52 protein-coding genes (1 of these 52 running past the window's edge) are annotated in these 57,671 nt (G+C 69.0%); 18 read left to right on the plus strand and 34 right to left on the minus strand.

Annotated elements, in window-relative coordinates; translation table 11 throughout:
• Positions 1-44: 44 nt before the first annotated feature.
• Complete coding sequence (locus AC1RIF_RS03885; RefSeq protein WP_492600032.1) at positions 45-1,265, minus strand: ABC transporter substrate-binding protein; 1,221 nt, start codon at positions 1,263-1,265, stop codon at positions 45-47.
• Positions 1,266-1,544: 279 nt separating this feature from the next.
• Here AC1RIF_RS03885 and AC1RIF_RS03890 point away from each other — a divergent pair, with 279 nt between their 5' ends.
• On the plus strand, positions 1,545-2,555 hold the full coding sequence (locus AC1RIF_RS03890) for an endonuclease/exonuclease/phosphatase family protein (RefSeq protein ID WP_492600138.1): 1,011 nt from the start codon (positions 1,545-1,547) through the stop codon (positions 2,553-2,555).
• Here AC1RIF_RS03890 and pstB read toward each other — a convergent pair.
• The 6 genes from pstB to AC1RIF_RS03920 form a co-directional block, all read right to left on the minus strand.
• Positions 2,552-3,328, minus strand: a complete 777-nt coding sequence (pstB, locus tag AC1RIF_RS03895) for a phosphate ABC transporter ATP-binding protein PstB (protein ID WP_492600033.1) — start codon at positions 3,326-3,328, stop codon at positions 2,552-2,554. The two genes, AC1RIF_RS03890 and pstB, sit on opposite strands and share 4 nt — an antisense overlap.
• Positions 3,329-3,423: 95 nt before the next feature.
• The gene (gene pstA, locus AC1RIF_RS03900) at positions 3,424-4,329 is read right to left on the minus strand and encodes a phosphate ABC transporter permease PstA (protein ID WP_492600034.1); all 906 of its coding nucleotides are present in this window, start codon (positions 4,327-4,329) and stop codon (positions 3,424-3,426) included.
• Between the two features lie 3 nt (positions 4,330-4,332).
• The gene (gene pstC / locus AC1RIF_RS03905) at positions 4,333-5,382 is read right to left on the minus strand and encodes a phosphate ABC transporter permease subunit PstC (RefSeq protein WP_492600035.1); all 1,050 of its coding nucleotides are present in this window, start codon (positions 5,380-5,382) and stop codon (positions 4,333-4,335) included.
• Positions 5,383-5,440: 58 nt separating this feature from the next.
• Positions 5,441-6,568, minus strand: coding sequence for a phosphate ABC transporter substrate-binding protein PstS (pstS, locus tag AC1RIF_RS03910; protein WP_492600036.1), 1,128 nt, complete (start codon positions 6,566-6,568; stop codon positions 5,441-5,443).
• Between the two features lie 218 nt (positions 6,569-6,786).
• Positions 6,787-7,707 carry a mycothiol synthase gene (gene mshD / locus AC1RIF_RS03915; RefSeq protein WP_492600037.1) on the minus strand — a complete coding sequence of 307 codons (921 nt, stop codon included), beginning with the start codon at positions 7,705-7,707 and terminating at the stop codon, positions 6,787-6,789.
• Positions 7,707-8,474 (minus strand): winged helix-turn-helix transcriptional regulator, encoded by a 768-nt coding sequence (locus AC1RIF_RS03920; RefSeq protein WP_492600038.1) that lies wholly within the window; start codon positions 8,472-8,474, stop codon positions 7,707-7,709. Before AC1RIF_RS03920 ends, mshD begins: the two co-directional genes overlap by 1 nt.
• A 142-nt stretch (positions 8,475-8,616) precedes the next feature.
• Between AC1RIF_RS03920 and AC1RIF_RS03925 the strand changes: the two genes are divergently transcribed.
• The 6 genes from AC1RIF_RS03925 (at position 8,617) to AC1RIF_RS03950 (ending at position 11,826) form a co-directional block, all read left to right on the plus strand.
• Positions 8,617-9,399 carry an LmeA family phospholipid-binding protein gene (locus AC1RIF_RS03925; protein ID WP_492600039.1) on the plus strand — a complete coding sequence of 261 codons (783 nt, stop codon included), beginning with the start codon at positions 8,617-8,619 and terminating at the stop codon, positions 9,397-9,399.
• The gene (locus AC1RIF_RS03930) at positions 9,396-9,872 is read left to right on the plus strand and encodes a thioredoxin family protein (RefSeq protein WP_492600040.1); all 477 of its coding nucleotides are present in this window, start codon (positions 9,396-9,398) and stop codon (positions 9,870-9,872) included. The genes AC1RIF_RS03925 and AC1RIF_RS03930 overlap by 4 nt, the downstream gene beginning before the upstream one ends.
• A gap of 22 nt (positions 9,873-9,894) precedes the next feature.
• A complete protein-coding gene (locus tag AC1RIF_RS03935) occupies positions 9,895-9,981 on the plus strand; it encodes a putative leader peptide (protein WP_350317252.1) in 87 nt (28 codons plus the stop codon).
• Positions 9,982-10,119: 138 nt separating this feature from the next.
• Entirely contained in the window at positions 10,120-10,590 is a 471-nt protein-coding gene (locus AC1RIF_RS03940) for a DUF4395 domain-containing protein (RefSeq protein ID WP_492600041.1), read from the plus strand.
• Positions 10,591-10,681: 91 nt separating this feature from the next.
• On the plus strand, positions 10,682-11,515 hold the full coding sequence (locus AC1RIF_RS03945) for a sulfurtransferase (protein ID WP_492600042.1): 834 nt from the start codon (positions 10,682-10,684) through the stop codon (positions 11,513-11,515).
• A gap of 5 nt (positions 11,516-11,520) precedes the next feature.
• A complete protein-coding gene (locus tag AC1RIF_RS03950) occupies positions 11,521-11,826 on the plus strand; it encodes a DUF1416 domain-containing protein (RefSeq protein WP_114720781.1) in 306 nt (101 codons plus the stop codon).
• A gap of 332 nt (positions 11,827-12,158) precedes the next feature.
• Here the strand turns inward: AC1RIF_RS03950 and AC1RIF_RS03955 are convergent, their stop codons facing one another.
• Positions 12,159-13,457 (minus strand): cutinase family protein, encoded by a 1,299-nt coding sequence (locus tag AC1RIF_RS03955; RefSeq protein WP_492600043.1) that lies wholly within the window; start codon positions 13,455-13,457, stop codon positions 12,159-12,161.
• A 272-nt stretch (positions 13,458-13,729) separates the two neighbouring features.
• Between AC1RIF_RS03955 and AC1RIF_RS03960 the strand changes: the two genes are divergently transcribed.
• Positions 13,730-14,428, plus strand: coding sequence for a heme-binding beta-barrel domain-containing protein (locus tag AC1RIF_RS03960; RefSeq protein WP_492600044.1), 699 nt, complete (start codon positions 13,730-13,732; stop codon positions 14,426-14,428).
• Positions 14,429-14,864: 436 nt separating this feature from the next.
• Here AC1RIF_RS03960 and AC1RIF_RS03965 read toward each other — a convergent pair whose 3' ends face one another.
• From AC1RIF_RS03965 to AC1RIF_RS03990, 6 genes are all read right to left on the minus strand, one after another.
• Positions 14,865-15,575: a hypothetical protein gene (locus AC1RIF_RS03965; protein WP_492600045.1), complete on the minus strand. Its 711-nt coding sequence runs from the start codon at positions 15,573-15,575 to the stop codon at positions 14,865-14,867.
• Positions 15,576-15,853: 278 nt separating this feature from the next.
• Positions 15,854-17,581: a thiol reductant ABC exporter subunit CydC gene (gene cydC / locus AC1RIF_RS03970; protein WP_492600046.1), complete on the minus strand. Its 1,728-nt coding sequence runs from the start codon at positions 17,579-17,581 to the stop codon at positions 15,854-15,856.
• Positions 17,578-19,317, minus strand: a complete 1,740-nt coding sequence (gene cydD, locus AC1RIF_RS03975) for a thiol reductant ABC exporter subunit CydD (RefSeq protein ID WP_492600047.1) — start codon at positions 19,315-19,317, stop codon at positions 17,578-17,580. The genes cydC and cydD overlap by 4 nt, the downstream gene beginning before the upstream one ends.
• Positions 19,317-20,351, minus strand: coding sequence for a cytochrome d ubiquinol oxidase subunit II (gene cydB, locus AC1RIF_RS03980; RefSeq protein WP_492600048.1), 1,035 nt, complete (start codon positions 20,349-20,351; stop codon positions 19,317-19,319). The genes cydD and cydB overlap by 1 nt, the downstream gene beginning before the upstream one ends.
• Before the next feature lie 10 nt (positions 20,352-20,361).
• Positions 20,362-21,879, minus strand: a complete 1,518-nt coding sequence (locus AC1RIF_RS03985) for a cytochrome ubiquinol oxidase subunit I (RefSeq protein WP_492600049.1) — start codon at positions 21,877-21,879, stop codon at positions 20,362-20,364.
• A 157-nt stretch (positions 21,880-22,036) separates the two neighbouring features.
• Entirely contained in the window at positions 22,037-22,906 is an 870-nt protein-coding gene (locus AC1RIF_RS03990; RefSeq protein ID WP_492600050.1) for an aminodeoxychorismate lyase, read from the minus strand.
• Between the two features lie 84 nt (positions 22,907-22,990).
• Between AC1RIF_RS03990 and ygfZ the strand changes: the two genes are divergently transcribed.
• The 4 genes from ygfZ (at position 22,991) to AC1RIF_RS04010 (ending at position 26,130) form a co-directional block, all read left to right on the plus strand.
• Entirely contained in the window at positions 22,991-24,121 is a 1,131-nt protein-coding gene (gene ygfZ, locus AC1RIF_RS03995) for a CAF17-like 4Fe-4S cluster assembly/insertion protein YgfZ (RefSeq protein ID WP_492600051.1), read from the plus strand.
• Complete coding sequence (locus tag AC1RIF_RS04000) at positions 24,118-24,780, plus strand: MOSC domain-containing protein (RefSeq protein ID WP_492600052.1); 663 nt, start codon at positions 24,118-24,120, stop codon at positions 24,778-24,780. Before ygfZ ends, AC1RIF_RS04000 begins: the two co-directional genes overlap by 4 nt.
• Positions 24,777-25,730 carry an asparaginase gene (locus tag AC1RIF_RS04005; RefSeq protein WP_492600053.1) on the plus strand — a complete coding sequence of 318 codons (954 nt, stop codon included), beginning with the start codon at positions 24,777-24,779 and terminating at the stop codon, positions 25,728-25,730. The genes AC1RIF_RS04000 and AC1RIF_RS04005 overlap by 4 nt, the downstream gene beginning before the upstream one ends.
• A gap of 184 nt (positions 25,731-25,914) precedes the next feature.
• Positions 25,915-26,130, plus strand: a complete 216-nt coding sequence (locus AC1RIF_RS04010; RefSeq protein WP_492600054.1) for a DUF3073 domain-containing protein — start codon at positions 25,915-25,917, stop codon at positions 26,128-26,130.
• 243 nt (positions 26,131-26,373) lie between these two features.
• On the opposite strand, the gene purM is transcribed toward AC1RIF_RS04010, so the two are convergent.
• The 3 genes from purM to AC1RIF_RS04025 form a co-directional block, all read right to left on the minus strand.
• Positions 26,374-27,453 (minus strand): phosphoribosylformylglycinamidine cyclo-ligase, encoded by a 1,080-nt coding sequence (gene purM / locus AC1RIF_RS04015; protein WP_114720750.1) that lies wholly within the window; start codon positions 27,451-27,453, stop codon positions 26,374-26,376.
• A 147-nt stretch (positions 27,454-27,600) separates the two neighbouring features.
• Complete coding sequence (gene purF, locus AC1RIF_RS04020; RefSeq protein WP_492600055.1) at positions 27,601-29,184, minus strand: amidophosphoribosyltransferase; 1,584 nt, start codon at positions 29,182-29,184, stop codon at positions 27,601-27,603.
• Positions 29,185-29,302: 118 nt separating this feature from the next.
• Positions 29,303-29,689: a sterol carrier family protein gene (locus tag AC1RIF_RS04025; protein WP_492600056.1), complete on the minus strand. Its 387-nt coding sequence runs from the start codon at positions 29,687-29,689 to the stop codon at positions 29,303-29,305.
• A 69-nt stretch (positions 29,690-29,758) separates the two neighbouring features.
• Between AC1RIF_RS04025 and AC1RIF_RS04030 the strand changes: the two genes are divergently transcribed.
• Positions 29,759-30,199, plus strand: coding sequence for a PPOX class F420-dependent oxidoreductase (locus AC1RIF_RS04030; RefSeq protein ID WP_492600057.1), 441 nt, complete (start codon positions 29,759-29,761; stop codon positions 30,197-30,199).
• A 13-nt stretch (positions 30,200-30,212) separates the two neighbouring features.
• Here AC1RIF_RS04030 and AC1RIF_RS04035 read toward each other — a convergent pair whose 3' ends face one another.
• The 6 genes from AC1RIF_RS04035 to AC1RIF_RS04060 form a co-directional block, all read right to left on the minus strand.
• Positions 30,213-30,878, minus strand: coding sequence for a CPBP family intramembrane glutamic endopeptidase (locus AC1RIF_RS04035; protein WP_492600058.1), 666 nt, complete (start codon positions 30,876-30,878; stop codon positions 30,213-30,215).
• Positions 30,875-32,659 (minus strand): alpha/beta hydrolase, encoded by a 1,785-nt coding sequence (locus AC1RIF_RS04040; protein ID WP_492600059.1) that lies wholly within the window; start codon positions 32,657-32,659, stop codon positions 30,875-30,877. Before AC1RIF_RS04040 ends, AC1RIF_RS04035 begins: the two co-directional genes overlap by 4 nt.
• 3 nt (positions 32,660-32,662) lie before the next feature.
• Complete coding sequence (gene purL, locus AC1RIF_RS04045; RefSeq protein WP_492600060.1) at positions 32,663-34,942, minus strand: phosphoribosylformylglycinamidine synthase subunit PurL; 2,280 nt, start codon at positions 34,940-34,942, stop codon at positions 32,663-32,665.
• 213 nt (positions 34,943-35,155) lie between these two features.
• Positions 35,156-35,869: a hypothetical protein gene (locus AC1RIF_RS04050; protein ID WP_492600061.1), complete on the minus strand. Its 714-nt coding sequence runs from the start codon at positions 35,867-35,869 to the stop codon at positions 35,156-35,158.
• 160 nt (positions 35,870-36,029) lie between these two features.
• Positions 36,030-37,325 (minus strand): M18 family aminopeptidase, encoded by a 1,296-nt coding sequence (locus tag AC1RIF_RS04055; protein WP_492600062.1) that lies wholly within the window; start codon positions 37,323-37,325, stop codon positions 36,030-36,032.
• A 24-nt stretch (positions 37,326-37,349) separates the two neighbouring features.
• Positions 37,350-37,700 (minus strand): VOC family protein, encoded by a 351-nt coding sequence (locus AC1RIF_RS04060; protein WP_492600063.1) that lies wholly within the window; start codon positions 37,698-37,700, stop codon positions 37,350-37,352.
• 93 nt (positions 37,701-37,793) lie between these two features.
• Here AC1RIF_RS04060 and AC1RIF_RS04065 point away from each other — a divergent pair, with 93 nt between their 5' ends.
• The gene (locus AC1RIF_RS04065; RefSeq protein ID WP_492600064.1) at positions 37,794-38,741 is read left to right on the plus strand and encodes a Dyp-type peroxidase; all 948 of its coding nucleotides are present in this window, start codon (positions 37,794-37,796) and stop codon (positions 38,739-38,741) included.
• 6 nt (positions 38,742-38,747) lie between these two features.
• Here the strand turns inward: AC1RIF_RS04065 and AC1RIF_RS04070 are convergent, their stop codons facing one another.
• The 4 genes from AC1RIF_RS04070 to purS form a co-directional block, all read right to left on the minus strand.
• The gene (locus AC1RIF_RS04070; protein ID WP_492600065.1) at positions 38,748-39,227 is read right to left on the minus strand and encodes a carboxymuconolactone decarboxylase family protein; all 480 of its coding nucleotides are present in this window, start codon (positions 39,225-39,227) and stop codon (positions 38,748-38,750) included.
• Positions 39,228-39,303: 76 nt separating this feature from the next.
• Complete coding sequence (locus AC1RIF_RS04075; protein ID WP_492600066.1) at positions 39,304-40,380, minus strand: NAD(P)H-dependent amine dehydrogenase family protein; 1,077 nt, start codon at positions 40,378-40,380, stop codon at positions 39,304-39,306.
• A gap of 349 nt (positions 40,381-40,729) precedes the next feature.
• Positions 40,730-41,407, minus strand: coding sequence for a phosphoribosylformylglycinamidine synthase subunit PurQ (gene purQ / locus AC1RIF_RS04080; RefSeq protein ID WP_492600067.1), 678 nt, complete (start codon positions 41,405-41,407; stop codon positions 40,730-40,732).
• A complete protein-coding gene (gene purS / locus AC1RIF_RS04085; protein WP_114720701.1) occupies positions 41,404-41,640 on the minus strand; it encodes a phosphoribosylformylglycinamidine synthase subunit PurS in 237 nt (78 codons plus the stop codon). Before purS ends, purQ begins: the two co-directional genes overlap by 4 nt.
• Before the next feature lie 141 nt (positions 41,641-41,781).
• Here purS and AC1RIF_RS04090 point away from each other — a divergent pair, with 141 nt between their 5' ends.
• Together AC1RIF_RS04090 and AC1RIF_RS04095 are read left to right on the plus strand one after the other, a co-directional pair.
• Positions 41,782-42,429, plus strand: coding sequence for an MBL fold metallo-hydrolase (locus AC1RIF_RS04090; RefSeq protein ID WP_492600068.1), 648 nt, complete (start codon positions 41,782-41,784; stop codon positions 42,427-42,429).
• A gap of 198 nt (positions 42,430-42,627) precedes the next feature.
• A complete protein-coding gene (locus AC1RIF_RS04095) occupies positions 42,628-43,674 on the plus strand; it encodes an alpha/beta hydrolase (protein WP_492600069.1) in 1,047 nt (348 codons plus the stop codon).
• A gap of 4 nt (positions 43,675-43,678) precedes the next feature.
• On the opposite strand, the gene AC1RIF_RS04100 is transcribed toward AC1RIF_RS04095, so the two are convergent.
• The 3 genes from AC1RIF_RS04100 to AC1RIF_RS04110 all read right to left on the minus strand — a co-directional run bounded on the left by AC1RIF_RS04100 (position 43,679) and on the right by AC1RIF_RS04110 (position 46,506).
• A complete protein-coding gene (locus AC1RIF_RS04100; RefSeq protein ID WP_492600070.1) occupies positions 43,679-44,383 on the minus strand; it encodes a DUF2334 domain-containing protein in 705 nt (234 codons plus the stop codon).
• A 99-nt stretch (positions 44,384-44,482) separates the two neighbouring features.
• Complete coding sequence (locus tag AC1RIF_RS04105) at positions 44,483-44,977, minus strand: glutathione peroxidase (RefSeq protein ID WP_492600071.1); 495 nt, start codon at positions 44,975-44,977, stop codon at positions 44,483-44,485.
• 86 nt (positions 44,978-45,063) lie between these two features.
• Positions 45,064-46,506, minus strand: coding sequence for a cation:dicarboxylate symporter family transporter (locus tag AC1RIF_RS04110; protein WP_492600072.1), 1,443 nt, complete (start codon positions 46,504-46,506; stop codon positions 45,064-45,066).
• Positions 46,507-46,681: 175 nt separating this feature from the next.
• Between AC1RIF_RS04110 and AC1RIF_RS04115 the strand changes: the two genes are divergently transcribed.
• A complete protein-coding gene (locus tag AC1RIF_RS04115; protein WP_492600139.1) occupies positions 46,682-48,283 on the plus strand; it encodes a sensor histidine kinase in 1,602 nt (533 codons plus the stop codon).
• Positions 48,280-48,981, plus strand: a complete 702-nt coding sequence (locus AC1RIF_RS04120; RefSeq protein WP_492600073.1) for a response regulator — start codon at positions 48,280-48,282, stop codon at positions 48,979-48,981. The genes AC1RIF_RS04115 and AC1RIF_RS04120 overlap by 4 nt, the downstream gene beginning before the upstream one ends.
• Positions 48,982-48,991: 10 nt before the next feature.
• Here the strand turns inward: AC1RIF_RS04120 and AC1RIF_RS04125 are convergent, their stop codons facing one another.
• The 4 genes from AC1RIF_RS04125 to AC1RIF_RS04140 all read right to left on the minus strand — a co-directional run.
• Entirely contained in the window at positions 48,992-50,821 is a 1,830-nt protein-coding gene (locus AC1RIF_RS04125) for an SIP domain-containing protein (RefSeq protein WP_492600074.1), read from the minus strand.
• Between the two features lie 74 nt (positions 50,822-50,895).
• The gene (gene entS, locus AC1RIF_RS04130; RefSeq protein WP_492600075.1) at positions 50,896-52,152 is read right to left on the minus strand and encodes an enterobactin transporter EntS; all 1,257 of its coding nucleotides are present in this window, start codon (positions 52,150-52,152) and stop codon (positions 50,896-50,898) included.
• 7 nt (positions 52,153-52,159) lie between these two features.
• Positions 52,160-52,402, minus strand: coding sequence for a phosphopantetheine-binding protein (locus AC1RIF_RS04135; RefSeq protein ID WP_492600076.1), 243 nt, complete (start codon positions 52,400-52,402; stop codon positions 52,160-52,162).
• Positions 52,403-52,418: 16 nt separating this feature from the next.
• Positions 52,419-57,671, minus strand: partial view of an amino acid adenylation domain-containing protein gene (locus AC1RIF_RS04140; protein WP_492600077.1) — the 3' portion only. Its footprint extends 3,966 nt past the window's final position; 5,253 of the gene's 9,219 nt are visible here — the last part of the coding sequence; the start codon falls outside the window, past its right edge; the stop codon is at positions 52,419-52,421.

Here is a 57,671-nt window from a genome sequence, read left to right on the forward strand (position 1 = left end):
GTTGCGAGCCCTGTTCCCCCCCCCCGCCCCCCCCACCGTCCGCGCTACTGGGTGCGCAGGTCGAACATGTTCGGATCGGTGACCACCACGTCACCGTCGAACGTCATCTTGTACATCATCGAGTTCGACACGCGCTGGAAGATACCGAACGGCTCCACCGCGTTCGGGGTCCATGCCGGAACCAGGCCCAGCATGTCGATGTCCGTCGCGCCCTGGAATCCCTGCATCACCGTGGCCGCATCGACGGTGTCGAGGTTCTGTGCGACCTCGGCGAACGCGCGCACCGACAACCACGAGAAGATCTCGGTGCCGTTGAGGTCGGAGCGTTCCAGGTCCTTCTCGCCGGACGCGGACATGTCGTCGAGGAACGGAACCAGCCCCGGGAAATCGTCGGTGCTCGACGACGGCGCCGGCACCGGGCTGGTGTAGATCGACGACGTCGCGAACGTGCCGAGATCCTGAAGGTCAGCCTGGGTGAATCCGGTTGCCGCCAAAGCGAATCCGAGGCTCGACCCGAGCTGTTCGAACGCGTCGGCCATCTGGTTGGACTCGGTGGCGGGCAGCGCCATGATGACGCCCTGCGCGCCGTTGCGCTCGGCCGCGGCGATGAACTGCGTGTAGTCGGTCGCACCGGTACCCACCGCGACCTCGTTGACGATCTCGGCACCCTTCGCCTGCACCGCTGGGGTGAGCATCTGGCTGAGCATGGCCGCGACCGGGACGTCCGGACGCATCAGCGACAGCTTGGTCTTGCCCTGCGCAACGAGCGCGTCGACATTGGCGTAGAGCGTGAGCAGCGACCCCGCGAACGGCGTGAACACGTTGGGTGCGGTGAAGTCCGCGATGTTCATCGGGTTCATGCCGATGCGTGGGATACCGGCCGTCGCGAGGATCTGCGACACCGCCTCCGGGGACGCCGGGGTGAAGTCGGCCAGCGTCGCGGTGACGCCCGCGGTGACCATCTCGTTGGCGCAGTCGACCTCCTTGTTGGGGTCGCCCATCGAGTCGCATTGGATCAGCTCGAGCGGCCGACCCGACACGCCGCCGCGGGAGTTGAGGGCCTCGATCGATGCCGTCATGCCGGCCGCCTGGCTGGCCACCGACACGCCACCGGCCTCGATCGTGACGATCTGGCCGACCTTGATCGGATCGCCCGTCGCGGCGTCCTCGGTGGCGTCGGCGGAGCTGTCACTGCTGCAACCCGAGGCCACGAGGCCGACGGTGGCGAGGGCTGCGATCGCCGGAGCAAGGGTCTTCAGTTTCACGTGATGTCCTTCTCGATAGGCGCTGCGTTTCCGGACGAGATGTGAAGCCGAACCGTCCCCCTCCGGCGCTGACCGCACCTCCCATCCGGCTTGCCGCAGGAGCGTAGTGAAACTTCGAGCAATGTTTGGGCGATTCGGACAATTGCAGCGAACACCCAGATGGGTGCCGCCTCCAGAATCCGAGTAAGATACAGGGCTTATCTTTGGTTACCACCTCGAACGATCCGCCCGCGGAACGCTGCGGCCGAACTCGCCTGCAGCGGGCATGATCGAACCGTGATCGATTACCGGACCGCGCGCCTGACCGCGGGAGTCTTCGCCGCGGTCTGCGGACTGTCGGGTGCGCTCGGCCTACTGGCGTCGGCGGTGAGCGTGGAGAACCGGGTCGTGGTCCTGCTCGCCGGGCAGACGCCGACGCTGCTCGTTCTCGCGCTGATCGGAGCGGCGGTCGCCGCGGTCGCCCGGCAGTGGGCCGTCCAGGCGGCCTGCCTCGTGGTCTGCGCCGTCGGCATCGCGGTGCTGGCCCCGCTCTACATCCCCGGCGCGGGAGGCGCCGTGACCCCCGGCCCCTCCGGTCCGACGATACGAGTCATGCAGGCCAACACAAAGATCGGCCGCGCCGACCCCGACTCCTTGGTCCGCACGGTGCGCGACCGCGGCGTCGACGTCCTCACCGTCCAGGAACTCACCGACGAGTCGATCGACGGACTGCAGGACGCCGGTCTCGACGATCTGCTGCCGTACCGGTTCGTGGTGTCGTACGGACCGGGCGGCGAGGGCGGCGGGATCTACAGCCGCTTCCCGCTCTCGAACACCCGCAACCTGGACGGCTATCTGTCCGCGAACCTCACCGCGGATCTGGATGTGGGGCTACGAGAACCCGTGTCCCTGTTGGCGGTTCACCCCGCGCCCGCCTACCTGTTCCCGGCACAGTGGTGGGCGGCGGAGCTGCGCGGTCTGCACGCCGAGATGCTCGCGGACGCGCAACGCGACAACGTCATCGTCAGCGGAGACTTCAACGCGAGCTATACCCAACGCCAGTACCGCGCGCTACTCACCGGCGGCTACGTGGACGCGGCCGACCAGGTGGGCGCCGGCCTGGTGCCCACGATGCCGGCCAACCGTCGACTCCCCGCGTTCACCGGCATCGACCGCATCATCACCAAGGGCGCCGCGGTGACCGCCCTCGACCGCATCGAGATCGTCGGGTCGGACCACCACGGACTCGTCGCCGACGTGCGGTTGGCCGACGTCCCTGCGCCGCAGCACGGAACGCGGGCCGGGACCTAGCCGAAGCGGCCGGAGATGTAGTCCTCGGTGGCCTTCTGCGTGGGGTTGGAGAAGATCTTCTCGGTGTCGTCGATCTCGATCAGCTTGCCGGGCTTGCCGGTGGCCTCGAGGTTGAAGAACGCCGTCTGATCGCTCACACGCGCGGCCTGCTGCATGTTGTGCGTGACGATGACGATCGTGAAGTCCTGCTTCAGCTCGGTGATGAGGTCCTCGATCGCGAGCGTCGAGATCGGGTCCAGGGCCGAGCACGGCTCGTCCATCAGCAGCACGTCGGGCGAGACCGCGATGGCGCGCGCGATGCACAGACGCTGCTGCTGACCACCGGACAGGCCACCGCCCGGCTTGTCGAGCCGGTCCTTGACCTCGTTCCACAGGTTCGCGCCGCGCAGCGACTGCTCCGCGACCTCGTCGAGCTTCTTCTTGTTGCGCTCGCCCTGCAGCTTGAGGCCGGCCACGACGTTGTCCCGGATGGACATGGTCGGGAACGGGTTGGGCCGCTGGAAGACCATACCGATCGTCTTGCGGACGCCGACCGGGTCGACCGACGAACCGTAGATGTCCTCGCCGTCGAGCAGCACCGAGCCCTCCACGCGCGCACCCGGGGTCACCTCGTGCATGCGGTTGAGGGAACGCAGCACCGTCGACTTGCCGCAACCGGACGGGCCGATGAACGCGGTGACGCTGCGCGGGGGCACCGACAGCCCGACATCGGCGACGGCGTGGAACTTGCCGTAGTAGATGTTGACGTCCTTGAGATCCAGACGCTTGGCCATTTACCGGCTCCCTACTGATGTGAGCGCTAGCTCGAGTATGTGCTGACGAGATTCGGGGGATGCGGCGATCGCGGCGATCGCCGTCGATTCGGTGCTCACTTGTTGCGCACCGAGGCGAAGTGTCCGATCGTCTTGGCGACGATGTTGAGGACCGCGATCAACAGGATCAGGGTCAGCGCCGCGCCCCAGATCCGGTTGGATCCGGCATCGGTCGGGTTGTTCATCTCCGCGACCATGACGCCGGGCAGCGTGCCCATCTCGCCACCGAACAGGTTGAAGTTGATGAACGGCGCGTAGCCCACCAGGATCAGCAGCGGCGCGGTCTCGCCGAGCACGCGGGCCAGGGCCAGCATGACGCCGGTGATGATGCCCGGCAGCGCGGTGGGAACGACGATGCGCGCGATGGTCTTCCACTTGGGCACGCCCAGCGCGTACGACGCCTCGCGCAGATCGTTCGGCACGATCCGCAGCATCTCCTCGGTGCTGCGCACCACGACCGGAACCATCAGCAGCACCAGCGCGAGCGACACCGCGAACGCCGACTTGGGGAAGCCGAACGTCGCGATCCACAGTGCGTAGATGAACAGGGCCGCGACGATCGACGGGACACCGGAGAGGATGTCGACCATGAACGTGGTGAGCTTGCCGAGCTTCGAGTTGCCCGCGTACTCCACCAGATAGACGGCGACGAACAGGCCGAGCGGAACCGACAGTGCGGCACACACCAGTCCCTGCATCAGGGTGCCGATCAGCGCGTGGTAGACGCCGCCGCCATCGGCGGAGGCGGACAGACCGCTGAGCGAGTGGGTGAACCACGTCTGCGACGTGATGGCGCCGATGCCCTTGACGATCACCGTCCACAGCACCCAGACCAGCGGCACGAGCGCGATGAGCACGGACAGCGTCACCAGCACGGTGGCGGTGACATCGGTGAAGCGGCGGCGGAATCCGACGCCCTGGAAGGCGGGCGCCTTGATGGGCTTGTCGAGAACGCTGGTCATCGGTCAGTCCCGCTTTCCGGCGATCGCGGCGCGGGCCGCCGCGTTGACCACGAAGGTGAGCACGAACAGGACCAGGCCGGCGGCGATGTAGGCACCCGCCTGGATGTTGTTGTTGAACTCGGCGTAGCCGAGCGCGATCTTGGAGGCGATCGTCGAACCGCTGTCGAACACCGACCAACTGAACGCCTGCGACGTCGTCCGCAAGATCATGTACAGCGCCATGGTCTCGCCGAGCGCGCGGCCCAGGCCGAGCATCGAGCCGCTGATGTAGCCGGACTTGCCGAACGGGATGACGGTGGTACGCACCACTTCCCAGCGTGTGGCACCGAGCGCGAGAGCGGCCTCGATGTGCGCCTTGGGTGTCTGCCCGAACACCTCGCGGGTCACCGCGGTGATCACCGGCAGGATCATCACCGCGAGCACGATGCCGGCGGTGAAGATGGTGCCGCCGCCGCGGATGGAGCCGGTGCCGTCCTGGAAGATCGGGATCCAGCTGAGGTTCTCGTTGAGCCACACTGCAACCGGGGCGATCGCCGGCGCGAAGATCAGCAGGCCCCACAGGCCGTACACGATCGACGGCACCGCCGCGAGCAGGTCGATGACGTAGGCCAGCGGCCGCGCCACCTTCTTCGGTGCGTACTCGGTGAGGAAGATCGCGATACCGAGCGCCACCGGCATCGCCAGCACGAGGGCGACCAGCGAGACCATCACCGTGACCTGCAGCAGGTCCAGGACGCCGAACGCCATCGAGTTGATGTTGTCGGTGTCCCACTCACGGCTGGTGAGGAAGTTGACCTCGTTGCGCTGCAGCGCCGGAACCGCACGCCAGATCAGGAAGATGCCGACAGCGGCGACCAGCAACGTGATGAAGACCGCCGATCCCGACGCCAGCGATCCGAAGATCCGGTCGCCGGGACGGGTGACCGTCTTGCGCTTCGTTGTGTCAGGGGAAGTGATCGGGGCCTCCGGGGTACCGTTCGGACCGCCCACCCCGGCCCCGCCGTCCGCGGGGCCGGAGGCGCGTGGTGTTGACCGTGTGCTCGCGTCAGTCATCTGCGCTCACATTCTCTGTCTGAATATAGATGGGCGGTCCGAATGGTGACGGATTCGATCAGGCGATTGCGGAGATCGACTCGTTGAGCTTGGCGCGGAACGACTCCGGCAGCGGCACGTAGCCCTGCTCCGCGAGGGTCTGCTGGCCCTCGTTGGCGGCGCTGGTCAGGAAGGACTTCACGGCCGCAGAAGTGTCGGCGTCGTAGCCCTTGGAGCACACGATCTCGTAGGTCGCGAGCACCAGCGGGTAGGCGTCGGCTTCGGTCGTGCCGTAGATCGACTTCAGGTCCAGCGTGAGGTCACCGGTTCCCGAGCCCTTGAACGACGCGTTGGCGATGGCCTTCGCCGCCGTCTCCTGCGACAGCTTCACCGGGCCGGAGCCGGTGTCGATCTGGGCGGACTGCAGCTTCTGCTGATCCGCGAAGGACTTCTCGACGTAGGTGATCGAACCGGGCGCGGTCGCCACGGCCTGCGCGACACCGGCCGAGCCCTTGGCACCCTCGCCGACGCCACCCTTGAAGTCCGAGCCGGCGCCCTGAGTCCAGGCACCGTTCGAGGAGGCCTCGAGGTACTGCTGGAAGTTGTCGCTGGTGCCCGACGAGTCCGAACGCACGATCGGGCTGATCTTCTCGTCGGGCAGGTCGACGCCGGAGTTGAGCGCGGCGATGGCCGGGTCGTTCCAGCTGGTGATGCCGCCGTTGAAGATCTTGGCGATGGTCTCGCCGTTGAGCACCAGGTTCTCGACACCGTCGAGGTTGTAGGCGATCGCGACCGGGCCGAACACGAGCGGCAGGTTCCACGCGTCGTTGCCCTGGCAGCGCGCCTTGGCCTGATCGGCCTGCTCGCCCTTGATCGCCGAGTCGGAGCCGGCGAAGTCGATCTGGTTCGCGATGAACTGCGTGCGGCCGTCACCGGATCCGCTGGGGTTGTAGGCGACGTTGACGTTCTTGCCCTTCTGCTGGCAAGCCGCGATGTAGGTCGAGGTGAACTCGTCCATCGCGTTCTTCTGCGCGGACGATCCCGCGCCGGAGAGCTTGTCCTTGCCGTCGCACAGGGCGGTCGACGCCGACGTGTCGACGGTGGACGACGCGGCATTGTTGTCGCTGCCGCAGGCCGTCAGCGACATCGCCGTCACGGCACCTACTGCCACCATCCCGAGCAGTGCGCCGTTTCGCTTGAGGTTCACCCTTGTCCTCCGCTGGTCTAGCGTCTCGCCCGACTCCGGGCGGCATGGGAAGCGCGAATCACGCGTGACTCGCACCGGGCGACCGTCTGCCACCCAGGCCAGAAAGGTAGGGGGCGACGGTAGCCAACTGGACCCGGTTCGGTGAACGGAAGGTGAACACCCGAGAGAAATCTCCGGAGGGGTTCGTCACACCCACTCCGCACCTGCACGAACAGTCGTTATCGAGGCGGGGTGGCGTACGCGACATCGACGTGGAACCGGTCGAACGCGAGCCTCTCGTACGTGCGCAGCGCGGCGGTGTTGTCGCCCTCGACGTACAGCAGCACCGTCTCCAGGCCGCGGTCGCGCAGGTAGTGCAGGCCGGCCAGCGTCAGCACCCGGCCGAGACCGCGTCCCTGCGCGTCGGGGTCGATCCCGACGACGTAGACCTCGCCGAGAGCCGGGCCGCCGTTCTCCGGTGCGTGCACCTTGGTCCAGTGGAAGCCGAGGAGTCGGTTCGGGTCCCCCGCAGCGTCCTCCGACGGGTATGCGAGGAACAGGCCCGCCGGATCGAACCACGGTTCGGCGCGGCGCTCGTCGACATCGTGCTGCGTCCAACTCCCCTGTTCGGGGTGCCACGCGAACGCGGCGGCATTGACGCGCAACAGCTCGGCGTCGTCCTCGGGGCCGCGATACGTGCGCAGCGTGACCCCGTCCGGCACGACGACGTCGGGCAGTTCGGGGGTGGCCAGGGGCCTGCGCAGTTGCAGCAGCTCCCGGGCACCGACGAGTCCGAGCCGGCGCGCGACCGCGACGGCGGCCGGGAGGTTGCCGTGCGCCCACACCCGGGCGCCGGGACCGCCGGCCTCCAGTGCCTCGGTCACGAGCCGTCCACCGATCCCGGCGCCGCGCGCGGCGGGGTCGACCACGACCTCCGCCATCGCGGGATGCTCGCCGTGGCCGGGCTCGAGTTGCGCGTACCCGACGACCCGACCGTCCGACGTGGACACCAGATGACGGACCTGACCGGTTCCGGTGAGCGCGCGGACGGCCTGCTCGGAGATCGGCGCGGTGCCGTCCACCGCGGTGGCCCGTTCGATCATCGCCCGCACGGCCCCTGCCGGGGGTGAATCGATCCAGTCGAGCTGCTGCGTGGCCATCAATACGCCGATCCGTTGGTGGGGGTGAGGTCAGGGTCGTCGGAGTCCGCGTCGCCGACGTCGTCCGCCGGGACGGACTGCCCCGGCCGGTTCGACGGCCGTGCCGGACGCACAGCCTTGTAGCCGACGTTGCGGACCGTGCCGATCAGCGACTCGTACTCCGAGCCCAGCTTCGCGCGCAACCGGCGTACGTGGACGTCGACGGTGCGGGTGCCGCCGAAGAAGTCGTAGCCCCACACCTCCTGCAGCAGCTGCGCCCGGGTGAACACCCGGCCGGCGTGCTGCGCGAGGTACTTGAGGAGCTCGAACTCCTTGTAAGTCAGATCGAGGGGACGACCCCGCAGTCTTGCGGTGTACGTCCCCTCGTCGATCACGAGCTCGCCGAGTGTGATCTTGCCGGCGGATTCCGGACTCGCCACACCCCCGTTGCGGCCGACCAGCAAGCGCAGTCGCGCGTCGAGTTCGGCCGGGCCGGTTGTCGGCAACAGGATGTCGTCGAGGCCCCAGTCCGAGTTGACGGCTACCAGCCCGCCCTCGGTGAGGACCGCCACGACCGGCACTGCCGATCCGGTGCTGCCGAGCAGCCGGCACAGGCCGCGAGCTGCCGCGAGGTCGGTGCGGGCGTCGACGAGCGCCACGTCCGCGGATCCCGCCTCCAGCAGGGACGACACCTCCGTCGGAGCGGGACGAACGGAATGCGACAGCAGCGCCAACGAGGGCAGCACCGTCTCGGGGTTCTGGTCGGAGGTCAGAAGCAGTAGCTCCACTCCACCTCCCTCTCTCGCGCCGCGAATGCCGGCGGGAGGGCCGACACCGAGTGGACCGACGTTCTTGTTTCGGGGACAGATTAGCGCGAGTTTGCGCAGGACCGCCGCACCGGTCCTCCGAGACGCCGGTAAGAATGATGGGGTGCGGAAACTCATCATCGGACTGGTGTGCCTCGTCGGACTCGTCGTCGTCGTCGACTTCGGCGCCGCCGCCTACTCCGAATACCGCGTCTCTCGGGCACTGCGCGAGGGCGGCTCCCTCACCGCCGATCCAGAGGTCACGATCCACGGCTTCCCGTTCCTCACTCAGGCGTGGAACGGGAAGTACGACAACGTCGCGGTCCGGGCCCGCCAGGTCCCCAACGACATGATCGGCGAGGTCACCATCGAGGCGACGCTGAACGGGGTGTCGGTGCCGGCGTCGGCCATGCTCGACGGCTCGGTCCGCACCGTTCCGGTCGATCACCTCGAGGGCCGGATGATGATCGACGCCACCGACCTGGGACAGTTCCTCGGCATCCCCGACCTGCAGGTTTCGGCACCTCCGGCGAGCAAGTCGGACGGCACCGGCGGCTCGGGCGGCTCCGGCTCGCCCACCACCGGCGGGATCGTGCTGACCGGCACCGTGCCGGTGGGTCCGCTGCAGACGTCGGTCAGCGTGCAGGCCGACCTCGTGCTGCGCGGCGAGCAGTTGGTGATCGTGGCGACGGACTTCTACTTCGGCCCGGAGGGCGAGGCCGACTTCACGGTGCCGGCCCCGCTCCGACAGGGCGTGCTGGACCTGTTCACCAAGACGATCGATCCGCAGTCCCTGCCGTTCGGCGTGATGCCCACCGACGTCTACGCGGAGGGCTCGCAGATCGTCATCGAGGGGTCCGGCGACAACGTCGTCGTCAACCTCGACGAATTGAAGACGAAGCCGTGACCGCAATCACCATCCTGGCCGTCGCCGTCGTCGCGACGCTGGCCGTCGGGTTGATCCTGCGCGGCCGCGCCGGCAAGGTCCGCGCCTCCACGCCCACGTCCACCGCCGACACGGAAGACGACGCACGGGCCGCGCAGCTCGCCGCCGCCGGCGTGACGGCCACCGAGCGACCGATCGTCCTGCACTTCTCGGCCGACTGGTGCGGACCGTGCGCGGCGGTGCGACGCGTGATCGGCCAGGTACTCGAGCGCCTCGAACCCGCCGCCGACGGCGCCCCCGCCGCCACCGAGGTGGAGCTCGACATCGACGAGCACCCTTCTCTCGCAAAGACACTCGGCGTCCTTTCGCTGCCGACTACGTTCATCCTTGACGGCGCGCTGGTGGAGCGCTTCCGAATCTCCGGCGTGCCGCAGGCCGCGGACCTCCAGTCGTCGATCGAGACGCTCCTCACACCCGGGGATCCAATTTCCTGAGAAACCGGGTACGCTGCACCACGTGTACGCCAACCATGAGCTGATGCTCACCCGTCGCCGCGCAGTCGATCTGTGCCGCCTCGGTGGTTGTTGCTGTCCCTGCTGTTGATCACGCAGACGGTCGATCTCCCTTCCCAGCGTTCTCGCTGACGGCCCCGTCCGTGATCGGTGAAACCCCGAAATCCGGTCCCTGCCGCGTTCCCACGTCGGCATGTCAGCACTCGGTAGCCCGCAGGAGCACTCTCCGATGTCCACTCCCACCCTCCAGAACCAGCAGGTCGACGTCCGCGGTCCACGCTTCGCCGCCTGGATCACCACCGCGGTCCTCGTCGCGGTGCTGGTGCTGTCCACGGTCTCGACCCTCGCCGCCGGCCTGCTGCTGGCAGCGCAGGCGGTCGTGTTCGCGATCGGCGCCGTCGTCGGTCCGCGCCGCAGCCCGTACGGGCAGCTCTTCGCGACGCTGGTCGCCCCGCGCCTGAGCCCCACCGTCGAACGCGAACCCGTGGTGCCGCTGCGGTTCGCACAACTCGTCGGCCTGGTCTTCGCGGTCGTCGGCACCGTCGCGTTCCTGTTCGGCGCGGGCATCGTCGGCGGAATCGCCACCGGCTTCGCACTGTTCGCGGCTCTGCTCAACGCCGCGTTCGGGATCTGCCTCGGCTGCCAGATCTACCCGCTCGCCGCCCGCCTGCGCGGCGGCGCGACCCCCAGCGCGGCCTGACCGCAGTACTTCGCTCCACCCGTGCGGGCCCTCAACCGCACAGCATTCCCACGCTCCACCCACGCCGTTTCCCACACCGAAAGGACAACCCATGGCTCGCTCCGACGTCCTGGTCTCCGCAGACTGGGCAGAGCAGAACCTCAACGCCCCGAAGACCGTTTTCATCGAGGTCGACGAGGACACCGCCGCGTACGACGGTGGCCACATCGAGGGTGCGATCAAGCTCGACTGGCGCAAGGATCTGCAGGACGGCGTCCGCCGCGACTTCCTGAACCAGGAGCAGTTCTCCGCTCTGCTGTCCGCGAAGGGCGTCGCCAACGACGACACCGTGGTCCTCTACGGCGGCAACAACAACTGGTTCGCGGCGTACGCCTACTGGTACTTCAAGCTGTACGGCCACCAGGACATCAAGCTGATCGACGGCGGTCGCAAGAAGTGGGAACTCGACGGCCGTCCGCTGTCGAAGGAGACAGTCACCCGTCCGGCCACCGAGTACAAGGCCGCCGCAGCCGACACCTCGATCCGCGCGTTCCGTGACGACGTGATCGCCGCGATCGGTTCGGCGAACCTGGTCGACGTCCGCTCCCCCGACGAGTACTCGGGCAAGATCCTGGCTCCGGCGCACCTGCCGCAGGAGCAGGCGCAGCAGCGCGGCCACGTCCCCGGCGCCATCAACATCCCGTGGAGCACCACCGCCAACGAGGACGGCACCTTCAAGTCCGACGAGGACCTCGCGAAGCTGTACGCGGACAAGGGCTTCGACGAGACCAAGGACACCATCGCCTACTGCCGCATCGGCGAGCGCTCGAGCCACACCTGGTTCGTGCTGCAGGAGATCCTCGGCAAGCAGAACGTGAAGAACTACGACGGCAGCTGGGTCGAGTACGGCTCGCTGGTCGGCGCACCGATCGAGTTGGGAGCATAAGAGATATGTGCGGAGCACCTGTTCAGACCCAGACCCTGCCCGCGGGCGTCGACGTCGAGAAGGAAACCGTCATCACCGGCCGCGTCCTGGCCGCTGACGGCCAGCCGGTGGGTGGCGCGTTCGTGCGCCTGCTCGACGGCACCGACGAGTTCACCGCCGAGGTCGTCGCGTCGGCGACCGGTGACTTCCGGTTCTTCGCCGCACCCGGTACCTGGAAGGTCCGGGCACTCTCCAGCTCGGGCAACGGCGACGTGACCATCAGCCCGGACAGCGCCGGCGTGTACGCCGTCGACGTGACGGTCGCCAAGTAGTTCCAGACCCTCGAAAGGGGCGCCACTCCAGTTCATCGGGAGCGGCGCCCCTTTCGTCGTTCGACGATCCCCCGAACCGGTCGAAGAACCCGAAATGCCCTCGAAGACCGGGCGAGGGTGGTCACAAGAGCGCGCGTCCGCCGCCGGCCGCCGCACCGCTCGACCCGACCGCCGGCGTCCCGAAGGATCAGCTGCCGGACGGCCGGTTCGGGACGTACATCCTCGTGGATTTCGTTCCGGTCGACCCGAACACCTCGGTGTAGCAGCGGCCACCACGCGAGGCCTTCGACGCCGTGTGCCGGTCCAGCGGCTGGGAACGGAGCTACCAGTAGTCAGGAGCCGGACGACGGCGGGGAGCCGGCCGATCCGCCGGACGTCGGGGTCACCGGCGCGTCCTCGCGGGCGAGACCGCCGATCCAGTCGACCACCTTCTCGCTGTCCCAGTACCAGGGGTCGTTCGGGTTGGAGTTCCAGTACAGGATGTGCTGGATGAATCCCAGGAAGATGTAGGGCTCCAGGATCAGGTTCACGATGCCGCGGTTGTCCTCGAGGAAACCGGCGCCCTCGGCACGCAGCTTCTCGCGCACCACGTCGGCGCCCGGTCCGCGCGCCCAGTCCGACATCGCGGTGATGCGCTCGGGCGTCGCCTCCGCGGCCGCGGCGTCGTCGCGGTAGGTCTGGTCGGCCACCGTGCGCAGCACGTCGAGCAGTGACTCGTCCGAGGTGAACCAGTCGTCCCGCGTGACGATGTGCGCGATGGCGCGCGCCGACATCTCCGACACCACACGACCGAAATCGGCGAACGTCTGCACAGGGTTGAGCACCGTGAACCGCATCTGCCCGAGCACCCCGAGCGCGAGTTCGAGAACCGCGATGTCCGGGGGCGCGTCGCACGCGATGTCGTAGGGCCGGCACGCGTAGAGGATCTTGCCGTCGAGCGCGCCGTAGTCGAACGGTTCGGACGACATGAATCCGCCGCCGCGCGGGCCCGGCTCACCCAGCGACGGGGTGCCGGCGGGACGGTACGGGTCCCCGACGAGCGCAACCCCCGCGATGTCGTCGGCCGTGACGGTCGCAGCGCCGTCCCGGTGGCCGAGCTCGCGGGCGACCCGCTCGGTGACCTCGGCACCGACGCTGTAGCCGAGCAGCACGAACTCGGTGGCGTCACCGCACTGCGTCTTCTTCTCGTCCAGGATCCGGTTCATCGACGCGACACCCGCGGCTACCGAGTCCTGATAGGTGAGCACGTTCTCGAGCAGACCGAGGCCGTACGTGGACGGGTAGGGGACATACATCCAGCCCACCGTGCCCGGCTGATCCCGATTGGCCTCGCCGAGCGGGACGGTGACCTGATTGAGCCAGTTGGACCACGCGGCCCGTTCCCCGTCGTCGAACGGGTCACGATCCACCGTCGAGTCGCCGGCACCGGACACCGCGACCACCAGGATGTCGGGGCAGCCGTCGCCGAAGTTGTTCGGATCCTTCACCGGCGGCTGCAACGAACCCGAGCCGGAACCCTCGGCGCTCCCGGCCGCCCCGGATCCCTCTGCCATCGCCGGTCCCGCGCAGACCGACAGCATCACTGCCGCGATCACCGCACCGAACGCGGATACGATTCCCCGACGAGCCATCGACACCTCCGACCGTGCGCACCCCCGCAGGCGTGACAGTTCGTGATTCGTTCGCGATTCCGCGAGCACCGTATACCGCAAATCCGGTACTGATCGGGAATCGACGAGATCGATGCCCGGAACCGCCGCATTGCTGCCGATTTCGAACGCCCCGGGGGTGCGGTCTAAGATGGGCGCGTGGTCATCTTCTTCGAGGTTCTCCTTGCCCTTGCCGCCATCCTGATCACCTGGTTCTCGCTGTACGTCATGTACCGACTGGTCACCGACAAGCCGTGAGTCAGGATCCGGACGCGGGCTCGGAAACGCAGCCCGACGACACCGAGTCGCACGTTGTCCGTGGCAGCGGCGACCGAGCGGTCGCGGCTGCCGAAGAGCGTGCGAAGGAAACGGCGGGACGCAACATCCCGACCCTGCCCGATCTCCCCCTGCCCGAGGACACCGCGAATCTGCGGCTCGGGCCGGACCTGCACCCCGGTCTGCTCGCGCTTCTGCCGCTCGTCGGCGTGTGGCGCGGCGAGGGCGAGGGTCACGATCCGGAGACCGGCGACTACCCGTTCGGCCAGCAGATCGTCGTGTCACACGACGGCGAGAACTACCTGGCCTGGGAGTCCCGCACGTGGCGTCTGGACGCCGACGGTGGATACATCGGTCCCGATCAGCGCGAGAGCGGCTACTGGCGCGTCGCCGGCGACGGCATCCCCGGCAGCACCAACGAGGAGGTCGTCGAACTCCTCCTCACGCACGCGTCCGGTGTCGTCGAACTGTTCTACGGCCAGGCACTGACGCAGTCGTCGTGGGAACTCGCGACGGACGTCGTGATCCGCAGCGAATCCGGTGAGCTCATCGGCGGGGCCAAGCGCCTGTACGGCATCGTCGAGGGCGGCGATCTGGCGTACGTCGAGGAGCGCGTCGTCGCCGACGGCCCCCTCGCGCCGCGGTTCTCGGCTCGCCTCCAGCGCTACATCGGCTGACAACCCTCATACAGCAGCGACCCCCGGGCCCGTCCACGAGACGAAACCCGGGGGTTTCGCTGTTCGTGGGTTCCGGTCTGGACGCGACCGGAGGGCTCGGGGGTCGGGTAGCTGCCTGGGATTCGCCAGCCGCGAGGCGGTCAGTGAATTCCGAGAGCATCGTGGCTAGCTGACAGCCACCTCACGTGTCCGTTTGTCATTCAACTTCAGACCACCTCCTTCCTCGTGTACGCCCGAAGCTACGCCCGGCCGCGGCGCTCGGCAACGGGTTTTCCGGTCGAAGGTGTCCCGTCGAACGACGCGAGCCCCGCACCGGAGTCGTCCGGTGCGGGGCTCGCTGCAGTTCAGCCTGCTCGACGGCCTGAACGGGAACTCACGGCACGGATTCGATCGCGGACCGTGCGCTCATGTCCCGGTGGTGGGCCGGCGGGCGATACTAGCTTCCGTTCTTCAGCACGTTGCTGATGATGTCAGCGATGAAGCCGGCGGGATCGTTGATGATCGCCGATCCTGACGAGCCGCCGGCGACAGGACCGGAGGAACCGAAGCCCGAGGAGTCGAGGCTGCCCGAGACGGCCTCGCCCGGGTTCTTGGCGCGCACCTTCACACAGACGTCGATCGGGTTCCACTTCTGCTCGCCCCAACCGTCGGGGGTCATGGACGCTCCACTGTTGAGTACCGTGCCGACAGCCACGTTCTCCGGGACCTGGTAAGTCGTGATGTACTCGGCGGTGTTGCCGATGTCGATGCGCCAACCCAGACCGGACGTAACCGTCGCGCTGTTCGCATTCGTGTCGACCGAGGGCGTGACACCGCTACCGTTGACCGTCGCCGACTGGAGCACGAATCCGGCCGGGAAGTAGTCCGCCATCTTGCGCAGCAACGGAGGCGTGCCCTTCGCCTTCGACACCGTCGTCTTGTAGGTCACCGTGCCTCCAGGCGCAACCGTTCCATCACCAACGATCTCCTTCGTCAGGGTGATGCCGACGATGCCTGCGGCTCCGTACTGGGTCTGCGTGGCGGAAGTACCACACTCCGCGGCGGACGCGACGCCGGCACTCGCGCCGACGCTGAAGGCAGCACCACCGACGACGACGGCAGCGGCAGCAACGGAGGCCGCGACGCGGCGGGTCAACGTTCGAGACATGTACATGCTCCTTCGATCGTTCCTGAGGGGGAGGCAGTTCTCGGTAGAACGCGTTTCAATTCAATCCGCGGAGTCGCGGCAAATCGCCCATACAGTGGTGAAGACGATCACATACTAACCAGTTTTTCGGACGTTCGTCCAGCGGGTAGTTGCGAGGTGGCGCAACACTTTTTGGGTCCGAACACCCTGTAACGGGCCACCCCGGAACGACGATTACCCGCCTCGCCTAGAACATGTTCCACATTTGGGTCCGGACATGCCGGCGGCGTCGCCCGTGCTCAGGCGTGCTGCGCCGGATCCAGTCCGACATTCTCACTGACACGATCCCCATCACGACCGGTTCCGTTACCGACGGTCACAACGCGATCGGCGCCAACGTCCGGCGGCAACTGATGCGTGACGAGGACCACGGTCCGGTCCCGATCGACCAACCCACCGTCCCGTTCGAGCAGCGCCCGCTGGATCTTCGCGCCGTCTGCCGCGTCCAGGTGCTCGGTCGGCTCGTCCAGCAAGAGCACCCGTGCGGGCGAGACGAGGGCGCGGGCCAGCAGCAGGCGTCGGCGCTGGCCACCGGAGACCGCCCGCGCGCCGCCACCCAGCGGCGTGTGCACGCCACGCGGCAACTGAGCCACCCACTCCCCCAGCCCCACGGATCGCAACACGTCGACAGCGCTCTCCTCGTCCAGGTCGCCGCGGGCCACACGCAGATTCTCGAGGACCGACGTGTCGAACAGATGCGCGTCCTCGGCGAAGAAACCGACGTCGTGACGCAACGCGTCGGACCGGAGCCGCGCGACAGGGATTCCGTCGAGCGACACGGTGCCGTCGATCGGTGGCAGCAAACCTGCCAGCGTCATGAGCAGCGTGGTCTTGCCCGCTCCGCTCCCACCGACGACGGCCACTCGCGCCCCCGGCGCCAGATCCAGGTCCACGGGCGCGGTCACCTTCTCGCCGCCCGGCCAGCCACACCGCAACCGCTCGGCACGAACCCGACCCGGACCCGACGGCACCTCGACTCCCTCGGATACCGAATCACCGGCCCGGTCGAGCAGCGCCAGGATCCGACCCGACGCGATCCGCGCCCGGGTCAGGGCGAGTGCGGCCGCCGGCAGCGCCCCGGTCGCCTCGAACGCGGCGAGCGGCACGAGCACCAGGATCGCCAACGACATCGGCGTCATCGCGCCCGACGTGCCACCGTCCGGCCCGTACAGCGTGATACCGATGAGCAGCGACCCCAGCACGCTGGCCCCGATCGCGAGCGGCGTCGCAGCCGCTGCGAATGCCGAGGGCAGAGCGGCGCGGTCGGTGGCCCGCACCGCATCACGATTCGTGGCCTCCGCACTGACGAGCACGTCGTCGAGGCGTCCGGCCACCCGTAACTCGGCCGCATGGTCGAGTGCGGTCACCGCCGTCTCGCTGAACAGCGCCGTCGCTGCAGCGCTGTTCGATTCCGCGATTCGCGACGCGCGCGCCGACAGCCACGGCGCCAGCACCCCCGATACGGCGAGGGCGACGGCGAGGACGAGCGCGGCGGCCGGCGAGATGAGTCCGAGCAGGACGACGGCGGACACCGCCATGATCGCGGCGACGGCGATCGGGATCAACGCCCGCACGACGACGTCACCGAGTGCGTCGACGTCGGCGCCGGTGCGGGCCAACAGGTCACCGCGCCGGAGTCCCGAGGCCGCGGCCGGGTCACCGTCCGCGAGTCGGCGGTAGATCACCGTCCGCGCCGACGTGGTGCCGCGCAACGCGGCATCGTGCGTCGCGAGGCGTTCGAGGTACCGGAAGACACCCCGGGAGATGCCGAGTGCGCGCACGGCGACGACCGCGACCGTCAGGTCGAGCACGGGCGGCATCTGCCACGCCTTGGTGATCAACCACGCGGACAACGCGGCCAGCGCCAGCGCACTACCGAGCGTTGCGACACCCGCGGCGATCGCGGCAACCACGCGTCGCGGCTCGAGATCCAGCAGCCGTATCGCCCGCACCAGGTCACTGTTCATGGTGCAGCGCTCCCCGCATCCTCGTCGGCCACGACGTCCTGTCGCGCCGCGACCTCGATCACCCGATCCCCCACCGCCAGCACCGTCGGCCGATGCCCCACGATCACGACTGTGCGGCCGTGGCGGGCGAGCTCACGTAGCGAATTCAACACTGTCCGTTCGGTTTCTTCGTCGAGGTGCGCGGTCGGCTCGTCGAGCAGCAGCACCGGCCGCGAGGACACCAGCAGCCGGGTGAGGGCCAACCGCTGCCGTTGTCCGAGCGAGAGCCCCAGTCCCCCGGCGCCGACGACGGTGTCCCATCCGCGCGGCAACTCCGCCAGCACCTCGTCGAATCCGGTTGCCCGGCATGCCTGCTGCAGTTGCTCGGCGTGCGTGTCGATGTCGCCGACGAGGGCCAGGTTCTCGGCGAGGGTGCCCGGGACGATCACCGGATGCTGGGGCAGCCACGCGATCTGCGACCACCAGCCGGCCGGGTCCAGGTCGCGGACGTCGGTACCGTCGATCCGGACCGATCCCGCGTCAGGGTCGGTCAACCCCAGAATTGCCTGCAGGGCAGTGGACTTTCCGGACCCGTTGGCACCGGTCAGTACGGTCACCGCTCCGGGCTGGCAGCTCGCATCCAATCGGTCCGGCGCCGTCCCGGAGCGGGACTGCACGCTCACGCCCGTCAATTCGACGACGGCACCGTCGGCCACCACCGTGCGGGTTCCGTTCGGCCGCTGCTCGGCAGCCTCGTCGAGCACGCCGAACGCCTTGGTCGCGGCGGCGACACCGTCCTCCGCGGCATGGAACTGAGTGCCGACCATGCGCAGCGGCAGGTACACCTCGGGCGCGAGGATCAGTGCGACGATGCCGGGTTCGAGTTCCATGTTGCCGTACACCAGGCGCAGGCCGATGCTGACGGCGATGAGCGCCACCGACAGCGTCGCCAGTAGTTCGAGCACCATCGACGACAGGAACGCGACCCGCAGCGACGACATCGTGGTCTTGCGGTGCGCCTCCCCGAGTTCGCGTACCCGCTTCGCGGGACCGCGCTCGCGGCCGAGTGCCCGCAGCGTCGGCAGGCCGGCCAGCAGGTCGAGCAGTTGCGCCGACAGACGCGTCAGCGCCGCCAGCGTCTGTTCGGACTTCCCCTTCGTGAGGACCCCGATCAGGATCATGAAGACGGGGATGAGCGGCAGCGTGACCACGACGATCATCGCCGATGTCAGGTCCTGCAGGAGGATCACGACCAGCGTCGCCGGCGTGAGTGTTGCCGCCAGGATGAGCGCGGGAAGGTAGCCCGTCAGGTACGGCTCCAAGGCGCGAACGCCACGGGTGAGCACGGTCGCGATCTCGTCGCGGCGCGGGTCGAGGGTGCGTGGTGGCATGCGGACGGCCGCCTGCAGCACCTCCACCTCGAGTTCCGCGACCACCCGATTGGCAGATCGGTGTGCGTACCGCGCCTGCAACCAGGCCACCAGGACGCGCACGGCCACTGCCGCCGCGAGCCACATCAGGTCGGTGCGCCAGTCCGCGATACTGCGCCGATCCGAGGTGATCACCCCGGCCAGGATGGTGCCGATCAGCACGGCCGAGACGATCACCATCGCGACGTTGATCGCCGACAGGACCACCGTGAGGATCAGGTAGCCACGCGCCGACGCCGAGTACTTCCACAGTCGGGGATCGACCGGTCCCCCGCGGCGCCCCGCCCGTCGACTCGACCGGGCGGGGCTGTCGATCTCGATACTCATCAGACCTTCGTGGATCCGGCCTTGCGGGTCAACCCGATCGACGGCGGGATGTGCTTGGTGGAGATCCGCTTACGGAACACCCAGTACGTCCAGCCCTGGTAGACCAGGACGATCGGCGTGAGAATCACTGCCGCCCAAGTCATCACCTTCAGGGTGTACGGGCTCGACGACGCATTCTCGATCGTCAGGTTGTACGCCTCGCTGGTGGTCGACGGCATCACGTTCGGGTACAGCGACGCGAACAGCAGCACCACGGTGGCGATCACCGCGAGCGTCGTGAACGCGAACGCCCAACCCTCGCTCTCCGCCCGGGTCAGGAACACCACCGCGATCACGGCAATGGCCGCGAGCGCCACCAGAATCCATGTCCAGTCCTTGCCGTGGGCCAGCTGCGTCCACAGCACGAACCCGCCGGCGATGGGCACCGCCGGGATGGCGAGCTTCTTCGCCAGCTCGGCTGCGTCGATCCGGACGTCGTCCGTCGTCTTGAGTGCGATGAAGACCGCACCGTGCAGGGCGAAAACGAGCGCCGTGGTGATACCGCCCAGCAGCGCATACGGATTGAGCAGGTCGAAGAAATTGGACGTGACCTTCTTGTCCGCGTTGATCGCGACACCACGAACGATGTTCGCGAACGCGACGCCCCACAGCACCGCCGGGACCCACGAGCCGATCATGATGCCCAAGTCGGCGCGGGCCCTCCACTTGTCGTCGTCGATCTTGCCGCGCCACTCGATTGCGACGACCCGCAGGATCAACGCCACCAGAATGATCAGCAGTGGTAGATAGAACCCGGAGAACAGCGTCGCGTACCAGTCGGGGAAGGCCGCGAACAGCGCACCACCACCGACGATCAACCACACCTCGTTGCCGTCCCAGACGGGTCCGATGGTGTTGAGCAGCACGCGACGACGGTTCTCCGTCTTGCCCAGGACGGGCATCAACATTCCGACACCGAAGTCGAACCCCTCGAGTACGAAGTACCCGACGAAGAGCACCGCGATGAGAATGAACCAGAATTCCTGCAGTCCCATGACGGATCTCCTAGTACGCGAACGACAGTTGCTCTTCGGCCTCCGGCTCGCCCGGTTCTCCCGGGCCGCCGGCCTTCGGCTTGGGCCCCTTGCCCGGCGGATGCAGATCGTGTGGCGACGGTCCCTCGATCGCGTAGCGACGGATCAGGTAGAACCACACGACACCCAGTGCGCCGTACAGCAGTGTGAACACCACGAGCGAGGTGACGACCAGCCCGACCGGGTGATCGGAGACGCCCTGGTCCACGGTCAATCGAATCAGGTCCACGCCGGTGGGATTGGGGTGCACCACCCAGGGCTGACGGCCCATCTCGGTGAAGATCCAGCCCGCGCTGTTGGCGAGGAACGGCGTGGGAATCGCGATGAGGCACAACCACTTGAACCATTTCTGGTCCGGGACCCGGCCACGCCGGGTGACCCACAGTCCGGCCAGCGCCAGCGCCAGCGAGCCTGCGGCGAGGCCGATCATCGCGCGGAACGACCAGTACGTGACGAACAGGTTCGGACGGTAGTTGCCGGGGCCGAACTGCTCCTCGTACTGCGCTTGCAGATCCTCGACGCCCTGCAGGGTCACGCCTTCGAACTTGCCCTCCGCGAGCCACGGCAGCACGAACGGCACCTCGAGCACGTGGGTGACGCCGTCGCAGTTGTTGTGCGTGCCGACGGTCAGGATCGAGAAGTCCGGATCGGTCTCGGTGTGACACAGCGATTCCGCGGACGCCATCTTCATGGGCTGCTGCTGGAACATCAGCTTGCCCTGGACGTCACCGGTGTAGACCAGGCCGATACCGGCGATGATCATCACGAGCATGCCCAGACGGGCAGCGGGCCGGAACATCTGGCGCGCGTCGGTGGTCAGTGTTTCGGCGTCCTCCGGCCCAGCGGTCTTGGCCTTGCGCATGTTTCGCACCATCCACCAGCCGGCGATGCCGACGACGAAGGTCGAGGCGGTGAGGAATCCGCCCGCGATGGCGTGGAAGTACGCCGCGATTGCCGTGTTGTTGGTCAGCAGCGCCCAGATGCTCTCGAGCTCGGCGCGCCCCGTTTCCGGGTTGAAGCGAGCACCGACGGGGTGCTGCATGAACGAGTTGGCGACGATGATGAAGTACGCCGAGATGTTGGCACCGATCGCCGCGATCCAGATCGCGGCCAGGTGCACGCCCTTCGGTAGCCGCCCCCAACCGAAGATCCACAATCCGAGGAACGTCGACTCCAGGAAGAAGGCAACAAGGCCTTCGAGGGCGAGCGGCGCTCCGAACACATCACCGACGAAGCGGGAGTATTCGCTCCAGTTCATGCCGAACTGGAATTCCTGCACGATGCCTGTCGCGACACCGATCGCGAAGTTGATCAGGAAGAACTTGCCGAAGAACTTGGTGAGGCGATACCAGTGATCCTTTTTCGTGATCACCCACATCGTCTGCATGATCGCGACCAGCGGGGCCAGTCCGATCGTGAGGGGAACGAAGATGAAGTGGTAGACGGTGGTGATTCCGAACTGCCACCGGGAGACATCCAAGACATCCATGGCTACTCCGAAAAGTCGGCCCGTAGGACAGGCTTCGGGGTCGAGACGTGGGCGTCCGCTCGATCCCTGTTCACAAAGTTACTGCGGGGAGAAGCTCCCCGCAGCGGATTGCTACTACGGAATGTAGTAGACCTTTCGGTCAGCGCCTAGTCCGGGCCTAGTCCGACCCCACCGTCTCGACCGCCAACTCGACCATCGAGGCCACGTCGTCGGCCGCCGGCGACATCGGCAACGACAGCCCGTCGAGGGTGTGCACACGCGCCGCCAACGTGACACTCGAGACCAGCCAGATACCCTCCGAGACAACAAGATCGACCGGATTCAAGGGTTCGTATCGACACGTGTACCCCTTGGCCGCGGCGACCTCGAACAGGGCCCGCTGCGTGGTGCCCGGAAGGATGCTCTGCTCGGGCGGCGGAGTGATCAACGTCTTACCCCGGGCGATCACGACCGTCGACCGGGGACCCTCCAGAATTCGTCCTTCACTGCTCGTGAATATGACATCGTCGACGCCCTGCGCCTGGGCATGCCTCAGGGCCGCCATGTTCGTCGCATACGACAGCGTCTTCGCCCCCGACAGCTGCCACGGCGCCGACGCCGCCAGGTCGACCGAATACCCGCGCGGCAGTGTCATGACGGAGACCCCGTCGCGCCTCGCCCGCAGCACACGCTCCGCGACCGGGCCCACCGACACGAACGCGGTCGCCGGGCCCCCGGTCTCCCGACCACGGCTGAGCAGAAGGCGCATCCACCCTTCCCGGTCGCGCCCCCACTCCCGGGCCGCGGTCTCGACGGCGCGGCGCCAGAGCCCGCGGCCCGGCAGGGGCAACTCGAGGGCGTTCGCCGATGCCTCCAGGCGGTCGAGGTGCAACCCGACCTTGCAGGCCCGCCCGTCGCGGACCAGCAGCGTCTCGAACACGCCGTCGCCGCGCACCACGGCGAGGTCGTCCACGTGCAGGAGCGGTGCGTCGGCGTCGCGCACCTGCCCGTCGAGCGTCACCAGCACGTTTCCACCCTGCCCAGCCATGTCGCCCACCATAGCCAGAACTGGCGCGACCAGCAGTTCCCTGTGTCACGCGGCGCTGTCCCCGCCCGCTCATAGAATGGGGCCGTGGCCGACATTCCGCTCGTTGCACCCAGTCCACTTCTCTCCACGCCCGGTGCGGTCCCGCCGCCGGAGGGCTCTCCGGATGCCGGCGTCGCCTGGCACTACGGCGACCCGTTCGCCGAGCAGCGTGCCGCGGTCCGCGCCGCGGCCGTCGTCGACCGGTCCCACCGGTTCGTCATCGCGATCCCCGGCGAGGAGCGGCTCACCTGGCTGCACACCATCTCCAGTCAGCACGTCGCTGCCCTTCCCGACCGATCCGGTGCCGAGAACCTCAGCCTGGACCTCAACGGCCGGATCGAGCACCACTTCGTGCAGACCGACATCGACGGCGTGACGTGGATCGACACCGAGGCCGACCGCGGCCCGGAATTGTTGAGCTTCCTGCAGAAGATGGTGTTCTGGTCCAAGGCCGAGCCGCGCGACGGCAACGACATGGCCGTGCTGAGCCTGCTGGGGCCCGACGTCGCGTCCTCCCCCGCATTCCTCGAGGCGCTCGGCGTGCCCGCACTGCCCGGCGTGTACGACGCGGCCCCGCTCGCCGGCGGCGGATTCGTGCGCCGGATGCCGTGGCCGACCGCCGACTCGTTCGACCTGGTCGTCCCGCGCAGCGACCTGAGCCGCTGGTGGTCCGTCCTCACCGCCGCCGGGGCCCGCCCGGCCGGATCGTGGGCGTTCGAGGCCCTGCGCGTCGCGGCCCTGCGCCCCCGGATCGGCGTCGACACCGACGACCGCACCATCCCCCACGAGGCCGGCTGGATCGGCGGTCCGGCCGAGCACGGCGCCGTGCACCTCGACAAGGGCTGCTACCGCGGCCAGGAGACGGTGGCCCGCGTCCACAACCTCGGCAAGCCGCCGCGTCACCTGGTGTTGCTGCACCTCGACGGCTCTGCCGAGGGTCGCCCCGAGGTGGGCGAATCGGTGACGGCGGACGGACGCGCCGTCGGCCGCATCGGCACCGTCGTCGATCACTTCGAGTGGGGGCCGATCGCGCTGGCACTGGTGAAGCGCACCGTGCCCGCCGAGACCGCGCTCGTCGCCGGGCCGTGCGCCGCCTCGATCGACGCGGACTCGGTGCCGCGGCACGACGAGGTGCAGGCGGGCCGGGCGGCCGTCGACCGGTTGCGCGGCCGGTGACGGCCGCGACGGACGGCCGCCTCGATGCGGTGTGCGTCGTGTTCGCCGAACGCGACGCACCCAGCAAGCGCGCGCCGCGCACAGCCATCGACAAGCGGCCCGTGGCGGGCCCTGTACGCGTCGGAACCGGCGGGGTGACCGGGGACCACGTCTGCGACACGAAGTTCCACGGAGGGCGCGACAAGGCGGTCTACGCCTACTCCACGGAGGAAGCCGGGCGCTGGGAGACGGAACTGGGCCGGACCCTCGCGCCGGGCTGGTTCGGCGAGAACCTTCGTATCAGTGGCGCGCCGACCACCGACGCGGTGATCGGCACCCGCTGGCGCATCGGCGGCGTCGAGCTCGAGATCACCGAGCCGCGCGTGCCGTGTGGCACCTTCGCGCACTGGGCCGGTGAACCGCGGTGGGTCAAGCGGTTCACCGAACGCGCCGACGTCGGCGCCTACCTGCGGGTGCTGACGCCCGGACACCTGCAGGCCGGCGATCCGATCGAGATCCTGTCGGTGCCCTCGCACGGGGTGACCGTCCGCGACGCGTTCGTCGGCGACGACCCCGCCCGGCTGACGCGTCTGCTCGCAGAGCAACCCGATCTCGCGGACACGGTCGAAGCACGGGTCCGGAAGTTCCTCAACCGTCTGGAAGAACAGGTGCCGTCGTGAGCGTCGAACTGGTCGAGGTCGTCCGATCCGGATTCCGCGAGTGCGTGCACCGCGGCTCGCTCGTCGTGCTGACGCCGGAGGGCACCCCCAGCCTCGAACTGGGCGAGGTCCACACGCCGATCTATCCGCGGTCGTCGAACAAGCCGATGCAGGCCGTCGCGCTGCTCCGCAGCGGGTTCGTGCCCGAATCCGGCGAGCAGCTGGCGATCGCGTCGGCGTCGCACGAGGGCGAGCTCGCGCACGTCGAACTGGTCGAGCAGTTACTCGAACGCCACGGCCTCGACGAGCGGCAGTTGCAATGCCCCCCGGACCTGCCGGCGAACGAGCTGGCCCGCGCCGAGGTGCTCGCGGCGGGTCGGCCGCCCCGGACGGTCTACATGAACTGCTCGGGCAAACACGCGGCCATGCTCGCGGCGTGCGCGGCCAACGACTGGCCGCTGGACTCGTACCTCGACCCGGCCCACCCGCTCCAGCGCATCGTGATCGCGACCATCGCCGACCTCAGCGGCGAACCCGAGACCGAACTGGGCATCGACGGCTGCGGGCTGCCGATCATCCCGCTGTCGCTGACCAATCTGGCGCGGGCGTTCTCCCGCCTGGTGACGGCCGCACCGGGATCGGCCGAGCGATCCGTCGCCGACGCGATCCGCGCGCACCCGCACCTCGTGTCGGGCACCGGCCGCGACGACGCCCGCCTGATGCCGGCGGTGCCGGGACTGCTGTGCAAGGCCGGCGCCGACGGCGTCCATGCGGGCGCGCTGCCCGACGGCACCGCCTTCGCGTTCAAGATCGACGACGGGCACGAACGGGCCCGGCTGCCGTTGACCGCAGCGCTGCTCCACCGGCTCGGCGTGACGTGGTCGGAGGACCACGCGGCGCTGGCCTCCCAGCCGGTCCTCGGTGGCGGCGCCCGTGTGGGGACGATTCGCGCCGTCCCGGGTGTGTTCTAGCCTGCAGGAATTCGCCATCACTCCAGCTCACGGGCCCTCTGAGACAAATCAGACACCACCGGGAACCATTCGTGGAGGCGGAAGCGACATTTGCACGCTAGAGTGTGGGTCAGGAAAACATCAACACTCACGCGGGGCCGCCAAATTCCCCAGGCCGCCCCGCGAAAGCGCGAGGGGGTCAGCCATGGGCCGCGGCCGGGCTAAGGCAAAGCAGACCAAGGTTGCACGGGAGCTCAAATACAGCTCTCCGTCCACGGATTTCGACAGCCTGCAACGAGAGCTCTCGAGCGGCGGTGGATCCGGCTCGTCCCGTAACGGCGGAGTCATCGCCGACAAGCGCTCCGACGAGGACAACCGCTCCCCCTGGGAGGACGACGACTACGACGATTGGCGTCGTTGACTGTCGTCCTGACCCAGTCGGACAATCGCGAATGAGGGGGAGCCCGACGGCTCCCCCTCATTCGTGGTATTTCCGTGAATTGTTCACGGCCTTCCAGCACACGTGGCGCTGACGCATCTCCGGCGTCTCGGAGCTGCACCGGCACCGCTCTGCCCGGACCGCCCGTAGAACGACGTCGTCCCCGGAACCTCGTGGAGGTTCCGGGGACGACGTCTACGTGCGGTCCCGGATCGGGACGGCCGCTCAGAAACGCGGGTGGTCGCCCAGCAGCAGTGCGCGGGCGGCGTCGGCGTCCGATGCCTTCTTGACGCTGCCGAGGGTCCAGCAGTCGATGTGGCGGGCCGTGAGCACCGCCAGGGCGCGGTCCACGTCCTCGGGCGCGACGATCGCGACCATGCCGACGCCCATGTTGAACGTCTGTTCCATCTCGGCGCGCTCGACACGACCGCGCTGCGCGATCATGGTGAACACGGGAGCGGGACTCCAGGTACCGCGGTCCAGCTCGGCGACGAGGCCCTTGGGCATCACGCGTGCGAGGTTGTTGGCGAGGCCGCCACCGGTGACGTGGCAGAAGGTGCGCACGTCGGTCTCGGCGGCCAGCGCCAGGCAGTCCTTGGCGTAGATCTTGGTGGGCTCGAGCAGCTCCTCGCCGAGGGTGCGGCCGAACTCGTCGACGTGCCCGGTCAGCGACATGCGGTCGATCTCGAGCAGCACCTTGCGGGCCAGCGAGTAACCGTTGGAGTGCAGACCCGACGCGCCCATGCCGATCACGACGTCGCCCGGACGGACACGGTCCGGCCCCAGCACCTGATCGGCCTCGACAACGCCGATGCCGGTCGCGGACAGGTCGTAGTCACCGTCGGCCATCACGCCGGGGTGCTCGGCGGTCTCGCCGCCGAGCAGCGCGCAGCCGGCCTGGATGCAGCCCTCGGCGATGCCGCCGACGATCTCGGCGACCCGCTCGGGGACGACGCGGCCGACCGCGATGTAGTCCTGCAGGAACAGCGGCTCGGCACCGCACACCACGAGGTCGTCGACGACCATCGCGACCAGGTCGAGGCCGACGGTGTCGTGCTTGTCCATGGCCTGCGCGACGGCGAGCTTGGTGCCGACGCCGTCGGTGGACGCGGCGAGCAGAGGCTCCTTGTATCCACCCTTGAGGGAGAACAGGCCGGCGAAACCACCGAGACCACCCATGACCTCGGGGCGGCTGGCCTTCTTCGCCAACGGGGCGAACAGTTCGACTGCCCGGTCGCCCGCTTCGATGTCCACTCCGGCGGCGGCGTACGAAGCGCCCTGCGTGCGGGTACTGTCCTCGGTCATTGGGTTCTGGCTCCAGCCTTGATACTCGGTGAACGTCTCAACTGCCGCATCCGCAGCGGTCGCGAATGCGTGTGCGCATGCGCAATCACCTCGATTGCGCCCTTACGCTACCGGAGTTGCTCGGGCATCCCCGGACGGTCGTGCGAACTAGGGACGGGACAGCGCGTCCGCGTTGTCGTTGTCGTGGGTGAGCGCGCTGCCCGCCGCGGACTCCAACATGCCCTCGAGGACGTTCTTGCCGATGCCCTCGTTCGGCAGCGCGATCGGGTAGGTGCCGTCGAAGCACGCGGCGCACAGGCGCGAGCGCGGCTGCTCGGTCGCGGCGACCATGCCGTCGATGGAGATGTAGCCGAGGGAATCGGCACCGATCGACCGGCGCACACCCTCGAGCATCTCGTCGAACGTGTCGGTGGTGGGCCCGCTGCCCTCGGCGCCGTTCGCGATCAGTTCGGCCGGCGACGCGAAGTCGATGCCGTAGAAGCACGGCCACTTGACCGGCGGCGACGCGATCCGGACGTGGATCTCGAGCGCACCGGCCTCGCGGAGCATCCGGATCAGCGCGCGCTGGGTGTTGCCACGGACGATCGAATCGTCGACGACGACGAGGCGCTTGCCGCGGATGACTTCCTTCAGTGGGTTGAGCTTGAGGCGGATACCCAGTTGCCGGATGGTCTGCGACGGCTGGATGAAGGTGCGGCCCACGTAGGCGTTCTTCATCAGGCCCTGGCCGTACGGGATACCCGAGCCCTGCGCGTAGCCGACCGCGGCGGGGGTACCGGACTCCGGCACCGGAATCACCAGGTCACCCTCGGCGGGGTGCTCCTTGGCGAGACGCCGACCGATCTCGACGCGGGTCGAGTGCACCGACCGGCCGGAGATGACGCTGTCCGGGCGGGCCAGGTACACGTACTCGAACACGCAGCCCTTGGGCTCCGGGTTCGCGAACCGGGACGACCGGACACCGTCGGCGTCGATCGCGAGCAGCTCGCCGGGCTCGATCTCGCGCACGAACGACGCACCGACGATGTCGAGCGCGGCGGTCTCGCTGGCGACCACCCAGCCGCGGTCGAGACGACCGAGGCACAGCGGACGGATGCCGTGCGGATCGCGCGCCGCGTACAGCGTGTGCTCGTCCATGAACGTCAGGCAGAAGGCGCCACGCAACGTCGGCAGCAGCTTCATCGCGGCCTGCTCGAGCGTGCTGTCGGCGGCGGCGTGCGCCAACAGCGCACCGACGATGTCCGAGTCGGACGTGGCCGCACCGGGACGCTTGTCGTTGATCAGTCCGGCCTCGCGGGCGCGCTGCGCCAGCTCGGCGGTGTTGACGAGGTTGCCGTTGTGGCCCAGCGCGACGCCGGTGCCGGCGGCGGTGGTGCGGAAGATCGGCTGCGCGTTCTCCCAGGTCGTGGACCCGGTGGTGGAGTAGCGGCAGTGGCCGACGGCGACGTGCCCCGGCATCGCGCCGAGGGTCTGCTCGTCGAACACCTGGCTGACCAGGCCCAGATCCTTGAACACCAGCACCTGCGCGCCGTCGGCGACGGCGATGCCGGCAGCCTCCTGGCCGCGGTGCTGGAGGGCGTACAGCCCGTAGTACGTCAGCTTGGCGACATCCTCGCCCGGCGCCCAGACACCGAAGACGCCACACTCTTCACGAGGTTCGTTCTCGTCCTCGTCTGGTGCGGTCGTAGCAAGAAGATTCCGACTGTTGACCGACAGTTCGGCACGAGTCACGGCAAGCGCTCCCTAAGGGGATTCGGTGAGGGGGGCGTGCCCCATTCTAACTACCGATCCACGCGCACTCGACCGTCGGTGTACCGGATCACTCCGATGCGACCCCCGTCACACCCGGTCACAGTCGTAGCAGTGGTAGCCAGTGGGCTATCTCTCCGGCCCGACTGCCCGACGAATCGAGCGAACCGGCACCGACGGCGTCGTCGAATCCGAGCAGCCCCGTCACCAACAGCAGCCAGGTCCGCGGGTCCGTCTCGACGACATTCGGCGGCGTGCCCCGGGTGTGCCGGGGACCCTCGATGCACTGCACCGCGACGAACGGCGGCACCCGCACCTCGACGCTGGAACCGGGTGCGATGTCCTCGAGCGTGCGCGCGCTCGATCGCACGGCGGCCGCCAGTGCGGCGCGGGCCGGCTTCGTCTCGTCCTCACCGCGCAGCCACGGCCCGACGGCGAGCAGCGCACTGCGGAGTTCGGCAGGGTCGACGGCGCGGCGGGCTGGCATGGACATCGAATCTACCGAGCCGGTCCGCGGCGACGGAACAAGCCTCCGCGCACCGCAGTTGCACCATCCATGAGCATCGAAACCAGCACCCCGCAGCCGCTGCTCGACCTCGTGGCGTCACAGAATCGAGGCACTCTCGTCACTATCAAGCGCGACGGCCGCCCGCAGCTGTCCAACGTTCTGTACGCGTGGGATCCGGGTACCGACACCGCGCGGGTCTCGGTCACCGCAGATCGCGCGAAGACCCGCAATGCCGCCCGTGATCCCCGGGTGTCACTGCACGTGAGCACGCCCGATTTCTGGGGCTACGCGGTGCTCGAAGGAGACGCCGAACTCAGCGCCGTCGCCACCGATCCGGACGACGCGGCCGCCGACGAACTCGTCGCGGTCTACCGCGCCGCCACCGGACGCGAGCACGACGACTGGGACGAGTTCCGCCGCGCGATGGTCGCGGACCGACGTCAGGTCCTGCGCATTCGCGCCGGGCGCATCTACGGGATGGCGCAGTAGCCCTCCCGGGGCATCACACCAGCGGTAGGGGCACCTCGGCCGGGCCGGTGGCGACCTGGATGCGGCGCTGCAGCAGCGCGCCGCCGACGTTGACGGCCAGGTGCAGCAGCGCCGGTGCGACGACGCTGCCACTGACCGAGCGCAGTCGGTCGAAGAGGATCGACGCAGCGGCGGTGAAGGCGACCGTGCCCGGCACCGAATCCTGTGCGACGTGGGCCGGGTGCACGTGCCACAGCCCGAAGGCCGCCGCTCGGACCGCAGTCGCGGCCGGTGGTGGGAACGCCCGATCCGTCAGCGCGGTCAGCACACCGCGGAACAGCAACTCCTCCGTGACGACGGTGCCGAACGGAATGTGCGCCGACACCCACTCGGCGAAATCGTGTCGCACCTCGTCGGGCACCGCGAACCGGCTGTGCAGCGACGGCGACGCGAGCGCCACCGCGTATCCGACGACGGGGACGGCGGCGGCCGCGCTCCCCCACTGCAGCCCGGCGCGGATGTTGCCGAACCCCAACTCGTCCCGGCGAAGACCGCTCGCCAGGCCGATGCCGGTCGCACCCAGGGCCACCACGGTGCCGGCGGTCGCCCGCGCCCGCGACGACAGCCGCAGCGACGGCAACACCCCGTTGCTCCACGCGACGAGCGCGCCCGCGGTGGCCAGGGCCGCCGCCCGGCTCACTTCTCGGGCCCGTCGTGCCCGCGGAGGTCTTCGAGCGTGGCGCGCACCCGTTCGGTGTCGGCCGGCGTCCAGCCCTCGGGTGCCGTGACCGCCACCCACCCGTCGAGGATGACGGTTCCGTAGTTGTGGCCGTGTCCGTCCGGGACGCCCGCCGCGTTCGCGAGGTCGGCGCTCACCTGCCAGAACGTCACGAACGGGAACCACTTCATGGACGGCAGCCGGTCGAAGCCCGGCGGCTCGGACAGCCAGTCCGGGCGGGTGAACGCCAGATCGGTGGACCACCACACCACGGGATCCGACGGGTGCTGGATGTAGAGCACCCGGGGTTCGAGCCACGGCCCCTGGTTTCCGGGGATCGCCGACGCGTTGTCCGCGAACCGGACCACCAGTCCGTCCGCGTACACCGGTTGAACTTCGGGGGTGCCCGGGTCACGCCGGTCGGTGAGCGCACTCCACAACGGATTGGAGTTCGGCGGGCCCACCCACAGCACACCGTCCACGGTCTCGCGGATGTCGGCGAGACCGTCGAAGGCGCCCTCACCGGCCTGCGTCCCGAGGCTCTCGCCGTACACGTAGAGCTTGGGGCGGGTGGCCTCCGGTTTGGTGAGCCAGCGGTCGTGCACCGCGTGGATCAACGCGTTCCCGGCGACCGCCGCCTTCCCGCGGTCGGCGATGAACGAGATCCAGCTCGGCAGGTACGAGTACTGCGCGGCCACCAACGCGCTGTCTCCGTTCTCGACGAGCTCGATGGCCTGCGCCGCAGTGGGATTGACCCAACCTGTGCCGGTGGTGGGGATGATGACGAGTGCCTTGCGCTCGAACGCGCCGGTCCGTTCCAACTCGTCGAGCACGACGTTCATCCGCGCGACCGTGTCGTCGGCGGTCTCGAGACCCGCGTACACCCGGATGGGTTCCTTGGCGGGTCTGTCGTTCGCGGCGGACAGTTCGTCGGCGTGGATGCCACCGGAGACGAAGTTGCGGCCCTCGAACCCGAGGGTGTCCCACGGCGCCAGCGACGCAGGGCTTCCGGAGCGCTCGGGCAGCAGGGGCTGCACGGCGCCGGGCCGGGTCTCGTTGTTCTGCAGACTGAAGATCGAGTTCACCGCGGCGTATCCGACGCGGAGCAGGATTCCGTCGACGAGCATGAAGACGAGCACGAGCACGACGGCCAGTCCGCCCGCGGACGCGGCGGGCGGCGGGATCTTGAGCCGCTTGTTGAGCTGATGTGCGACCCAGCGGACGAGGTCGCGCAGCACGCGCCACAGCGAGATGAGCGCGGCCGCAACCAGCAGGCTGAGCCCGCCGGTGCGGATGTATCCGGTGGTGGTGGTGCCCTCGGCGTTCATGAGCGCCGACAGCTCACGCTGCCATCCGGCCGCGTACACGAGCATGATCACCGCGGCCAGCGCGGACGCGACCGGCACGAACACCTTGACCGGGACCATGATTCGGTCCGGGAGCGGCCACCAGGGGCGGCGGGCGAGGCCGAACTCGTAGACCACCCACCCGACGGCGGCGCCGACCGCGTACCCGATCGCCGCACTGATGCCGCCGATAAGGCCCTGGAACAGCCAGTCGCGCGGAAGCAGCGACGGCGTCAGCGACCAGCAGAAGAACAGTGATGCGAACGCGATGCCCGTGAAGTCCAGCTTCAGCAGGCCCCACGCCCAGACGACGAACGGGTGCCGGTCGTCGAACCTGGGGGCGGCGGCAGGCATCACCGGCTGCGGATCCTCCCGCAGCTCAGTGACCGCCTCCCGCTCGACCCCCGAGTCCGTCACACATCACCCAAAGAGTGCCGGGAGGGTCGCTTCGGACGTCTCACGCAGTTCGGCCATGGTGACCGAGAACTGACCCTGGACCTCGACGGAGTCGGATCCCTCGTCGACGACGCCGATACGCACCCACGGTAGACCCCGCGCGGAGCACATTCCGGTGAAGCGGGTCTCCTCGGTGCGCGGCACCGCGACCAGCACACGGCCGGCCGACTCGGAGAACAGCGTCACGAACGGGTCCGCGTCCTCCGGGAGCAGGATCCGGCAGCCCGTCTCGCCCGCCAGCGCGGCCTCGACGACCGCCTGCGCGAGGCCGCCCTCGGACAGGTCGTGGGCGGCGGAGATCAGCCCGTCACGGGATCCGGCCAGCAGGATGTCGGCGAGCAGGCGCTCACGCTCGAGGTCGACCTTCGGCGGCACGCCACCGAGGTGGCCGTGCTCGACCTGCGCCCAGATGGAGCCATCAAGCTCATCTCGAGTCTCCCCCAACAGGATCAGCGTCTCGCCGGGCTCGAGGCCGAGACCGGTCGGGATGCGACGGTGCACGTCGTCGATGACCCCGAGGACGGCGACGACCGGCGTCGGCAGGATCGCGGTGGCACCGGTCTGGTTGTAGAAGGACACGTTGCCGCCGGTGACCGGGATGCCGAGCTGCGCGCAGCCGTCCGCCAGGCCGCGCACGGCCTGCTGGAACTGCCACATGACACCCGGATCCTCGGGCGAACCGAAGTTGAGGCAGTTGGAGACGGCCTTGGGGGTGGCGCCGGTGACGGCGACGTTGCGGTACGCCTCGGCCAGCGCCAGCTGGGCACCCGCGTACGGGTCCAGCATGGTGTAGCGGCCCGATGCGTCGGTGGCCAGCGCGATGCCGCGTCCGGTCTCCTCGTCGATGCGGACCACGCCGCCGTCGGCGTTCTCGGCGAGCACGGTGTTGCCGCGCACGTACCGGTCGTACTGCTCGGTGATCCACTTGCGGCTGCACAGCGCCGGCGACGCGATCATCTTCAGCAGCGTGGCCTTGAGCTCGTCCGCGGTCTCGGGGCGCTCGAGGTTCGCCGTGGTGTCGGCGATCAGCGCGTCCTGGGTGGCCGGACGGGCGACCGGACGCTCGTAGACCGGTCCCTCGTGGGCGATGGTGTTCGCCGGCGCGTCGACGACGGTCTCGCCGTGCCAGTCGATGACGAGGTGCTTGCCGTCGGTGACCTCACCGATCACGGTGGCCAGCACGTCCCACTTCTTGCACACCTCCATGAACGCGTCGACGTTCTCGGGGGTGACGACCGCGCACATGCGCTCCTGCGATTCGCTGGAGAGCACCTCGGCGGCGGTCATGCCGGCAGCGCGGGTCGGGACCAGGTCGAGGTCGATGTGCATGCCGCCGTCGCCGGCCGCGGCCAGCTCGGAGGTGGCGCAGGACAGCCCGGCGCCGCCGAGGTCCTGGATGCCGACGACCAGCTCGGCCTTGTACAGGTCGAGGCAGCACTCGATGAGCACCTTCTCGGTGAACGGGTCGCCCACCTGGACGGCCGGGAGCTTCTTCGGGCGTCCGCCCGAGCTCTCGTCGAACGTCTCCGAGGCCAGGACGGAGACGCCGCCGATGCCGTCGAGGCCGGTGCGCGCACCGAACAGGATGATCTTGTTGCCGGCTCCGGACGCGAACGCCAGGTGCAGGTCCTCGACGCGCATCGCGCCGGCGCACAGCGCGTTGACCAGCGGGTTGCCCTGGTAGGAGGCGTCGAAGACGGTCTCGCCTCCGATGTTGGGCAGGCCGAGGGAGTTTCCGTAGCCACCGATGCCGCGCACGACACCGTCGACGACGCGGCGGGTGTCGGCGTGGTCCGCGGCACCGAAGCGCAGCTGGTCCATGACCGCGATCGGGCGAGCGCCCATCGCCATGATGTCGCGGACGATGCCGCCGACGCCGGTGGCCGCACCCTGGTAGGGCTCGATGTACGACGGGTGGTTGTGCGACTCGACCTTGAAGGTGACCGCCCAGCCGTCACCGATGTCGACGACACCGGCGTTCTCGCCGATGCCGGCCAGCATCGAGGCTTTCATCTCGTCCGTGGTGGTCTCACCGAAGTACTTGAGGTGCACCTTGGAGGACTTGTACGAGCAGTGCTCGCTCCACATCACCGAGTACATCGCAAGCTCGGCGTCGGTGGGACGGCGGCCGAGAATCTCCTTGATGCGGGCGTACTCGTCGTCCTTGAGGCCCAGCTCCTTGAACGGCTGGGCGACGTCGGGAGTCGCGGAAGCGTGCGTGACGGTATCTACCTGCGGAGACACGGGGCTTATGGTCCCTTCCCTCTGGGATCGAATCGGCAGGCCGGGCGGCGCGCTGCCAGGGCAAAGTCTAGCCGGGCGCACCGACACGACGCGCACCCACTACGCGCCGGTACGTCCGATCCACTTCGCGAAACCCGGCCGACCGGGCTCCGAAGCAGAAATCGCCCCCGGAAGCACTGCTTCCGGGGGCGATTCGGGATGTCCGGTCGGCGCCTAGCTGCCGTTCTGCAGGATCCTGGTGATGGTGTCGCCGAGGATGTCGCTGATCGAACCGGTCGACGACATCTGGCCCTCCGACGAGCCCAGGCCGGCACCTTCGAGGCTGCCGGTGACGGACTCACCGGCGTTCTTGGCCCGGACGGTGAAGCACGAAGTCAGGTTCGAGAAGGTCTCCGCGACGCCGACCGTGCCGCCGGTCGAGATCCCGCGACTGGTGATCAGGTCTCCCACCGAGACATTGTCGGGAACCTTGTAGGTGATCTCGAGCGTCACGGGATTACCGGAGTTGACGAACCAACCGGTGCTGGTGACCTTCCAACCGATACCGTCGACGACCGGGGTCACGGCCTCGGACACCTGGCCCAGCGGCAGGTGGTAGGCGGTCACACTTGCCCGGACAGGCGCGCCGAAGCCGACCGGCGGAACATCGGTGATCCGGTCGACATAGGGGTTACCGATTCCGGTCGTTCCCACCACGATCTTGTAGGTGACCTCGTTGCCCGCCGCCGCCTCGGTCACGTTCACGGTCTTGCTGTAGGTGTGGGTGACACCCCAGGTGGAGAGGTCGTTCTTCGTCGAATTCGACGACTGTGAGCAGGTCGGGGCCGCGCCGGCGACACCCGAGCCGAGCCCGACCGTGACTCCGGTGGCGACGAGGGCGGCAGCGGCGGTGGCGGCCGCAACGCGGCGCAGCGAAGGACGAGACATGCAGATCTCCGATCGAAGGGGGCAACAGCTGCGTGTCGGGTCTCCCCGCAGAGCCGACGTACGGTGCACCGAGATAGTCGAGCGAATCGCTTCGGCACAGCCGCGCATCCTTCTTACTGAACTACCGTCCAGTTTCGCAGCAGAACGCGAAAACTCACCCTTACTGAACAGGCGTGAGAAACGCCGCGAGTGCGTCGGCGTACATGCCGATGTCGCGGGCGCCCATCAGTTCTCGCGCCGAATGCATCGCCAACTGCGGGGCGCCGACGTCGACGGTGGACAGCCCGGTCCGGGACGCGGTGATAGGTCCGATCGTCGATCCGCACGGCAGGTCGGCGCGATGCACGTAACGCTGCAACGGCACTCCAGCGCGATCACACGCGAGCGCGAACTCCGCGGACCCGCTCGCGTCGGTGGCGTAGCGCAGATTCTGGTTGACCTTGAGGACCGGACCGCCGTTGATCTCGATGCGGTGCGCGGGCTCGTGCCGGTCCGGGTAGTTCGGGTGGGTGGCGTGGGCCATGTCGCCGGAGGCGCACACCGAGCCGGACATCGCCCGCAGGAAGTCCTCGCGACCACCACCGCGGAGCAGGACGATCCGCTCGAGGACGGAGTTCAGCAGATCGGAGAAGGCGCCGCGGTCCGACATGCTGCCCACCTCCTCGTGGTCGAACAGTGCGAGCACCGGGGTGCACTCGCCCGGTTCGGCGACAGCGGCGAGCAGCGCCTGCGTTCCGGCGTAGCAGGTGCCCTGGTTGTCGAGTCGCGGCGCGCTGACCAGGGACTGGTCCTCGCCGACCACCACGCTGGGCGCCAGGTCGTGGGTCATCAACTCCCAGCCGAGCACCGATTCGGCCGCCACTCCCGCCACGCCGGCGAGGAAACCGATGAACGACCGGGGTTCGGTCCCGGTCCCCCACACGGCGTTGACGTGCCGCTGCGGGTCCAGCTGCACGCCCTTGCGTTCCTCGGACAGGTGGATCGCCAGCTGCGGCACCCGCAGGATCGGCCGATCGACGCGGACCAGCACCTCCTCGACCGCGTCCCCCGACCGGACGCTGAGGCGGCCCGAGATGCCCAGATCGCGGTCGAGCCACGAGTTGAGCCACGCGCCGCCGTACGGCTCGAGGCCCACCATCCGCCAGCCGGCCGACACCAGATCCGGGTGCTGCTTCACCCGCAGGTTCGGGCTGTCGGTGTGCCCGCCGACGATCCGGAACGGCCGCGAAGGAACTGCCGCGCCGGCCGTCGCCTCAGTGCTCCATGCGATCAACGACCCGCCGCGGATCAGGAAGTAACGTCCGGGCGCGGACGGCCACGCCTCGGTCTCGCGCAGCTCGGTGAAGCCGTTCTCGGTCAGCTCGGCCGCGACGGTCGCGCACACGTGGAACGGAGACGGCGACGCGTCGACGAAGGCGCACAGTCCCTGGGCGTCAGCCTGCGTAATCGATGGCATACCGACAATCATGCAGTACCCGGATCAGTGCGCTCCCGAGACACAGAACTGGTTGCTCTGCGGGTCCGCGAACACCACCCACCGGAACCCGTCCATGGTCTCCCGGTGCACCTCGGTGGCGCCCGCCGCGAGCAGCCGCTCGACCTCGGCGTCCAGCTCGGGGGCGACCAGGTCCAGGTGGACCCGGTTCTTGCCCGGCGTCGGGTCGTCGACCTTCTGGAATCCGAGTTTGTGCCCCCAGCCGGGAACGCCGACCACGTAGAACCAGCCGTCGTTCTCCTCTTCGACCGCGCCAGCCGTCAGCCCTGCCCACCACCGCGCGAGCGGCCCGGGATCCGTCGAATCGAACGTGATCATTCCCAGTGTCAGCGTCATGGTCGGACGTTAGCGCGCGCCTCCGACAATCCGCCGTCGGACGCGGCCGCTAGATTGGCCACGCCCAGATCGACTGCACGAACCGGAGTCCCGATGAACGACACGTCCCTCCACCGGTCCCAACCGGTGGCCACCCCGCTGTCCCCGGCCGCGATCTTCCTCGTCGCCACCGTGTCACCCGGCGGGGAGTCGACGGCCCGGGACCTGCTCGCGGAGGTCACCGGGATGGGTCGGGCCGTGGGTCTGCGGGTCCCCGGCTCCAACCTCGAACTGGTGGTCGCGATCGGATCCGCCGCATGGGGCCGGTTGTTCACCGGGCCGCGACCGGCACAGTTGCACGAGTTCGTCGAACTGCGCGGCGACAAGCACGTCGCACCGTCGACCGCGGGTGATCTGCTGTTCCACATCCGGGCCCAGACGCCGGACGCGTGCTTCGAGCTGGCCCACCGGATCGTCAAGCGTCTCGACGGCGCGGCCACGGTCGTGGACGAGGTGCACGGATTCCAGTACTTCGAGAACCGCGACCTCATCGGGTTCGTGGACGGTACCGAGAACCCCAGCGGGCAGCAGGCCGTCGCGGCGGTCACGGTCGGCGCGGAGGATGCGGAGTTCGCCGGCGGCTCGTACGTGCACATCCAGCGCTACGTGCACACGATGACCGACTGGGAGGCGCTGCCCGTCGACGAGCAGGAACGCGTGATCGGGCGCAGCAAGATCGACGACGTCGAGATGACCGACGACGTCAAGCCGGCCAACTCGCACGTCGCCCTCAACGCGATCAAGGACGAGGACGGCAACGCGCTCGAGATCCTGCGGGCCAACATGCCGTACGGCCGGGTCGGCGACGAGATGGGCACGTTCTTCATCGGCTACTGCCGAACGCCCGCGATCACCGAGCGGATGCTCGAGAACATGTTCCTCGGCAGCCCCCGTGGCAATTACGATCGGCTGCTGGACTTCTCGGTCGCGGTCACCGGCTCGCTGTTCTTCGCACCCAGCGAGGACTTCCTCGACGCGCTGCCGCCGGCCCCGGCCGTCTGACGCGGCTCAGCTGCCGGGCAGCGCGCAGACGGTGTCCAGCCCCAGCACGTGATTGAGCCGGCCGAACGCGATCCAGGAGCCGAGGCACATCGACAGCTCGACGATCTCGGCCTGGCTGTACCGAGCGCTCATCCGCTCCCAGAACTCGTCGTCGAGGTTGTGGTGGTCGAGCGCGTACCGCTCGGCATACTCGGCGGCCAGTCGGACACGGTCGTCGAACGCGTCGGTGGTGCGCCAGTTCTCGACGGACTCGAAGAAGTCGTCCTCCACCTTCTGCCCGTCGCGCTCGGTGCGCCAGTCCATGCAGACGATGCAGCCGTTGATCTGCGCGATCCGCAGCCGGGCGGCCTCGAACTCGCGCAGGTCCAGCGTCGAGTTCGCGTACACGGACAGCGAGAACTTCGAGGCGGCGACCCCGATCTCGGGGACCATCTCGCCCCACACGTAGCCGACCGGGTCCTTGCCTTCTGGAATGTCTATGTTCATGGCGCCCAGTGTGCTCCGCCGAGGCCGTCGTGTGGTGCCGATTCTCACCACTCGTCGACAGCGTCCGCTCGGGGGCTCAGCTGCGCGGCAGCATCGACGGCGACGGTCGCAGCGGCACCTCGAGCGCGTCGTACAGTCCGGGTTCGGCCGCGACGAGCCAGTCGATCGCGTTGACCAGGCGCCCGACAGCCGTGGAGTTGCCGCCGGCCGCGCGGCTGCCGCCCTCGTCTGTGGCTTCGACGGTGACCTCGATCCGCGGGCGCCCCTCGATGATCACGCGGTGTGCGCCCGCGCCGCCGTCGGGTGGTGTCGGCCAGTCGGGCGCACACGACGGATGGATCCGGGTGACGTGCTCGACGATGATCCGCGGGATGCCGTCGACGATGCCCTGCACCTCGAACCGCAGGGCGCCCTGGGTGCCGGCGGCGAAGTCCCCCATCGACGTGGTCGTGACATCCGACTCGAGGGCACGCCGTTCGACGGTCTCGCCCACCTTGTCGAGGTCGAGCCCGAGTGCCCGCGCCATCAGCCGGATCTGGCCGCCCCACACCATGGTCGGGACGGTCGGCGCGATCATCGGGGGCGCGTAGTCCATCGGCTGGCCCATCCCGACCAGGTAGCGCACCGAATCGGGCTGGTCGTAGTCCGCGTAGTCGAAGATCTCCTGGCAGCGGATCGTGTCGACGGTGGAGCCGAGCCCGCTGATCAGCAGCGGCAGCACGTCGTTGCCCCAGCCCGGGTCCACCCCGGACACGAACAGCGAACCGCCGCCCAGCCGGATCGCCTCGAGGACGGGATCCCGCAGCTCCGGCGGCGCGCTGCGGTGGTCGTAGAGCGGGTACAGCGACGGCGTCACCACCACCGCGCCGGTGCGCAGCGCGCGGACGATGTCGGCGAGCGCGTCGTCCGGCCGGATGTCGCCGGAGGCCGCGTAGACCACCGCGCCGGGCCGGGCCGCGAGGACGTCGTCGATGTCGGTAGTGGCTGCGACACCGAGGTGCTCGCCGACGTCGCCCAACTCGCCGGCGTCGCGTCCCACCTTCTCGGGGTTGTGTACGACGACCGCGGACAGCTCCAGGTGCGGGTTGGCGTGTACCGCGCGGATCGCTGCGCGGCCGACGTTGCCGGTGCCCCATACGACAGTGGTGATCATGCGCGGGACGCTAGCGAACCGAGTCGGTTCGCGTACCCACTTCCGCACAGACGACGGGACCCTTCGGTCGCTCGCAGCGGCCGGAGGGTCCCTTCAGGTCTCGAAATGCTCGCGCCAAGACGACCACGCCGGCCCGCGAGCCAACTGCCCGCGGCGACCATCGGGTCACTCGCGCACGCAACCGGGTCAGCGGAGCCTCTGCCGGCGCCGTGGTCGCCACCGTGATCACCCGCATCCCCCGACGGGTTCCCCTGATCGCCGCAGTCGTCGGCGCCGTGCCGAACCGCAACGAAACGACAGGGGCGGACCGGAAAACCGGTCCGCCCCTGTCGACGTCGTTGTGCGGAACTCAGGCCGTCAGCACACTCTCGAGCGCGGAGTAGAACATGCCCAGGCCGTCGTCGCTCGGGCCGGTCAGCGACTCGGTGGCGTGCTCGGGGTGCGGCATGAGGCCGACGACGCGACCGTTGGCCGACGCGATGCCTGCGATGCCGCGCTGCGAACCGTTCGGGTTGTCGCCGGCGTAGCGGAACACGACGCGGCCCTCGCCCTCGAGCTCGTCGAGTACCTGCTCGGACGCCTGGTAGCGGCCCTCACCCGACTTGAGCGGCACGAGGATCTCGGCGCCGACCTCGTAGCGCGAGGACCACGCGGTCGAGTTGGACTCGACCTTCAGCCACTGGTCGCGGCAGATGAAGTGCAGGCCGGCGTTGCGGGTCAGTGCGCCCGGCAGCAGTCCTGCCTCGCACAGCACCTGGAAGCCGTTGCAGATGCCGAGGACCGGCATGCCACCGTCGGCAGCCTCGACGACCTCACCCATGACCGGCGCGAAGCGCGCGATGGCGCCGCAGCGCAGGTAGTCGCCGTAGGAGAAGCCACCGGGGACGATGACCGCGTCGACACCCTTGAGGTCGGCGTCGCCGTGCCACAGGCTGACGGCCTCGCCACCGGCGAGGCGGACGGCGCGGGCGGCGTCGACGTCGTCGAGCGTGCCAGGGAAGGTGATGACTCCGATGCGCGCGCTCACTGGACTCGCGTGACCTTCCAGTCCTCGATCACCGTGTTCGCCAGCAGCGACTCGGCGATCTTGGCGAGCTCGTCGTCGCTGACGGTGTCGTCGACCTCGAGCTCGAAACGCTTACCCTGGCGAACATCCGACACGCCGGCATGACCGAGTCGGGACAGCGCCCCGACAATGGCCTGCCCCTGCGGGTCGAGAATTTCGGCCTTGGGCATGACATCGACAACGACACGGGCCACGTGCTGCTCCTCGCTATGGCTGGTTTGCGCCCGGGATCGCACCGGGCATCCAGGAGTTTACCGGGCTGCCCGGGGCGGCTCCGCATCGAGTGAACGTCGGACGGAACCCCGCCGCCCGGTGTGATCCCGCATACTCGTCTCATGCGACTGACGCACTTCGGCCATTCCTGTGTCCTGGTGGAGCTCGACGGCGCGAAGATCCTGTTCGATCCAGGCAATTTCTCGCATGGATTCGAAGGGATCACGGGCCTCGACGCCATCCTGATCACGCATCAGCATCCCGACCACGCCGACCCGGCTCGGCTGCCCGCGCTGGTGGACGCGAATCCCGGCGCCGGTCTGTACGCCGACCCGCAGACGACAGCGCTGCTCGGCGAGGCGTGGACTGCGGTGTATCCCGGCGACGTGTTCAACGTCGGCGAGGTGCAGGTCACCGGCACCGGCGGCACGCACGCGGTGATCCATCCGGAGATCCCGTTGATCGACAACACCGCGTACCTGCTGGGTGACGCCGAGAACCCGGCCAAGCTGATGCATCCGGGCGACTCGCTGTTCGTTCCCGAACAGAAGGTGGACGTCCTCGCGGTGCCGGCGGCGGCGCCGTGGCTCAAGATCTCCGAGTCGGTCGACTACCTGCGCGCGGTGCACCCGCGGGTCGCGGTCCCGATCCACCAGGGTGTGGTGGCGAAGGAGGCCCGGGGCATCTACTACGGCCGGCTCACCGAAATGGGCCCGGGCGGAACGGAATTCCGAGTCCTGCCCGAGGAATCGAGCGTCGAGGTGTCCTGACCCGCCGGTCTGCACGATGTGAAACCCCGGGTGAATCTCGAACCGGAATCGCCGATCGGGACACCCGGGGCATTTCCGTATGTACTGTGCTGCACGAATGCCGTGCTCAGCGGGGTTGTTCGGCATCTCGGTCGACGATCGGCCGTGGCACTCATCGGTGATGCACGGCGAATTCGCTTCTCAGGGGAGGATATTCGCATGGGGAATTCGACGCTCGGGTGCGCCCGCGTCCTGGCCGCCGCGGTGGTCGTGTCCGCGTCGCTGCTCGCGGTGCCGGCGACGGCGTCCGCCGGTGGTGACACGTCCGCCCCGAAAGTGACCGCCGCGACGGACGTTTCGGGTTCCTACCTGGTGAGCACCACGAAGAACTCCGACCGCAAGGTCACCATCTCGGTGTATTCGCCGTCGATGGACCGCAACATCCCGCTCGAGGTCATCCTCCCCGCCGACCGGAGCGTGCCGCGCCCGACGCTGTACCTCGTCAACGGCACCGGAGGCGGCGAGGACCGCGCCACCTGGCAGCGGCAGACCGACGTCATGGACTTCTTCGTGGACAAGAACGTCAACGTCGTCACCCCGCTCGAGGGCGCGTTCAGCTACTACACCGACTGGGTCGCCGACGATCCGAAGCTCGGTCGCCAGAAGTGGCAGACCTTCATGCTCGAGGAACTCCCGCCCGTCATCGACGACGCCTTCGGCACCAACGGGGTGCAGTCGATCGCCGCGATCTCGATGACCGCGACGTCGGTGCTGAACTACGCGATCGCCAAGCCCGGCTTCTACAAGAGTGTCGGCTCGTACAGCGGCTGCGCCGAGACCAGCACGTGGGCGGGCCAGAACGCCATCAAGGTGGTGACCGGTGTCCGCGGCGGCGTCGACATCACCAACATGTGGGGCCCGCTCGACGGACAGGGGTGGATCGACAACGATCCCGTGGTCAACGCCGAGGGCCTCCGCGGCACCGAGCTCTACATCACCACCGGCTCCGGCCTGCCGGGTCATCACGAGACGTTGGACGGCCCCGGCATCGACGGCCGGCCGATTGCACTGGCCAACCAGATGATCGTCGGCGGTGTGATCGAGGCGGCCACCAACTACTGCACCCGCAACCTCGCGAATCGTCTCGCGCAGTTGAACATCCCGGCAACCTTCGACTTCAAGCCCGGCGGCACCCACTCGTGGGGCTACTGGCAGGACGACCTCCACAACAACTGGCCGATGATCGCCCGGTCGATGGGGATCTGACGCCTCACGCCACCTCGCGCACGCCCTCGCGCAGCGGCCAACGGTAGACGTCCGGCCGGGCACCGTGGTGCAACGACAGGTCGACGGCGTCCAGCACGGCCTGCCGGGGACCGACCTTGGCCAGCTGCTTCGCGGAGATCGCCAGCCGGACCAGTCGTCCCCGCCGGGCGCCGCGGGACGCGCCGAGCACCATGGCGCGGCACCGCCACGGCTCGGCGCGGAAGCCGTCGCCGAGACCGATCACGTGGCTGCGCACACTCGTCCCGTTCGCGAGGTCACGGACCGCGCTCATCCCGGCGAGCAGCCGGAAACCGTTGGTCGGCAGGACCGCGACGGCCCCGGGCGAGGCCACCCAGCGCGGCGCCGCGAACAACCGGGTCCGCAGCCCCACCTCCTCGAGCACCCGGTCTGCGGCCAGCAGCCGCAGCCGTGCCTCGTGCTCGGGCAGCAGCGCGAACTCGGCCCGACGCCGTTTGGTTGCGGCCTGGTCGTAGCCGTGCAGAACGATTGCGTCTCCGCGGTCGCGTCGGCCGCGGAGCCATTCCTGCGTGCCCGGGTCCGAGACCAGTCGGTACTTGTCCTTGAGTCGCGGCGCGACCAGGAGCGACAGCGGGACGGCTCGGCGGTCCATCTCGGCCGCGAACTCGGCGACGACGTCGAGCGTCTCGTCTCTGATCCCCGACACCGACACGATCACCTGTCCGGTCATGACGTCGAGGGTGGCAGCTGCAGGTGAACGACAGACGGCGCCCACACACACATTCGGTGGACGAATGAGGGTGGGCGCCGTCTGAAGGGAACGGACGACCTAGCGGGGCAGCACGGCCTCGATCGCCGCGATCACCTCGGGGGCGTCGGGCTCGGTCCGCGGACGGAACCGGTTGGCGACGGTGCCGTCGGGGGCGATGAGGAACTTCTCGAAGTTCCACTGAATGTCGCCGGCCTCGCCGTCTGCGTCCGCGGCCTGGGTGAGCTCGGCATACAGCGGGTGCCGGTTCTCGCCGTTGACCTCGATCTTCTCCGTCAGCGGGAAGGTGACGCCGTAGGTGGTGGAGCAGAAGGTCTGGATCTCCTCCGGCGTGCCCGGCTCCTGGCCCATGAACTGGTTGCACGGCACGCCGATCACGGAGAGGCCGCGCTCGGCGTACTCCGAGGCCAGCTTCTCGAGGGCCGTGTACTGCGGGGTCAGACCGCACTTGGAGGCGACGTTCACCACGAGGACGGCGCGGCCGCCGTACTCGCCGAGGCTGGTCGGCACGCCACCGAGGGTGTCGATCGTGATGTTCTGGAGGGGGCTCGTCATGGGCACCAACCTAGCGAAACCGTCGGACTCGTGCCGCGGCCACGCGCGCTCGCCCTGCGTCGGAAATGCCATCCGTCCCACGAACATCAGGCGTGCACCATCTCCCGTTCGACGGGAACCGGTGTCGGCGTGTGACCGCCCTCCCTCTCGGCGGGAGCCGACGGCTGGTCGCCGTGGCCGTCGTCGACCATGCTCGCCTCGTCGAACGGCAGTTCACCGGACAGCACGGCGCGGACCCGTTCGGTGTCCACGGACTTCGTCCACGTGCCGACCAGCAGTGTCGCGACGGCGTTGCCGGAGAAGTTGGTGACCGCTCGCGCCTCGGACATGAACCGGTCGATGCCGACGATCAGGCCGACGCCGTCGAGCAGTTCGGGGCGATGGCTCTGCAGGCCGCCCGCGAGGGTCGCCAGTCCCGCGCCGGTCACGCCGGCGGCACCCTTCGAGGCGATGATCATGAAGACCAGCAGCGAGAGCTGTTCGGTCAGCGACAGCGGCTGTCCCATCGCGTCGGCGATGAAGATCGACGCCATCGTCAGGTAGATCGCGGTGCCGTCGAGGTTGAACGAGTAGCCGGTGGGCACGACGACACCGACGGTGGTGCGGTCGACACCGACGTGCTCCATCTTCGCGATGAGCCGCGGCAGCGCCGATTCCGACGACGAGGTCGCGAAGATCAGCAGGTACTCCCGTGCCAGGTAGCGCACGAGCTTGAAGATGGAGACCCCGGCGACGGCGCGCAGGATGCTGCCGAGCACACCGAAGACGAAGATCAGGCACGTCAGGTAGAAACCGAGCATGAGCGCGCCGAGTTGGACGACGGCACCGAGACCGGTCTGACCCACGACGTTCGCGATCGCGCCGAACGCACCGATCGGCGCGAGCCACAGGATCATGGACAGGATCTTGAACACCAGCTTCTGCATGTAACCGATGCCGCGCAGCACCGGCTCGCCCTGCTTGCCCATCGCCTGCAGGCCGAACCCGACGAGCAGCGCGACGAACAGGGTCTGCAGCACGCTGCCCTCGGTCAGTGCCGACAGCAGCGACGTCGGGATGATCGACGCGATGAAGTCCATGGTGCCGCCCGCGGCGTGCGCCTGCTCCGCCAGTGCCGCACCGCTGCTCGCGGTGTCGGCGGAGATGTCGAGGCCGGTGCCGGGGTCGAGCAGATTGCCGACCACCAGTCCGATGCCGAGCGCGACGGTGGACATGCCGATGAAGTAGGCGAGCGCGAGTCCGCCGACCTTGCCGACGCTCGCCGCCGCGCGGACCGATCCGATGCCGAGGACGATGGTGCAGAAGATGACGGGGCTGATCATCATCTTGATCAGATCGACGAACATCGTGCCGAGCACACCGAACGACCGGCCGACGTCAGGCAGGAGCCATCCGACGAGGATGCCGCCGATCACGGCGACGACGACGCCGACGTACAGCCAGTGGGTGCGGTCGCGCGACTTCTTCTTGTCGGCCGGTTGCGGCGTCGGTTGCGCGGCGCCCGGTTTCCCTGTTGCACTCGTGCTCATGAGGTGTCCTCTTGCTCGGGTGGTTTCTCGACGAGCCGAGGCGAATGATCTTCGAGTGATCGCGGTCACGCCGGGCTCGTCAGAGAATGCTGGTCGCGATCGAGGTGCCGGTGAAGTTTGTGTTCATTAGTTTCACGAGAGGAATGCCGTGCCCGGGGCCGTGTCCCGCAAGCCGATGAGCGTCGCGCGACGGCTGCTGATCCTGCAGCTCGTCGTGTTGACGGTGGTCATCGGCGCACTCTCGGTGCTCGCGATTCTCGACCAGCGCTCCGATTCGGACGACGCGATCCGCCGGGAGGTGACGGGCATCGCAGAGACCGTCGCACTGTCCGGGTCTACGATCGACGCGCTGCGCAGTCCCGATCCCAGCGCGCTGCTGCAGCCCGAGGTCGAACGGATCCGCGCCGCCACCGACACCGATTTCATCGTCGTGATGGCTCAGGACCGCACCCGCTACACGCACCCCGACGCGACGCTGATCGGACAGAAGTTCGAGGGCCACACCGAGCAGGCACTCGCGGGTGCGACCTTCACCGAGACGTACACCGGATCGTTGGGGCCGTCGATCCGCGCCGTCGCCCCGGTTCGTGACGGCGACGCCGTGATCGGACTGGTCTCGGTCGGCGTCACCCGCGACCGGATCGGGGAGGAGTTCGTGCGGGGTCTGCCGTCGCTGCTGGGGATCGTGGCGATCGCCGTCGGGCTCGCCGCGCTCGGCGCGACGCTGGTGAGCAACCGTCTCCGGCGCCAGACGCTGGGGCTCGATCCGGACCAGTTGCGCCGGCTGTACGAGCACCACGATGCGGTGCTCCGCTCCATCGGCGAGGGCCTGATCGTGTTCGGGCGGGACCGCGACGGGGCGGTCCGAGTGGACGTCGTGAACGACGAGGCCCGCCGTCTGCTGTGGCTACCGGAAGGGCCGATCACTCTCGACCAGCTGCCGGAGACGCTGCGGCGGATCGGCCCGGATTCCGACGAGGAGCACGACGAGGTGCACGTGACGGCCGACCGCGTCCTGGTCGTGGGCCGCGCACCGGTGCTGTGGGAGGGCCGACGGATCGGCACCGTCGTGACGCTGCGCGACCACACCGAGCTGCAGAATGCGCTGGGCGAACTCGACTCCGCGCGCAGCGTCGCCGAGTCGCTGCGTGCGCAGGCCCACGAGTACGCCAACCGGCTGCACACGATCGTGACGATGGTGGAGCTGGGTCACCACGACCAGGCCGTCGCCTTCACCACCGCCGAGTTGGCGACGTCGCAGCAGTTGATCGACCGGCTCATCGCGGCGGTGCACGAACCGGCGCTGGCCGCACTGCTGCTCGGTAAGGTCAACGAGGCCGCCCAGCACGGGGTGGAACTGACCGTCACCGAGGACACGGCCCTCGGCCCGCTGACCACGCTGACCCCGCTGGAACTGGTCACTGTGGTGGGCAACCTGCTCGACAACGCGATCGACGCCGCCCGCTCCGCCGACACGGGGGACGGCACCCCGTGGGTGGAAGTGACCGTCGCGAGGGAGGATTCGATGCTGGTGATCCGAGTCGCGGACAGCGGACCCGGCATGGATCCCGACACGCTCGCGCGTGCCCTGACCCGCGGGTACTCGACCAAGCAGGTCGACGGGCGACCCGCGATGCAGCGCGGTCTGGGACTGGCGCTCGTGGCGCAGGTCGTGACCAGTCACGGTGGACGGCTGCGGACCGAGCCGTCACTCGCCGGCATGCTGGTGGTCGAGATCCCGCTGAAGGGGACGGCAACCGGCGGCGGTGAGCGATGATCCGGGTCCTGATCGTCGAGGACGAGCCGCTGATCGCAGAGGCTCACCGCTCGTATGTCGAACGGATGGAAGGTTTCTCGGTCCACGGCGTCGTCCACACCGCGAATGCCGCGATGCGCGCCGTCACCGATGCGACCGTGGGCGACGACCCGATCGATCTCGTTCTGCTCGACATCGGACTGCCCGACGCGAACGGGCTCGATCTCGCGAGCGCGCTGGGCGGGCTGCGTCCGAGCCCGGACGTCATCGCCGTCACCTCCGCCCGGGATCTCGAGGTGGTGCGCACGGCCGTGACCCGCGGTGTGGTGCTCTACCTGCTCAAGCCGTTCACGTTCGCCGCGCTGCGCGACAAGCTCGAGCACTACCGGGAGTTCCGGGCGGCACTGTCACGGGGCGGTACCGCTGCGAGTCAGCGCGACATCGACCGTGCGATGGCAGTGCTCCGCACCGCCGACGAGCGGGCCACAGCACCGAAAGGTGTTGCACCGCAGACTGCGGACCTCATCGGGGTGTGTGTCCGGGACGCCGATCGGCCGATGACGGCCGCGGAGGTCGCCGCGGCCGTGGGGGTGTCACGAGTGACGGCGTGGCGCTACCTCGAACGCCTCGCCGACGACGGCATCGTCGCCCGGCAGACCGAGTACGGCCGCGCCGGGCGGCCCCAGGTGCGTTACACCTGGGCGAGCGCACCGCGGTGACAGCCGTCGGTCAGCACGTTCCGGCGAACTCGACGACCGTCGATCCCCAGCCGAGTGCCCCGAATCTCGGTGTTCCGCAGCCAGTTTCCGCTACGAGCGCGGACAGCTCGGCCGCGGTCCGCCGGCCTGATCCGTGCAGACACAGCTTCAGCAGATCAGCCTCGGTGTCGTGGTCGTCGGTGGTCTGGGGATCGAGCAGATCGGTGACGAGCACGACCCGGCGCGCGGAAGCACCGAGCGCGCCGAGCAGCATGCGTGCGTCGGGGTCGGGGTGACTGTCGATCAGGTCGACCACGACGGCAAGATCGACGGACTCCGCGAGCGTGGTGAACTCGCTGCAGTCGACGCGCTCGATCCGGTCGCGGCGCGACGCCGCCACATCGCCCAGATTCCTGGCGTTCGACGCGGGCAGTCCCACCAGGGAGATTTCGAGCTCGGGCCGCAGACGCGCGAGGGTGTCGGCGTACACCCCGGCTCCCTCTCCGTAGATCGCGACTGTACGCACGTCCTCGAAGTCGACCGAATCGGGTAGTGCGGGCGCACGGTAGACCGCGCCCGCCGCGGCCTCGTCGTGGAAGTCCTCCGCGAAGCCGGGCTCCTGCTGCTTGTCCACGAAGCCGTGGCCGACCGCCGGAGCGCCCGTCCGGACCGACTCGAGCAGGCCCAGAAACGCCATGTCGAGCCTGGTGTGGATCTTCCCGAAGTGCAGGACCTGGCTGGAGAACGTGTCCGGGTCGGTGAGGATCGACCCCATGTCCGTGAGGCCGTAACGATCTCCGTCCACCGTCAGGAGACCCATCAGCACGAGATGGCGCAGCAGCTTCGGCGTGGCAGCCGGGTGGGTACCGCACTCGGCCGCGATGGCCGACGCGGTCTCGGCGCCGCCGTCGATCGCGGCGAACAGCCCGACGGTGACCGCAGTCCTGATCGCCAGAGGCGGCAACAGCTCCGACATATCGTGCAGCAGTTGTTCGGCGTCGTCCTCGGAGGCCACGTCGACGACCGCGGAAACTCCGGCCGGGTGAGCCCCTTCGCGGTGCCGCCAGTAGCCGGCGATCTCGACGAACTCCTTCGAGATCGCCTTGTCCTGCTTTGCCCAGCGGCGCAGCGGTTTGATCGTCAGCGCCTCGCCGGCGACCCACAGATACGGCTGCCCTGGCCGCCACTCGACGGCCTGCACGGTCTCGACCAGCCGCGACTCACCGTCGGTCTCGGACCGGAACAGCCACGTGATGTCCACCGGCGCTTCGGACTTCAGTTCCTGACGGTGTGACGGCTCCGCGACCTCGATGACCACCGTCGCGGGCAGATCGGCGGGGAGCATCTCGAGGCAGCGCGCGATCGCGGGTAGGGCCGTCTGGTCACCCGCGACGAGCATCCACTCGGCGTCATGGGGCAGGCTGGAGGAGTGCTTGGGCCCGGCCATGAGGATCTTCTCCCCCGGACGCACGCGATACGCCCAGTCCGACGCCAGTCCGCCTTCGTGCTCCGCGAAATCGATCGCCATCTCGCGTGCTTCCTCGTCGAAGTGGCGCACGGTGTACGTCCGGCTGTACTGGAACGAACCCGTGGGCCAGTCGACGGTGCCGTTGTCGGCGTTCCGCGGGACCTCGAACGGCAGGGCCCCGGTCCTGGGGTCGACCGGGAGAAGTTTGATGTCGTCGTCGAAGCCGTTGGTGCGCACCGCAGGCAGCAGGACGCCGTCGCGAACGTGGCTGTCCATCGAGGGACCACCGACCGTCACACGCCGCATTCCCGGGGTGATGTCCTCGACCCGAAGAACGTCGACCTCTCGTATACAGATCGGAAAGACCTCGACCTCACGGACTGTCGCTGCCATCGAATGGCCCCTTCTCTCGTGTCATCAGTACTCGTCGTGCACACCGACAGCCCATTGCGCTGCAGTGCCTTCCACTACACCTGCGCCGTATCCACCGGCTGGGCGTGCTCGTCGAACCGCCGCAGTTGCCGCAGCGCCGTGAAGAGGACAGCTGCCGCGACGAGCCCGGTGCCGCCGTACACGGCGAGTGCGGCCTCGATCGGCACCAGCGCGGCCACCAGGCCGGCCGCGACGGCACCCACCGACGCCCCCGCCGTGACCTGGGCCGACCACACGCCCGCGATCCTGGCCCCGAACTCGTCGGGGGTGTGCTTCTGGACGATCGCGTAACGAACGATATCGGCGACGGCCTCACCGAATCCGTGTGCCGCCAAACCGATCACCGTCACCACGACGATACCGGTGCCACCCGCACCGACCAGTCCGGCCGCCGAGAGCAGCATGCCCGCGAACACCGCGCGCCCCGACCAACGGACGGAGCCGGTCCAGCCGCTGGTGAGCGAACCCAGTACCGCACCCACCGCCGGTGCGGCATACAGCAGCCCCGTCACCGATGCCCCGACGTGCAGCACGTCGGCGGCGTACTCCGGGATCAGGACGGCCCACCCCGCGAGCAGCATCGTCACGAAGCCGCACACCAGCACACCGCCGATCACCCGGTGCCCCACGGCGAACCGGAATCCGCTGGCCACCGCACGCAACGGCGACTCGCCTCCCGAGTGGGTGGGCGGCAGTGGCGGCAGCCGGGTGATGCAGAACGTCGTGACCGCGGTGGTGACCGCGGCCAGCGCGAACGCCAGTCCCACCCCTCCCGATGCGATGACGGCACCGCCCAACGCGGGCCCGATCATCGCGCCCAGATCACCGGTGAGCGCCATCAGGGCGCCCGCCGCCGCCATCTTGTTCCGCGGCAACAGGGTCGGTGTCACCGCCATCAGGACCGTCGCCGAGATCCCGCCGCAGATGCCGTCGATGATCGCGGCCAGGTAGACCACCCACAGCCTCGGGTCGGGCAGGAACGCGTTGACCGCGAGAACCGCGAAGGCGATGCCCGCACACCCGCGGGCGATCGCGATCACCTTCCTGCGGTCGAACCGGTCCGCCAGGATGCCACCGGCGAACGTCGCGCAGAACGTCGTGATGCCGAGCACCGTCGACACCGCTGCGACGTGCGCCGTGGAGTCGGTCAACTGGTACACCTGCAGCGGCACCGCGACGATCAGGAACCCCAGCCCGAACAGCGACACCACCCGTGCGGTGAAGATGTACCGGAACTCGCGACTGGTCCGCAGCGGGTCCAGGTCCAGCGTCAGCTTCTCCAGGAGTGCCACGAGCCGGTCACCGCGGATCGAGCAGCGCGAACCACTGCTCGAGGTCGGGTTCGGATGCCAGAGAAACGAAGTCGACGTCGACGCCCGTGTCGCGCCAGCGTTCGACGAGTGCCATCAAGCGCACCGAGTCGAGACCCTGGTCGACCAGGCTCACCGTGGTGTCGATCTCGGCGACGTCGACGTCGAGTATCTGCGCCGTGTCGGCGAGGATCGCCTCTCGGCTCAACGGGGTTCCGGATGTGTCGGACATGTTTCGATCTCCCTTGTTACGTGGCTTTTCCGGCATCGACGAGCACATGGACAGCGCGCTCCCACGCCCGCGCGATCTCCGAGAGGGTGTCGGCGTCGAGTACGCCTGCCGGTGCGGCGAATTCACAGTCGAGCACGGGGCCGTCCACAGTGTCCTCGACAACTGCGTCCACCTGCAGGACGTGGTCGAGCGGTGTCTTCGGGTCGACCGAGCCGCCGAGTGCCACCCCTTCGGGCGCACCGGCCCAGGGGCCGCCGCTCTCCTCCCCCAGCGTCATCCGGCCGAGGTAGTTGAAGACGATCTGCGGGCGGCTGCAGTGCTCGAAGCGGTCCGCGAACGCGGGGGCCAGTCGGCGCAGCAGTCCGAATCCGATTCCGTTGTCGGGGATCTCGCCCAGAGCCTTCGACACCCGCGCCTCGACGTCCCCCGCCGGCCGGTCCCCGCACAGCACGCCGGCGACGTCGACGCCGCCGAGGTCGAAGGCGACCGGGAACATCGACGTGAACCAGCCGACGGCACGGGTGACGTCGGCGCCCGGCACGATCTGTTCCTCACGACCATGGCCCTCGAGTTCGATGCGGACCGCGTCGCCGCCGCGCACCGACGCGACCGCGAGCGCGAGGGCCGCGAGGGCCGTCTCGTCCACCCGCCCGCCCAGCACACGCTCGGTGACCGCCGCCGGGATCCGGCAGCGCACCGACCGCACGGCCGAGACCGTGTCGACGGTCCGGTCGAGCGGACGTGCCCCCAACTGCGGTTCGGCGAGCCGGACGACCCGTTCCCAGGCCGACCACGTGTCGGTGACCCGGTCCGAGCGGGCCGCGTCGGCGAGTCCTCGGGTCCAGGCCCGGAACGACGTGCCCGAATCCCGTAGTGCCACATCCTGTCCGAGCCGCGCCTGCTCGACAGCCGTGGCGAGGTCCGGGACGACGATTCGCCACGACACCCCGTCGACCACCAGGTGGTTGACCGCGACGAACACGCGGTCCTCGCGACCGGGCCCGAAGTCGAACCACACCACCTGCACCATCACCCCGGCCTCGGGACGCAGTGCCGCGTACGTCTTCTCCCGCTCCGCGGCGAACGCGGCGGGCCACTCGGCGTCGGGGGTCCCGGAGACGTCCACCCGGCGCACCAGGTGCGCGGTGTCCGGGATCCACTCCGGCACCGTCCATTCCACGGATCCATCGGCCGCCGAGAAGCACGACCTCAGCATGGGGTGTGCCGCGAGCAGACCCGCGACCGCGCGCGTCAGCACCGGAACGGACAGGCCCTCCGGCGCCACCAGCAGCCGCGCCTGCGAGAAACGGCCGAGATCGGTGCCCCAGTTCAACGCCTCCCACACGATCGGGGTCGGCAGGACGTCACCGCTCGCCGGCGTCTCGGCCAGTGCGCGTGCCGCCGCATCGAACGCCGCGTCCGGTCGCGCGTCCGACACCGCGGCCAGCTCGGCGACCGTCCGCAGCTCGAACACCTGACGGGCGGTCAGCCGAAGGCCGGCGGCGCGAGCGCGTGAGACCAGCTGGATGGACACGATCGAATCGCCACCCAACGCGAAGAAGTCGTCGTCGATGCCGACCCGGTCCAGAGCCAGGACGTCGGCGACCACCGCGGCGAGCGTCGCCTCGGTCTCCGTCCGCGGCTCGTCCGATCCGACCAGGGCGCCGAAGTCCGGTTCCGGCAGCGCCTTCCGGTCGGTCTTCCCGTTCGCGGTCAGCGGGAACTCGGAGAGCACCGTCACCGCGGCGGGCACCATGTGGTCCGGCAGTTGCTCGGCGACGGCGGCGCGGGCCACCGCGGGGTCGAGCGGGCCGTCCGGGGTGACGTATCCGACGAGCCGTTTCACGCCGCGAGCGTCGGTGTGTGCGACCACCACGGCGTCCCGCACGCCCTGGACAGCGGCCAGCGCGGCGCCCACCTCGCCGAGTTCCACCCGGAAGCCGCGGATCTTCACCTGGTCGTCGCCGCGGCCCAGGAACTCGAGGGTCCCGGTGGCACCGCGTCGGACCGTGTCGCCGGTCCGGTACATGCGCTGGCCCGCCGTCCCGAACGGATCGGCGACGAAGCGTCCACCGGTCAGATCAGGACGGCCCAGGTAGCCGCGGGCCACGCCCGCCCCGGCGAGGTACAACTCACCGGTGCCGCCGGCGGGTACCGGCCGGAGCATCCGGTCCAGCACGTACGCGCGACCGCCGTGCACCGCACGCCCCAGGCACGGCTCGTCGGCTTCGGTGACCTGGCCGACCAGTGCGTCGACGGTGCACTCGGTGGGCCCGTACAGGTTGAACGCGCGCCCGTCGGTGAGCTCGCGCAGCCGCCGCCAGGACGACGGGTTGACCGCCTCACCACCGAAACCGACCGTCGCCGGGCGATGTCCGCGGTCGAACAGTCCCGCCGCGAGCATCCGATCGAGGAACGACGGCGTCACCTCGAGGAAGTCGAGGCCGTGCTCGACGACGTAGTCGGTCATCGCCTCGGGGTCGCGCATGGTGTCGTCGTCGAAAACGTGGACGGTGTGCCCGTCGAACAGCCACAGTGTCGGCTGCCACGACGCGTCGAAACTGAACGACCACGCGTGGCCCACCCCGATCGAGTCCCGGCCGGTGGCCGCCACCGTCGGCCGGTACAGGTCGGCGCGGTGACTCTCGAACAGGTTGAGCAGGTTCGCGTGGGTGACGGCGACGCCCTTGGGCAGGCCCGTCGACCCGGACGTATAGATGATGTAGACGGTGTTGTCCGGCCCCAGCGGGGCGATCCGGTCGGCGTCGGTGACCGGGTCGGCCGGCAGCGCGGCCAGCGTCGCGACGACGGTGGGGTCGTCGAGCACCGTGACCGCGGTGCCGCGCAGCACGGGGGCGAGGGCCGCCGCGACGGCGGTGTCGGTGACGACTACGGTGGGCGCCGCGTCGGACACCATGTGCTCCAGCCGATCCGCGGGGTACGACGGATCCATGGGCACGTAGGTGCCGCCCGCGGCGATCACGGCGGCGATCGCGACCAGCATCTGCTCGGAGCGCGGCAGTGCCAGACCGACGACGACGTCGGGTCCGATGCCGGAGCCGATCAGCAGCCGCGCCAGCCGCGCGGACGCGGCCCCGAACGCCGCGAACGTGAGCGTGGTGGCCCCGAACACGACCGCATCGGTGCCCGGGGTCTGCACGATCCGCGCGGCGAGCAGGTCGGCCACGGTGGCGCACCCGGTGACCGGGGCCGACGGGGTCGCGGCCCACTCCCCCACCAGCCGGTCCCGCTCGTCGGCGTCGAAGAGTTCGATCCCGGCGATCGTGAGTGCCTCGTCGGACGACAGTTGCTCGAGCAGTCGCACGAGCCGCTGTCCCAGCACGTCGACCTCGTCACCGGTGAACAGCGACTGCTGGTATTCCAGGGTGAGGGCGAGTTCGTCGTCGAGGGCAGCGACGAGTACTAGCGGGAAGTTGGTGGCGTCGTGGCCGCGGACGTCGCCCACCTCGAGCCCGCCGGACCGCTGGGCCCGGGCGAGGGCGTCGCTGTCGATCGGGTAGCTCTCGAAAACCACCAGGGTGTCGAACAGTTCGCCGATCCCGATGCTGCGTTGGAGGTCGGCGAGCCCCACGTACTGGTCGTCGAGCACCCGGTTCTGCTCGGCCTGGGTCCGGCGCAGGAACTCGTCGGCCCGTTCACCCGGGCGCAGGTTCACCCGCACCGCAACGGTGTTGATGAACAGGCCGATCATCGTCTCGATGCCCGGCACCTGCGGCACGCGTCCCGAGACCACCGCACCGAACACGACGTCGTCGCGATCGAGCCGGGTGCCGAGCAGCAGCCCCCACGCGGCCTGGACGACGGTGTTGACGGTGACACCGAGCGCGCGACTGCGGCGCTGCAGAGCGGCGGCGAGCCCGGTCGGCACCGAGATCGAGTGCTCCGCGGGTAGATCCGTGCGCAGCGACGAGCCGGCGGGCGCCAGCAGGGTCGGTTCGCTCACTCCGTCCAGCAGCTCGACCCAGCGTCGCAACGCGGCGTCGGTGTCCTGCTCGGACAGCCAGGCCAGGTACTCGGTGAACGGCCGGACCGGCGGGAGCACGCCGAGGTCGGCTCCGGAGCCGTAGAGGGTGAACAACTCCCGCATCAGCAGCGGAGACGACCACCCGTCGAGCAGCAGGTGGTGCGCTGCGAACACGAGCCGGTGCCGGTCCGGGGCGAGGCGGATCAGGGTGAACCGCACCAGGGGTGCCGTGGCGACGTCGAACCGGGTGATCCGGTCCCGCTCCACCAGTTCGGTGCTGCGATCGCCGGCGTCGGCCTCGGTGAGGCCGGTGAGATCCACTTCGGCCCACGGTACCTCGGGGGCGGCGAGGACCACACCGATCGGCTCGCCCGCCTCGGTGGTGCGGAAGCCGGTGCGCAACGTGGCGTGCCGAGCCAGGAGGGCGCGCACACCGCGGCGCATGGTGTCCGCGTCGAGTTCACCGCCGATGTCGAGCACCGTCTGCATCGCGTACACGTCGCTGTCGTCGTCCAGCTCGGCGAGGAAGAACAGCCCGCGCTGCAGCGGCGTCAGCGGTACCACGTCCTCGATCGAGCCGAGTTCATCTCGCAGTGAACGCAGTTCGGCGTAGGCCAGGCCGCTGTGGGTCAGGTCGGACGCCGTCGGACCTGCCGGGGCCGCCGACTCGGTGTGGCGTACGAGCGCACCGAGTGCCCGGACCCATGATTCGGCGATGTGCGTCACGACGTCGTGACCGAGCACCTCCGCGGCGGCGGTGAACTCACAGACCAGTTCCGGTCCGCGCTCGCTGTCCTCGGTGACGGCGTTGACGTCGAGTACGTGCTCGAGTGGCGTCGCCGGATCCACGGCGCCACCGAGCGCACCGGCCTCGGGTGCCGCCGACCAGTCACCTCCCGCGCTCTCCCCCAGCGTCATCCGGCCGAGGTAGTTGAACATGACCGCGGGCGCGCGGTACCCGGCGAGGTGGCCGGCGGTGTCGCCGGACCGGCGCAGCAGGCCGAAGCCGATGCCGCTGTCCGGGATCCGGCGCAGCGCGTCCTTCACCTGCGCCAGCGCGACACCCGCGTCCGTCCCACCGGCCAGGGCCGCGTCGACGTCGACTCCGGCGAGTTCGAGGACTGCCGGATACAGCGACGTGAACCAGCCGACGGTTCGGGACAGGTCCGCGCCCGGCACCACCTGGTCCTCCCGACCGTGGCCCTCGAGGTGCACGCGCACCGCGTCACCGCCGCGCACCGACGCCACCGCGAGCGCGAGTGCCGTCAGCAGCACGTCGGCGAC

Source organism: Prescottella sp. GW823-FHT02E09, assembly GCF_058797375.1.

Excerpts from the sequence above, each read along its gene's own strand:
- pstB (WP_492600033.1), bottom strand. The coding sequence starts at position 3,328 with ATGGCCAAGCGTCTGGATCTCAAGGACGTCAACATCTACTACGGCAAG.
- pstA (WP_492600034.1), bottom strand. The coding sequence starts at position 4,329 with ATGACCAGCGTTCTCGACAAGCCCATCAAGGCGCCCGCCTTCCAGGGC.
- pstC (WP_492600035.1), bottom strand. The coding sequence starts at position 5,382 with ATGACTGACGCGAGCACACGGTCAACACCACGCGCCTCCGGCCCCGCG.
- mshD (WP_492600037.1), bottom strand. The coding sequence starts at position 7,707 with ATGGCCACGCAGCAGCTCGACTGGATCGATTCACCCCCGGCAGGGGCC.
- AC1RIF_RS03940 (WP_492600041.1), top strand. The coding sequence starts at position 10,120 with ATGTCCACTCCCACCCTCCAGAACCAGCAGGTCGACGTCCGCGGTCCA.
- AC1RIF_RS03945 (WP_492600042.1), top strand. The coding sequence starts at position 10,682 with ATGGCTCGCTCCGACGTCCTGGTCTCCGCAGACTGGGCAGAGCAGAAC.
- AC1RIF_RS03950 (WP_114720781.1), top strand. The coding sequence starts at position 11,521 with ATGTGCGGAGCACCTGTTCAGACCCAGACCCTGCCCGCGGGCGTCGAC.
- AC1RIF_RS03955 (WP_492600043.1), bottom strand. The coding sequence starts at position 13,457 with ATGGCTCGTCGGGGAATCGTATCCGCGTTCGGTGCGGTGATCGCGGCA.
- AC1RIF_RS03965 (WP_492600045.1), bottom strand. The coding sequence starts at position 15,575 with ATGTCTCGAACGTTGACCCGCCGCGTCGCGGCCTCCGTTGCTGCCGCT.
- cydC (WP_492600046.1), bottom strand. The coding sequence starts at position 17,581 with ATGAACAGTGACCTGGTGCGGGCGATACGGCTGCTGGATCTCGAGCCG.
- cydD (WP_492600047.1), bottom strand. The coding sequence starts at position 19,317 with ATGAGTATCGAGATCGACAGCCCCGCCCGGTCGAGTCGACGGGCGGGG.
- cydB (WP_492600048.1), bottom strand. The coding sequence starts at position 20,351 with ATGGGACTGCAGGAATTCTGGTTCATTCTCATCGCGGTGCTCTTCGTC.
- AC1RIF_RS03985 (WP_492600049.1), bottom strand. The coding sequence starts at position 21,879 with ATGGATGTCTTGGATGTCTCCCGGTGGCAGTTCGGAATCACCACCGTC.
- AC1RIF_RS03990 (WP_492600050.1), bottom strand. The coding sequence starts at position 22,906 with ATGGCTGGGCAGGGTGGAAACGTGCTGGTGACGCTCGACGGGCAGGTG.
- AC1RIF_RS04010 (WP_492600054.1), top strand. The coding sequence starts at position 25,915 with ATGGGCCGCGGCCGGGCTAAGGCAAAGCAGACCAAGGTTGCACGGGAG.
- purM (WP_114720750.1), bottom strand. The coding sequence starts at position 27,453 with ATGACCGAGGACAGTACCCGCACGCAGGGCGCTTCGTACGCCGCCGCC.
- AC1RIF_RS04025 (WP_492600056.1), bottom strand. The coding sequence starts at position 29,689 with ATGCCAGCCCGCCGCGCCGTCGACCCTGCCGAACTCCGCAGTGCGCTG.
- AC1RIF_RS04030 (WP_492600057.1), top strand. The coding sequence starts at position 29,759 with ATGAGCATCGAAACCAGCACCCCGCAGCCGCTGCTCGACCTCGTGGCG.
- AC1RIF_RS04050 (WP_492600061.1), bottom strand. The coding sequence starts at position 35,869 with ATGTCTCGTCCTTCGCTGCGCCGCGTTGCGGCCGCCACCGCCGCTGCC.
- AC1RIF_RS04055 (WP_492600062.1), bottom strand. The coding sequence starts at position 37,325 with ATGCCATCGATTACGCAGGCTGACGCCCAGGGACTGTGCGCCTTCGTC.
- AC1RIF_RS04060 (WP_492600063.1), bottom strand. The coding sequence starts at position 37,700 with ATGACGCTGACACTGGGAATGATCACGTTCGATTCGACGGATCCCGGG.
- AC1RIF_RS04065 (WP_492600064.1), top strand. The coding sequence starts at position 37,794 with ATGAACGACACGTCCCTCCACCGGTCCCAACCGGTGGCCACCCCGCTG.
- AC1RIF_RS04070 (WP_492600065.1), bottom strand. The coding sequence starts at position 39,227 with ATGAACATAGACATTCCAGAAGGCAAGGACCCGGTCGGCTACGTGTGG.
- AC1RIF_RS04075 (WP_492600066.1), bottom strand. The coding sequence starts at position 40,380 with ATGATCACCACTGTCGTATGGGGCACCGGCAACGTCGGCCGCGCAGCG.
- AC1RIF_RS04090 (WP_492600068.1), top strand. The coding sequence starts at position 41,782 with ATGCGACTGACGCACTTCGGCCATTCCTGTGTCCTGGTGGAGCTCGAC.
- AC1RIF_RS04095 (WP_492600069.1), top strand. The coding sequence starts at position 42,628 with ATGGGGAATTCGACGCTCGGGTGCGCCCGCGTCCTGGCCGCCGCGGTG.
- AC1RIF_RS04100 (WP_492600070.1), bottom strand. The coding sequence starts at position 44,383 with ATGACCGGACAGGTGATCGTGTCGGTGTCGGGGATCAGAGACGAGACG.
- AC1RIF_RS04105 (WP_492600071.1), bottom strand. The coding sequence starts at position 44,977 with ATGACGAGCCCCCTCCAGAACATCACGATCGACACCCTCGGTGGCGTG.
- AC1RIF_RS04110 (WP_492600072.1), bottom strand. The coding sequence starts at position 46,506 with ATGAGCACGAGTGCAACAGGGAAACCGGGCGCCGCGCAACCGACGCCG.
- AC1RIF_RS04115 (WP_492600139.1), top strand. The coding sequence starts at position 46,682 with ATGAGCGTCGCGCGACGGCTGCTGATCCTGCAGCTCGTCGTGTTGACG.
- AC1RIF_RS04120 (WP_492600073.1), top strand. The coding sequence starts at position 48,280 with ATGATCCGGGTCCTGATCGTCGAGGACGAGCCGCTGATCGCAGAGGCT.
- AC1RIF_RS04125 (WP_492600074.1), bottom strand. The coding sequence starts at position 50,821 with ATGGCAGCGACAGTCCGTGAGGTCGAGGTCTTTCCGATCTGTATACGA.
- AC1RIF_RS04135 (WP_492600076.1), bottom strand. The coding sequence starts at position 52,402 with ATGTCCGACACATCCGGAACCCCGTTGAGCCGAGAGGCGATCCTCGCC.